At 53.3% G+C, this 57,671-nt stretch carries 47 protein-coding genes and 2 tRNA genes (1 of these 49 running past the window's edge); 28 read left to right on the forward strand and 21 right to left on the reverse strand.

Annotation, left to right across the window (positions count from 1 at the left end):
• Positions 1 to 96: 96 nt before the first annotated feature.
• The 3 genes from HMPREF1141_RS03275 (at position 97) to HMPREF1141_RS03285 (ending at position 4,432) form a co-directional block, all read left to right on the forward strand.
• Positions 97 to 2,790, forward strand: coding sequence for a sensor histidine kinase KdpD (locus HMPREF1141_RS03275; protein WP_009061055.1), 2,694 nt, complete (start codon positions 97 to 99; stop codon positions 2,788 to 2,790).
• Between the two features lies 1 nt (position 2,791).
• The gene (locus HMPREF1141_RS03280) at positions 2,792 to 3,502 is read left to right on the forward strand and encodes a response regulator transcription factor (RefSeq protein WP_009061111.1); all 711 of its coding nucleotides are present in this window, start codon (positions 2,792 to 2,794) and stop codon (positions 3,500 to 3,502) included.
• Between the two features lie 108 nt (positions 3,503 to 3,610).
• The gene (locus tag HMPREF1141_RS03285; RefSeq protein WP_009061009.1) at positions 3,611 to 4,432 is read left to right on the forward strand and encodes an undecaprenyl-diphosphate phosphatase; all 822 of its coding nucleotides are present in this window, start codon (positions 3,611 to 3,613) and stop codon (positions 4,430 to 4,432) included.
• A 78-nt stretch (positions 4,433 to 4,510) separates the two neighbouring features.
• Here HMPREF1141_RS03285 and HMPREF1141_RS03290 read toward each other — a convergent pair whose 3' ends face one another.
• The 8 genes from HMPREF1141_RS03290 to HMPREF1141_RS03325 all read right to left on the reverse strand — a co-directional run bounded on the left by HMPREF1141_RS03290 (position 4,511) and on the right by HMPREF1141_RS03325 (position 13,392).
• Positions 4,511 to 6,538, reverse strand: coding sequence for an ABC transporter permease (locus HMPREF1141_RS03290; protein WP_009061071.1), 2,028 nt, complete (start codon positions 6,536 to 6,538; stop codon positions 4,511 to 4,513).
• Positions 6,535 to 7,299 carry an ABC transporter ATP-binding protein gene (locus tag HMPREF1141_RS03295; RefSeq protein ID WP_009061102.1) on the reverse strand — a complete coding sequence of 255 codons (765 nt, stop codon included), beginning with the start codon at positions 7,297 to 7,299 and terminating at the stop codon, positions 6,535 to 6,537. The genes HMPREF1141_RS03290 and HMPREF1141_RS03295 overlap by 4 nt, the downstream gene beginning before the upstream one ends.
• Before the next feature lie 117 nt (positions 7,300 to 7,416).
• A complete protein-coding gene (locus tag HMPREF1141_RS03300) occupies positions 7,417 to 8,409 on the reverse strand; it encodes a sensor histidine kinase (RefSeq protein ID WP_009061021.1) in 993 nt (330 codons plus the stop codon).
• Positions 8,410 to 8,430: 21 nt separating this feature from the next.
• Complete coding sequence (locus HMPREF1141_RS03305; RefSeq protein WP_009061042.1) at positions 8,431 to 9,102, reverse strand: response regulator transcription factor; 672 nt, start codon at positions 9,100 to 9,102, stop codon at positions 8,431 to 8,433.
• Between the two features lie 193 nt (positions 9,103 to 9,295).
• Positions 9,296 to 10,420, reverse strand: a complete 1,125-nt coding sequence (locus tag HMPREF1141_RS03310) for an endospore germination permease (RefSeq protein WP_009061073.1) — start codon at positions 10,418 to 10,420, stop codon at positions 9,296 to 9,298.
• 8 nt (positions 10,421 to 10,428) lie between these two features.
• Positions 10,429 to 10,668 (reverse strand): hypothetical protein, encoded by a 240-nt coding sequence (locus HMPREF1141_RS03315; RefSeq protein WP_009061099.1) that lies wholly within the window; start codon positions 10,666 to 10,668, stop codon positions 10,429 to 10,431.
• 3 nt (positions 10,669 to 10,671) lie between these two features.
• The gene (locus tag HMPREF1141_RS03320) at positions 10,672 to 11,856 is read right to left on the reverse strand and encodes a Ger(x)C family spore germination protein (protein WP_009061062.1); all 1,185 of its coding nucleotides are present in this window, start codon (positions 11,854 to 11,856) and stop codon (positions 10,672 to 10,674) included.
• Between the two features lie 6 nt (positions 11,857 to 11,862).
• Entirely contained in the window at positions 11,863 to 13,392 is a 1,530-nt protein-coding gene (locus HMPREF1141_RS03325) for a spore germination protein (protein ID WP_009061104.1), read from the reverse strand.
• A gap of 246 nt (positions 13,393 to 13,638) precedes the next feature.
• Here HMPREF1141_RS03325 and HMPREF1141_RS03330 point away from each other — a divergent pair, with 246 nt between their 5' ends.
• Positions 13,639 to 15,516, forward strand: a complete 1,878-nt coding sequence (locus HMPREF1141_RS03330) for a sigma 54-interacting transcriptional regulator (protein ID WP_009061032.1) — start codon at positions 13,639 to 13,641, stop codon at positions 15,514 to 15,516.
• 36 nt (positions 15,517 to 15,552) lie between these two features.
• On the opposite strand, the gene HMPREF1141_RS03335 is transcribed toward HMPREF1141_RS03330, so the two are convergent.
• Complete coding sequence (locus HMPREF1141_RS03335; RefSeq protein WP_009061090.1) at positions 15,553 to 16,386, reverse strand: MBL fold metallo-hydrolase; 834 nt, start codon at positions 16,384 to 16,386, stop codon at positions 15,553 to 15,555.
• 309 nt (positions 16,387 to 16,695) lie between these two features.
• On the opposite strand from HMPREF1141_RS03335, the gene HMPREF1141_RS03340 reads away from it, so the two are divergent.
• Positions 16,696 to 18,030: a TRAP transporter large permease subunit gene (locus HMPREF1141_RS03340; RefSeq protein ID WP_009061057.1), complete on the forward strand. Its 1,335-nt coding sequence runs from the start codon at positions 16,696 to 16,698 to the stop codon at positions 18,028 to 18,030.
• Positions 18,031 to 18,201: 171 nt separating this feature from the next.
• Here HMPREF1141_RS03340 and sdaAA read toward each other — a convergent pair whose 3' ends face one another.
• Together sdaAA and sdaAB are read right to left on the reverse strand one after the other, a co-directional pair.
• The gene (gene sdaAA, locus HMPREF1141_RS03345) at positions 18,202 to 19,095 is read right to left on the reverse strand and encodes an L-serine ammonia-lyase, iron-sulfur-dependent, subunit alpha (protein ID WP_009061017.1); all 894 of its coding nucleotides are present in this window, start codon (positions 19,093 to 19,095) and stop codon (positions 18,202 to 18,204) included.
• Positions 19,068 to 19,775, reverse strand: a complete 708-nt coding sequence (gene sdaAB, locus HMPREF1141_RS03350) for an L-serine ammonia-lyase, iron-sulfur-dependent subunit beta (RefSeq protein WP_009061064.1) — start codon at positions 19,773 to 19,775, stop codon at positions 19,068 to 19,070. The genes sdaAA and sdaAB overlap by 28 nt, the downstream gene beginning before the upstream one ends.
• A gap of 416 nt (positions 19,776 to 20,191) precedes the next feature.
• Here sdaAB and HMPREF1141_RS03355 point away from each other — a divergent pair, with 416 nt between their 5' ends.
• On the forward strand, positions 20,192 to 21,997 hold the full coding sequence (locus tag HMPREF1141_RS03355; protein ID WP_009061119.1) for a methyl-accepting chemotaxis protein: 1,806 nt from the start codon (positions 20,192 to 20,194) through the stop codon (positions 21,995 to 21,997).
• A 51-nt stretch (positions 21,998 to 22,048) separates the two neighbouring features.
• Here HMPREF1141_RS03355 and HMPREF1141_RS17465 read toward each other — a convergent pair whose 3' ends face one another.
• The 6 genes from HMPREF1141_RS17465 to HMPREF1141_RS03380 form a co-directional block, all read right to left on the reverse strand.
• Entirely contained in the window at positions 22,049 to 22,219 is a 171-nt protein-coding gene (locus tag HMPREF1141_RS17465; RefSeq protein ID WP_009061005.1) for a hypothetical protein, read from the reverse strand.
• 176 nt (positions 22,220 to 22,395) lie between these two features.
• Positions 22,396 to 22,740, reverse strand: a complete 345-nt coding sequence (locus HMPREF1141_RS03360) for a P-II family nitrogen regulator (RefSeq protein ID WP_009061013.1) — start codon at positions 22,738 to 22,740, stop codon at positions 22,396 to 22,398.
• A gap of 17 nt (positions 22,741 to 22,757) precedes the next feature.
• Entirely contained in the window at positions 22,758 to 24,440 is a 1,683-nt protein-coding gene (locus HMPREF1141_RS03365; RefSeq protein WP_035316497.1) for a DUF1538 domain-containing protein, read from the reverse strand.
• 281 nt (positions 24,441 to 24,721) lie between these two features.
• Positions 24,722 to 25,774, reverse strand: a complete 1,053-nt coding sequence (locus HMPREF1141_RS03370) for a lysylphosphatidylglycerol synthase transmembrane domain-containing protein (protein WP_009061105.1) — start codon at positions 25,772 to 25,774, stop codon at positions 24,722 to 24,724.
• A gap of 545 nt (positions 25,775 to 26,319) precedes the next feature.
• Entirely contained in the window at positions 26,320 to 28,653 is a 2,334-nt protein-coding gene (locus HMPREF1141_RS03375) for a heavy metal translocating P-type ATPase (RefSeq protein WP_009061023.1), read from the reverse strand.
• A 30-nt stretch (positions 28,654 to 28,683) separates the two neighbouring features.
• A complete protein-coding gene (locus HMPREF1141_RS03380) occupies positions 28,684 to 29,052 on the reverse strand; it encodes a metalloregulator ArsR/SmtB family transcription factor (RefSeq protein ID WP_035316499.1) in 369 nt (122 codons plus the stop codon).
• Positions 29,053 to 29,772: 720 nt separating this feature from the next.
• Here HMPREF1141_RS03380 and HMPREF1141_RS03385 point away from each other — a divergent pair.
• The 22 genes from HMPREF1141_RS03385 to HMPREF1141_RS03500 all read left to right on the forward strand — a co-directional run bounded on the left by HMPREF1141_RS03385 (position 29,773) and on the right by HMPREF1141_RS03500 (position 53,556).
• On the forward strand, positions 29,773 to 31,146 hold the full coding sequence (locus HMPREF1141_RS03385) for a VCBS repeat-containing protein (RefSeq protein WP_035316501.1): 1,374 nt from the start codon (positions 29,773 to 29,775) through the stop codon (positions 31,144 to 31,146).
• A gap of 25 nt (positions 31,147 to 31,171) precedes the next feature.
• Positions 31,172 to 31,876 carry a response regulator transcription factor gene (locus HMPREF1141_RS03390; RefSeq protein WP_009061035.1) on the forward strand — a complete coding sequence of 235 codons (705 nt, stop codon included), beginning with the start codon at positions 31,172 to 31,174 and terminating at the stop codon, positions 31,874 to 31,876.
• A gap of 182 nt (positions 31,877 to 32,058) precedes the next feature.
• Positions 32,059 to 33,528 carry a HAMP domain-containing sensor histidine kinase gene (locus HMPREF1141_RS03395; protein WP_009061060.1) on the forward strand — a complete coding sequence of 490 codons (1,470 nt, stop codon included), beginning with the start codon at positions 32,059 to 32,061 and terminating at the stop codon, positions 33,526 to 33,528.
• A complete protein-coding gene (locus tag HMPREF1141_RS03400; protein ID WP_009061044.1) occupies positions 33,521 to 34,474 on the forward strand; it encodes a DUF1385 domain-containing protein in 954 nt (317 codons plus the stop codon). Before HMPREF1141_RS03395 ends, HMPREF1141_RS03400 begins: the two co-directional genes overlap by 8 nt.
• Positions 34,471 to 35,325, forward strand: coding sequence for a peptide chain release factor N(5)-glutamine methyltransferase (gene prmC / locus HMPREF1141_RS03405; RefSeq protein ID WP_009061078.1), 855 nt, complete (start codon positions 34,471 to 34,473; stop codon positions 35,323 to 35,325). The genes HMPREF1141_RS03400 and prmC overlap by 4 nt, the downstream gene beginning before the upstream one ends.
• Before the next feature lie 281 nt (positions 35,326 to 35,606).
• Positions 35,607 to 36,755 carry a recombinase RecA gene (gene recA, locus HMPREF1141_RS03415; protein WP_074432640.1) on the forward strand — a complete coding sequence of 383 codons (1,149 nt, stop codon included), beginning with the start codon at positions 35,607 to 35,609 and terminating at the stop codon, positions 36,753 to 36,755.
• Positions 36,755 to 37,390 (forward strand): regulatory protein RecX, encoded by a 636-nt coding sequence (locus HMPREF1141_RS03420; RefSeq protein WP_009061038.1) that lies wholly within the window; start codon positions 36,755 to 36,757, stop codon positions 37,388 to 37,390. Before recA ends, HMPREF1141_RS03420 begins: the two co-directional genes overlap by 1 nt.
• The gene (gene rimO, locus HMPREF1141_RS03425; protein ID WP_009061049.1) at positions 37,381 to 38,718 is read left to right on the forward strand and encodes a 30S ribosomal protein S12 methylthiotransferase RimO; all 1,338 of its coding nucleotides are present in this window, start codon (positions 37,381 to 37,383) and stop codon (positions 38,716 to 38,718) included. Before HMPREF1141_RS03420 ends, rimO begins: the two co-directional genes overlap by 10 nt.
• Positions 38,715 to 39,302 carry a CDP-diacylglycerol--glycerol-3-phosphate 3-phosphatidyltransferase gene (pgsA, locus tag HMPREF1141_RS03430; RefSeq protein WP_009061088.1) on the forward strand — a complete coding sequence of 196 codons (588 nt, stop codon included), beginning with the start codon at positions 38,715 to 38,717 and terminating at the stop codon, positions 39,300 to 39,302. The genes rimO and pgsA overlap by 4 nt, the downstream gene beginning before the upstream one ends.
• 2,288 nt (positions 39,303 to 41,590) lie before the next feature.
• Positions 41,591 to 42,283: a serine O-acetyltransferase gene (gene cysE, locus HMPREF1141_RS03440; RefSeq protein WP_147584694.1), complete on the forward strand. Its 693-nt coding sequence runs from the start codon at positions 41,591 to 41,593 to the stop codon at positions 42,281 to 42,283.
• A gap of 66 nt (positions 42,284 to 42,349) precedes the next feature.
• Positions 42,350 to 43,753 carry a cysteine--tRNA ligase gene (gene cysS, locus HMPREF1141_RS03445; RefSeq protein ID WP_009061036.1) on the forward strand — a complete coding sequence of 468 codons (1,404 nt, stop codon included), beginning with the start codon at positions 42,350 to 42,352 and terminating at the stop codon, positions 43,751 to 43,753.
• Positions 43,754 to 43,909: 156 nt separating this feature from the next.
• A complete protein-coding gene (gene ybaK, locus HMPREF1141_RS03450; RefSeq protein ID WP_009061077.1) occupies positions 43,910 to 44,389 on the forward strand; it encodes a Cys-tRNA(Pro) deacylase in 480 nt (159 codons plus the stop codon).
• Between the two features lie 92 nt (positions 44,390 to 44,481).
• Positions 44,482 to 44,664 carry a hypothetical protein gene (locus HMPREF1141_RS03455; protein WP_009061050.1) on the forward strand — a complete coding sequence of 61 codons (183 nt, stop codon included), beginning with the start codon at positions 44,482 to 44,484 and terminating at the stop codon, positions 44,662 to 44,664.
• 143 nt (positions 44,665 to 44,807) lie between these two features.
• Positions 44,808 to 44,883 (forward strand) — tRNA-Thr (locus HMPREF1141_RS03460).
• 61 nt (positions 44,884 to 44,944) lie between these two features.
• Positions 44,945 to 45,029, forward strand: a tRNA-Tyr gene (locus HMPREF1141_RS03465).
• A 306-nt stretch (positions 45,030 to 45,335) separates the two neighbouring features.
• Entirely contained in the window at positions 45,336 to 46,223 is an 888-nt protein-coding gene (locus tag HMPREF1141_RS03470; protein WP_035316504.1) for a MerR family transcriptional regulator, read from the forward strand.
• Between the two features lie 461 nt (positions 46,224 to 46,684).
• On the forward strand, positions 46,685 to 47,947 hold the full coding sequence (hisD, locus tag HMPREF1141_RS03475) for a histidinol dehydrogenase (RefSeq protein WP_009061074.1): 1,263 nt from the start codon (positions 46,685 to 46,687) through the stop codon (positions 47,945 to 47,947).
• Positions 47,948 to 47,986: 39 nt separating this feature from the next.
• Positions 47,987 to 49,519 carry a sugar ABC transporter ATP-binding protein gene (locus HMPREF1141_RS03480; RefSeq protein WP_009061040.1) on the forward strand — a complete coding sequence of 511 codons (1,533 nt, stop codon included), beginning with the start codon at positions 47,987 to 47,989 and terminating at the stop codon, positions 49,517 to 49,519.
• Positions 49,516 to 50,511: an ABC transporter permease gene (locus HMPREF1141_RS03485; RefSeq protein WP_009061097.1), complete on the forward strand. Its 996-nt coding sequence runs from the start codon at positions 49,516 to 49,518 to the stop codon at positions 50,509 to 50,511. Before HMPREF1141_RS03480 ends, HMPREF1141_RS03485 begins: the two co-directional genes overlap by 4 nt.
• A 73-nt stretch (positions 50,512 to 50,584) precedes the next feature.
• Positions 50,585 to 51,697 (forward strand): sugar ABC transporter substrate-binding protein, encoded by a 1,113-nt coding sequence (locus HMPREF1141_RS03490; RefSeq protein ID WP_009061076.1) that lies wholly within the window; start codon positions 50,585 to 50,587, stop codon positions 51,695 to 51,697.
• A gap of 69 nt (positions 51,698 to 51,766) precedes the next feature.
• Positions 51,767 to 52,546, forward strand: coding sequence for a glucose 1-dehydrogenase (locus HMPREF1141_RS03495; RefSeq protein ID WP_009061029.1), 780 nt, complete (start codon positions 51,767 to 51,769; stop codon positions 52,544 to 52,546).
• 14 nt (positions 52,547 to 52,560) lie between these two features.
• The gene (locus HMPREF1141_RS03500) at positions 52,561 to 53,556 is read left to right on the forward strand and encodes an alcohol dehydrogenase catalytic domain-containing protein (protein ID WP_009061003.1); all 996 of its coding nucleotides are present in this window, start codon (positions 52,561 to 52,563) and stop codon (positions 53,554 to 53,556) included.
• Between the two features lie 852 nt (positions 53,557 to 54,408).
• Here HMPREF1141_RS03500 and HMPREF1141_RS03505 read toward each other — a convergent pair.
• From HMPREF1141_RS03505 to HMPREF1141_RS03520, 4 genes are all read right to left on the reverse strand, one after another.
• Positions 54,409 to 55,386, reverse strand: a complete 978-nt coding sequence (locus HMPREF1141_RS03505; RefSeq protein ID WP_009061113.1) for an electron transfer flavoprotein subunit alpha/FixB family protein — start codon at positions 55,384 to 55,386, stop codon at positions 54,409 to 54,411.
• An 11-nt stretch (positions 55,387 to 55,397) separates the two neighbouring features.
• Entirely contained in the window at positions 55,398 to 56,189 is a 792-nt protein-coding gene (locus tag HMPREF1141_RS03510; protein WP_155863463.1) for an electron transfer flavoprotein subunit beta, read from the reverse strand.
• Positions 56,190 to 56,615 carry a MarR family transcriptional regulator gene (locus HMPREF1141_RS03515; protein ID WP_009061001.1) on the reverse strand — a complete coding sequence of 142 codons (426 nt, stop codon included), beginning with the start codon at positions 56,613 to 56,615 and terminating at the stop codon, positions 56,190 to 56,192.
• Between the two features lie 326 nt (positions 56,616 to 56,941).
• Positions 56,942 to 57,671 carry the 3' portion of an acyl-CoA dehydrogenase family protein gene (locus tag HMPREF1141_RS03520; protein WP_009061019.1) on the reverse strand. 413 nt of this gene lie beyond the right edge of the window, so 730 of the gene's 1,143 nt are visible here — the last part of the coding sequence; its start codon lies beyond the right edge, outside the window — the gene reads right to left on this strand; its stop codon occupies positions 56,942 to 56,944.

Consider the following 57,671-nt stretch of genomic DNA (forward strand, 5'->3'; position numbering starts at 1 on the left):
GCCACAGGCGGGGGGAGAAATCCTCCATTTTATTAAAATGGCATGACTGTAATTGCCAAAAGTGGTATGATATTTTGAAAAGGCGGTGAGTTTTAAGTGGAAGCCTTTGACCTGAGGCCGGACCCCGACGCCATTTTAGAAGAGCTGGAAACGGACCAGGAGCAGCGGCAGGGCAGGCTGAAAATCTTTTTCGGCTATGCCGCGGGCGTAGGCAAAACCTATGCCATGCTGGAGAATGCGCAGGAGCGCTATAAAAGCGGAATGGACGTTCTGGTCGGCTACATTGAGCCGCATACCCGCCCCGAGACCATGCAGAAGCTGCATGGTCTTCCGGTGCTTGCGCCGAAAACAATATCCTACCGCGGGATCGAGCTGAAGGAGTTTGATCTGGACGAAGCTTTGAGGCGCAGGCCCGAGCTGATCCTTGTGGATGAACTCGCCCACACCAACGCGCCGGGCGCCCGCAACAAAAAGCGGTATCAGGATATTGAAGAGCTGCTCGGGGCCGGAATCGACGTGTATACGACCGTAAACGTTCAGCATATGGAAAGCCTGAACGATATCATTGAGAACATCACCAAAATTCAGGTGCAGGAAACGGTGCCCGATTCTGTTTTCGATCGCGCCGAAACAATCGAGCTGGTCGATATTGAGCCGGATGAACTCCTGCGGCGCTTTGAAAGCGGAAAAATCTATCGTCCGGAGCGCGCGGAGACGGCGATGCGGAATTTTTTCACGCGGAAAAACCTGCGGCTTCTGCGCGAAATCGCGCTGCGCTGCACAACGGATAAAATCAGCTTCGAGAATCAGAACGAACGGAGCCTGTCCGACAAAATGGCGAACACCAAGCTGCTTGTCTGCATCGGAGCGTCGCCCTCGTCCGCAAAATGTATCCGGTGGACGGCGCGGGCGGCGGAGGCTTTCCACGCAAGCTGGGTCGCGCTGTATGTAGAGGACATTGAAAGCGAGCAGATGACCGCAGAGCAGCAGAAAACGATCCGGGGAAATATGGATTTGGCCGAAAAGCTCGGCGCGGAGGTTGTCAACCTGACGGGGCACGATATTGCGGTTACCGTTGCGGAATATGCAAAGCTTTCCGGCATTACCAATATCGTTGTCGGCAAAAGCAGAAACAAAAAAACGCTGAAAAATCTGTTCGACATAGATTTTGAAGATCATCTGATTGCGCTTCTGCCCAGCATCGAGGTGCACATCATTCCCGGGGGTGCGGTCAAACGAGCCTATAAGAGGCCGCGCCAGAAGGTGAAAACGGAGAATTTCCGCTTATCGTGGGCGGACGCGATCAAATCGGTTTTGATTTTGGCGGCCGCTACTCTGCTTTGCTTTGGCATCCACCGGCTGGACGTGATGAACCAGAACATTATTATGGTGTACATTTTTTCTGTCCTGCTGATTTCACGGGTGACGGAAGGGTATGTCTATGGAATTGCCGCCTCCGTCATCAGCGTGCTGACCTTCAATTTCTTTTTTACGGAACCGTATTTTACATTCAATGCCATTCAAACCGCCTACCCGCTTACCTTCATCATCATGCTGCTGGTCGCTTTGATTACCAGTACCCTAACCGTGCGCATCAAAGCAGAGGCGCGGCTCGCCGTAAAGCGCGAGCACCGTACAGAGGTTTTGTACGAGATCAACAAGAAGCTTCTCGCAACCAGAGGGCTTGACCGCATCGTGGCGCTGACAAACGATTCTCTGGTCAAGCTGTTCGGGCGCTCCGTCGTGTTTTTCACGGTTGACCCCGAGCACGGGGAGGACGGTACCGTGCTGCAGGCGGCCGATGATATCGACGCGACCGTCCTGAATACCTCGGATGAAAAGGCGGTAGCGCACTGGGTGTTTCTCAATCAAAAGCGCGCCGGCGCCGGAACGGATACCCTCATGGGTGCGGCGGCGTTTTATATGCCGGTGATCTCTCAGGGGAAGGTTCTGGCGGTGTGGGGAATCTCCTGCTCCAAGGGGACGCTGGATCATAGCACGCGCCTGTTCCTGCGCATGATCGCCTCACAGGTCGCCATGGCGCTGGAGCGCCAGCATCTTTCCGACGAGCAGAGGAACGTGATGGTGGCGTCAGAAAAGGAAAAAATGCGCAGTACCCTTCTGCGCGCCATTTCTCATGATCTGCGCACGCCCCTCGCCGGGATTCTGGGCGCCAGCTCCGCCATCCGCGAAAATGGGAGCATGCTGGACGAAAGCACGCGGGACAGTCTGGTAGCCAATATTCAGGAGGAATCCCAATGGCTGATCCGCATGGTGGAAAACCTGCTTTCCGTTACGCGGATCAGTGAAAACGCCTCGAATCTGGTGAAAAGTCCGGAGGCCGCGGAAGAGGTTGTGGGGGAGGCCGTCAGCCGCATCAAGCAGAGGTTTCCAAAGCGTGAAATTCTGGTTCGTGTTCCGGAAGAATTTCTGGAGGTCCCCATGGATGGAACCCTGATCGTACAGGTGCTGATCAATCTTCTGGAAAACGCCATTAAATTTTCTCCCAACGATTCTGCGGTTGAAATCCATTTGGAAAAGGAAGAAAAGTCGGCAAAATTCGCGGTGCTCGATCGCGGCAGGGGGATTTCCGGCGAGGATTTTCCCTATCTGTTCACAAGCGATACGCCCGGCAAAAGCAGAAGCGCCGATTCCTCCAGAGGGATGGGGATCGGGCTGTCAATCTGCAAAACGATTATTCAGGCGCATCAGGGCACTTTGGAGGCCGAAAACAGAGAAGGCGGCGGAGCGGTGTTCCGCTTTACCCTGCCGCTGAAAGGGAGTGAATGACTTGGACATCAAGCCGACGGTTTTGATCATTGAGGATGAGGACGCCATCTGCAATTTTATATCGGCCATTTTAACCTCCAATCAGTATCAGGTGGTAAAGGCCAAAACGGGGAAGGAAGGTCTTTCACTGTTCACCTCTCATGTTCCGGACATCGTCCTGCTTGATTTGGGACTGCCGGATATCGACGGCACCGAAATCCTTCGGCAAATACGCGAATGGTCTAAAACGCCCGTCATTGTGGTTTCGGCCCGCGGGCACGAGCGCGAAAAGGTGTCCGCCCTCGATTTGGGCGCCGATGATTATATCGTAAAGCCGTTTGGAACCTCTGAGCTGCTGGCCCGGATCCGCACGGCCATGCGGCATAGCCTGCAGTCAGCCGGCACGAACGCGGCGGGGGAAGAAAAGGTGACCATCGGGGAGCTGGAAATCGATTATAATAAACGAACGGTATCCAGAGTCGGGGAGCGGATTCACCTGACCCCCATAGAATATAAAATTTTAGTTTTGCTGTCTCAAAACGCGGGCAAGGTGCTCACTCACGATTTTATCATACGGGAGGTATGGGGCGTTTACACTGATGAAAGCCATACCCTGCGCGTCAACATGGCCAATATCCGCAGAAAAATAGAGGCGAACCCCGGGGCACCCAAATACATTCTCACAGAAATGGGCGTCGGATACCGAATGGTAGAAGAACCAGTTGAAAAATAAACGATTCTATTCTATGATAGAGCGAAGGCAAAATTGGATTTCGGCGATCGGCGGCAGGAACCGGCAACCTTTTGCTTATCCTAACAGAATTGGAGCCATAACAGAGGTATGAATGTAGTAGAAATTTTAAAAGCAGTTTTTTTAGGCATTGTAGAAGGAATCACCGAGTGGCTGCCGATCAGCAGTACGGGCCATTTGATTCTGGTGGATCAGTTTTTAAAGCTGAACGCATCGGCAGAATTCAAGGAGCTCTTTTTTGTGGTCATTCAGCTGGGGGCGATTCTGGCCGTCATCGTGTTTTACTGGAAAAAGCTGTGGCCGTTTTCGAACGAAGGAAGATTGCATATTGAGAGCGATACGATTTCCTTATGGATGAAAATAATTGCTGCGTGTATCCCGGCCGCAGTCATCGGGCTGTTGTTCGACGACCCGATCAACGCTTTGTTTTATAACTACCAGACCGTATCCTTCACGCTGGTGCTGTACGGTATTCTGTTTATTGTCATTGAGAACCGCCACAGGGATTCCTCTGCCAAAATACGCGACGTCAGCCAGATGAACTACAAAACAGCATTTTTGATCGGGCTGTTTCAGGTTCTTGCGCTGATCCCCGGCACCTCCCGTTCAGGAGCAACGATCATCGGCGCGATGCTGCTTGGCACGTCCAGAGTCGCGGCCACAGAGTTCACGTTTTATCTGGCGATCCCGGTGATGTTCGGTGCGAGCCTGCTGAAAATGGTAAAGTACGGCCTGCCCGCCACCAGCCTGGAAATGGCGGTTTTGCTGGTGGGTACGCTGGTGGCTTTTCTCGTATCGCTGCTTGCGATCCGGTTTTTAACGGTCTATATCAAGCGGCACGACTTTAAGGTGTTCGGCTGGTACAGAATCGTTCTCGGCATCCTTGTAATTCTGACCTTTGTGTTTCGCTGATCATGAAATCAGGCCGCCTCTTACAGAGGCGGCCTGATTTTTTTAAAGGAAAAGAATAAAGGCGGGGGACAGAGGTTCTCATTTTGCGCCGCTGACAATGTCGTAATACGCGCGGGACGTAATGAGATAGACCAGTACATAAAACAGGGCAAATATCAGGTAGCACGCAATGGAAACCACGATGAGAAGCGTCGTGTTGAAAAGGCCGAACAGCAGCAGAAGCTTTGAGATGATCGGGAAAGCAAAGGCTACGTGTATGCCTGCCGCAATCAGAGGGAGGAAGAACACGGTGAGCACCTGCGAATTGATGCTCTTCTTGATTTCCCGTTTTGTCATGCCGACCTTTTGCATGATTTCAAAGCGGTTCTGATCCTCATAGCCCTCTGAAATCTGCTTGTAGTACATAATCAACACGGCGGCAAACACAAATACGATCCCCAGCAGAATGCCCAGGAAGAGCAGCCCGCCGTTCATACCATAGAATTCCGAGCGGTTGATTGCGAGGCTTTCGACATGTACAGAAGCAAAATCCGGGTCCTCCTGCTGAAGCTTCTGAATCTTCTGCGAAATTTCTTCCCGAATGGCGATTTCCTCAGAATCGTCGCAGGAAAGATCAAACCCGTAAAAATCAGACTCGGCAGAAATCTCATATTCCGAGTAGGTTTTGGCCCATTCACGAAATACCCGACGCTCCTGTTCAAAATCCGGAACGATCAAAAACAGGGACGGGTAAATTTGCGCGGCGTCAGCCCCGCTTTGTAAAAACTTCGGGACGATTTTCTTGATTTTTTTGGTGCTTTCCTTCTGCAATGCAATGGTATCGCTGGTATAGTCGGTCTTTGTGCTGCACAGAAGCACCTCATCCGCGGCCAGAGCCTCGTTTGAGCCGGTCAGGCGGTTGTATTCGTCCAGGGAAAGGACGAATACCTGGCGAATCAGGCCGGTGTTTTTCAGCGAAGAGGAATCCAGCATGCCGCGGTTGAAATTGAGCCTGTTATCCTCAAGAATAGCTGCCAGGCTGAGGTAACGGTACTGCAGGAAATTTTCCTGCTGCAGCTGGTGCTTTTTCAGCACATCTTCCGCAGCCTGATGCACCTGATTGGTCTGAGCTTCTTCAAGGGTGCTGGTTTGGATCGTAATATCTCTGGGGTAGCGCCCATGCAGGGAATCCTCTGTGCCGACGAACAGGCAGACGGTAGAGGACAGCATGACAAGCACCATCGTAGACAGGATGCAGATCGAGGCCAGGCCAGCGCCGTTGCGCTTCATGCGGTACATCATGGAAGAGACCGAAACAAAATGGCGGGTCTTATAATAATAGCCTTTGTTTTTCTGCAGAATCTTGCAGAGCACGACCGAGCCCGCTATAAACAGAAGGTAGCTGGCAACGACCACCATGGCGGCCGCCCCAAAGAACCATACCAGAGCGGCAAGGGGGTTCTCGATGGTAACCGACACATAGTACGCGAATGCCAGAATGACCACACCCAAAACCGCCACAATCCAGTTCGCTTTCGGCGGGCGTTCGCCCACCGTTTCGCTGTGCAGCAGCTCAATGGGCTTTGAAACGTGAATCTGGCGGAAGGTATTGAGAAAAATAAGAACGAAAATGCCGAGGAACAGCAGCACTGCGGATAAGATGGCGCCCGGCTCTACGGTAAAGGTAAAGTTGGCTTTGCCGCCCAACAGGTTTACCAGCAGCAGCTCCGCCAGCTTGGAAAACAGAATGCCGAAAAACAGCCCGCCAAGAAGAGAAATGGCGCAGATCGCGGCGCTTTCCCAAAGCAGGATGCGGGTCAGATTCCATTTTCCCATCCCCAGAATGTTATAAAGGCCAAATTCCGTTTTCCTTCGGCGGATCAGGAACGAGTTGGTGTAAAACAGAAAAATGACGGCGAAAATAGCGATGACCCCGCTTCCCAGTCCCAGAATTGCCTGCAGGGTATCACCGCCCCGGATGAGAGCGACATTCGCGTTTTTGGAAAGGAAGCTGACAAGGTAATACATCATCACCATTCCCACACAGGTGAGAAGGTACGGCAGATACGTTTTGCGGTTCTTCTGGATTCCCGTCCAGGCCAGGCGGGCGTAAAAGCCGTGTTTCATTTCCGGTCACCGCCTGTCGCAAGAACGGTAAGCGTATCAGAAATTTTCTGGTACATGGCTTCTTTGGTGCTGCCGCCGCGGTAAATCTGGTGAAAGACTTCCCCGTCTTTGATGAACAGAACGCGGCCCGCGTGGCAGGCGGCTTTTACCGAATGGGTCACCATCAAAATGGTCTGCCCGCTGAGGTTGATCTGCGCGAACAGCTGCAGCAGCTCGTCTGTGGATTTGGAATCCAGCGCGCCGGTCGGTTCATCGGCCAGAATCAGCCTGGGGTTCGTAATCAGCGCCCTGGCCACGGCGGCGCGCTGCTTTTGTCCGCCCGATACCTCATAGGGGTATTTGGAAAGTAACTCCGAAATCCCGAGCTGCTCTGCGATCGGCTTTAGGCGCCGCTCCATTTCCTGGTGCGGTACGCCGGCCAGCACCAGTGGAAGATAAATGTTGTCCATCAGAGAGAACGTGTCGAGCAGGTTGAAATCCTGAAATACAAAGCCCAGATTATCCCTGCGGAAAGAGGCGATTTCCGATTCCCTGATCTTGGAAAAATCGCGCGCGTCTAGCAGCACAGAGCCGCCTGTGGGCTTATCGAGAGCGGCCAGAATATTTAAAAGCGTCGTTTTACCGGAGCCGGATTCTCCCATGATCGCTACATATTCGCCCTTTTCCACGCTGAACGAAACATTTTTCAGCGCTTCCACCTGATTCCCGCCAAAGCGGGTGGTATATACCTTTTTCAGGTTGTTGACTTCGAGAATAGACATTTGGCATTCCTCCTTGTTATGGGCTTATTGTAGCAAAAAGGAGAAATGAGCCGCCATCGAATCGGCTTACATTTCCCCTCGATTTTCTTACAGTTTTGAAAGGCGCTGCCAAAAGCGCTATTCCCGTTCCAGCTCTGTGCGGTTCAAATCCAGGCAGATCACGGTTCCGTTCCCCAGCGCGGAGCGGGCCGTAATGCGGTGCCGCAGGTTGCCGCAGATCCGGCGGCAAAGGTACAGGCCGATCCCGCTCGCCTTTTTGTCGCCGCGCCCGTTGTAGCCGGTATAGCCTTTTTCAAAAATACGCGGCAGGTCCTCCGGTGCGATGCCAATACCGGTATCGCTGATGCAGAGAATGCCCGGCTCGTTCATGGTGATGGAAACAGTGCCCCCGCCTTTGGTGTATTTGATCGCGTTGGAAAGCAGCTGCTCCAGAACGAACAGCAGCCATTTTTCATCCGTTAAAACGGAAAAACCGGTCGGCTCGTAAACCAGTTTGATCTTGCGGCGGATGAACTGCGAAGCAAACTTGCGCACGGCCTGCCGGAGGATGGCGTCCAGATCGCAGCTTCGGATCAAATAATCCGTCGAAGAGGAATCCAGCCGCAGGTAGCAAAGCACCATATCCACATACTGCTCGATGCTCTGCAGCTCCTCCGTCAGCTCGCGGCTGAAGGGGGAATCATCCTCCTGCAGACTCAGGTGCATCGAGGCGATCGGGGTTTTGATCTGGTGCGCCCAAACGGTATAGTATTCAATCAAATCCGTATAGCGGCTCTCCATCCGGTTTTCCAAATCCACCTTTTCCTGAAACAGAGAAAGAATGATCTGCTGATAATCCTCTTCCAGCAGGCTTTTTGCATGCGGAAGGCGCTTTACGGTAACAGTGACCTCCGAATATAAGGCCAGCAGCTCCTTATGCCGCGCGGCAAAGGAAATGAAATCCAGAATCAGGATCGCCAGTCCCAAAACGGTACAGATGGCCGCGGGGTACAGCACCGCCGCCAACGGAAGATCGTATAAAGCAAAGGTGAGCAGAAAAATGGCGCAGAACAGAAAATAGACGACGATCTGCTTTGTGTACGCCCTGAAATAGCGGCTCCATACTCTCATAGTCTGCCCCTTTCCGGTGGTCTATTCCACCAGATAACCCATCCCGACCTTGGTGGTGATAAAATGCGTCAGACCCGCGGCGTCGAGCTTTTTGCGCAGACGCGTCATGTTTACGGTCAGTGTGTTTTCATCCACAAAGCTGTCGGTTTCCCACAGCCGTTCCATCAGCTTTTCGCGGCTGACCACCTGGCCTTTGCGCTCCATCAGCGCCTGTAAGATGCGGTAATCGTTCTTTGTCAGGTCGATGCGCTCTCCCTGGTAGGTCAGCGTGGCGTCCGCGGTGTTCAGCAGGGCGCCCCTGTGCTCCAGCACGGAAACCTGTCCCGAAAAGTCGTAGGTTCTGCGCAGGATCGCCTGTATTTTTGCCATGAAAACAGTTAGGTCGAAGGGCTTTGCGATAAAATCATCACCGCCCATATTCATTGCCATGACGATGTTCATGTTTTCAGAGGCCGAGGAGATAAAAACAATGGGGACCTTCGATACCTTGCGGATTTCACTGCACCAGTGGTACCCGTTGAAAAAGGGCAGCGAAATGTCCAGCAGAATCAGGTGCGGGTTGTATTCGGAAAACGTCGTGAGCACATTCTGAAAATCCTCGGCGCACATCGCTTCCAGTCCCCATGCTTCAATATGCTTTTTCATCGCTGCCGCAATTCCTGAATTGTCTTCCACGATCAGAATCCGGTACATGGTATCACCTTGCTTTCTCTGTCCCTTATTGTAACCTGCCTGTTCCGGATTGACAAGCCCGGGCCCATTTCTTTACAAAAGCAGCGCACAAACCGGTGCCCGGCTGTACGCTGCTTTTTGTTCCATTTTTCAGAGTGAATAGAAAATTTGAATGGCCGGCCTGTTGTTTAAACAAATTTTTTAAATGGGAGAGTCAGGCTGAATCCTGCGCAAGCTCCGGCCGGCTCGTTTTCTGAAGTGCTTTTTGGATGAAATAGACGATTACAATGAAGGCGGGCAAAAGAAACCCTGCGGTAAAGGAATACGAAATCCAGACATATTTGTCCCAAAAGGCCAGATAAGCGCTGCTCGGGTATACAATGTTGGAATAGATCAGAACCACAAACAGGATAGGGCACACGATTTTCCGGCAATCTTTCAAACGCATGAAGGTAGAGATGCTTTGAATTCCCGCGTAAAAATAACAAAATCCTTTAAAAAATAAGGTAATGAGCCATGCGCCGACGATCAGCCCCTCTACGCGGGACAAAAAGCCAAAGCTGATCTGCTTTGCGAGGAAGTAAGTGGGATATACGAAAACGGAGGTTACGTGTGTGCCCAATACCAGAATGGACATCAGCATCACCAGAAACATAATCAGTGACCCCAGAAAATATCCTTTGAGCATTGCCTTTAGGGCAGAAGAAGAATTGTCCGTATGAATCGGGTAGATCATGTTTAAAAAGATCAGCGGCCAGATGCGGTAGCTGGTGATATAGAGGCTGCCTTTGAAAATGGGATAAAAGCCGTTTTCAAGCACCGGCTGAATATAATGGACTTTAATATTTGAGATGTTCGCCAGAAACAGGAAAGCCATGATGAAAATAACGACCTTCAATAATATCTCGGAAGAACGCACGGTGGTTTCAAGGCCATAGAGCAGAGCGCCTGCCATAATGATAAGAATTAGCAGATTGATGGAGTAAACGGGCGAAGTAATGAGGTATTCCGTCGTGATGAACTGGCCGATATAGGCGGTGATCTGTATCCCGCTGTGAATGCAGAAAATAATAAAATAAATAGAGATGATTGCGCCCAGCCATTTGCCGAAAACCGTGCGAATGATCTGAATCAAATTCTTATTTGGGAACAGCTGGCCCAAAGCATAGTAGAGCAGAATAAAGACGACCCCGAACAGGCTTGACACAATAGAGGCGATCCATCCGTCACGCCCACATAATTCTGTGACAGGCGAAGCGACAACGAGGAGCGAAGAGCCGCAGGTGGCACAGGCTGTCAGGGAATATAATTGATGATTGCTGATCTTTTCTTTATTCATGTGTCCTCTCAACCTAAAATGAATTTTACCACCGTCACAAGGGGGCTTAGAAGAAGCGCAAGGGAATCGGAGGGATTGGGTATCTTAACATCAAGGGTTACCAGAATTCCTGTGACGGCGCCGATCAGTAAAAATACCGAGTACAGAACCAGCTCTTTGTACAAACACCGCCTCAGCATCTTAGGGACCTCGATGATGGATAATATCACGACGAAAGCCACAATTAAGGCGATGGCGATGGTGCTCATAGGCTACTCCTTTTTTGCATTGATGATCTGGCTGATAGAATCTGTTCCGATGATTGTTACGTCCGCTTCGATTTCGACGGGCAGATTGACAAAGCCGGTATCGTTCCAGTCCTTTTTCACGGTGTTCCACTGCTGCGGATCTGTTCGGTGAATGGCAGCGCCGAATCCAAAAATGTCGCTTTTCACCGCCTTTGCTTTTGTCACAGCAGTCATGCAGATTCCTTTCAGCTTTTTTTCCGCCAGCACCTGCAGCTGATTCAGCGTTTCCTGTTTTGAGATGTCCAGGCTGCGGTCCATGTTTTGGATGGTGGCCTGCATCTCAAGCAGCACTGTTACTTTGGGGGTACCCCCCTCACAGGAGATTTCCTGCTTAGAGGTAATATGCTTCATATTCAGAGAAACTTTACCGACCCCATCCTCCAGATCAAAAGCCGAGGTACTTGCATTCCCGAAAATATAATTATATCCCTGGCTCTCTTCTTCATTGAGCCATCCGACCAGCTTATCCTCTTTCAAAATGGCGTTACCGCTTAATTTCAGCGGATCATTCTGCGTCAGTTTTAATTTTTCCAACGAGTCATCGGGCTTTTCAGCCTGCATTTCAATCCCTGTCATGACGGCGCTCAATCCGTCGCTGGCCAGGCAGTTTGCCAGCTCCGTCAATTTGATTTCGTTTGTTTCCGCCCAGATATCCTGAGAGATTACAATAGAGGAATTGATTTTTGCCGAAGGGTCATTTTCCAGCTTGGTCAGATTGTTCAGAATTTCGTTCGCCGTGGTTTCCTTGGCAACGGTAAAATACAGTTCTGAACTGGTCTGGTAGTAGCGCAGCAGGAAGTCGGTCGCTTCTGCGATTCCTTCTTTCGCAAAATTTTCTCCGAATACGATCGTCTGCATATGAGTGCCGACCACCTCTCGGGATAATTCGGTGCTCATGCTGCTGATGGTTTCGAGTATGCTGTGGCCCTGCTTTGCAACCACCACCACTGAGGATTCGTTGGTGTTTTTCTGTGCGGCGATCGCCCGCGGGTTCAAAATCTGCGCGGTGATCACTATATCGCCCTCGCTGTTTCTGTCAAATCCCAGAGCAGTGGAAAAGGCCAGCTGATTCAATTCGTTTCGATCCCAGCAGCCTGTTAAAAACAACAGATTGAGGATGAAAAAACAAGCGAGCAATCTTTTTTTCACAGCATGTTATTTCCTTTCGGGGGTTTGTGTCTGCCTCTTTTGCGTGGGGCCGTCCATATGGTTTCTCAGTTTTTTTGTTTTGCTGAACAAGCTGGGATATTTCTTTCGCGCCCACAGCGGCACGCGGAAAATGTGATCTGTATTTTTCTTGGAGATGACGGGCGCAACGGGAGTCATGTACGGCACCCCGATCGATTTGAGCTTGCAAAGGTGAAGAACCAGGCCGAACATGCAGATAAATATTCCGTACAGCCCCATATAGGCGGCCAGGACCATAACGATAAACCGCGTCATACGCAGTGCGTCCGCCATGGCGGTGTTGGGGATGCAAAAGCTTGCGATTGCGGTGATGGATACCACAATAACCATCGCGGCAGAAACAAATCCGGCCTGAACGGCGGCCTGCCCCAGCACCAGGGCGCCCACAATGGAAATGGCGGGGCCGATTGCCCGCGGCATTCTGGTTCCCGCTTCCCGCAGGATTTCAAAGGTGACTTCCATTAAAATCCCCTCCCAAAAGGTGGGCAGGGGTACCCCTTCGCGCTGGGCCGCAATGTTCAGCAGCAAAGGCGTGGGGATCAGCTCCTGATCAAACGTCGTCAAGGCAATATAAATGCCCGGCACAAAAACCGTTAAAAAAAACGAGAGCAGGCGAACAAGGCGGAACAGTGCGGAATCGTAAATACTGTGGTAATAGTCCTCGCTGGAGATGAAGAACTCGATAAAAGTAGTGGGGACGGTAAGCACATAGGGGGTGCCGTCCACTATGATCGCGATTTTCCCTTCCAGCAGTGCGGCAGACACATTGTCGGGCCGTTCCGTGTTGTAAATGGTTGGGAACAGCGAATACGTATCGTCCCGAATCAGCTCTTCAATGTTTTGGCCTTCCAAAATCCCGTCTATCTGAATTTCCGAAAGTCTCTTTCGAACCTCCTTGATGTTGCTTTCGAGCGCGATTCCCTCCATATAGAGCAGCGCCACATCGGTTTTTGTAATCGTGCCAAGCTTTAAGGGCTCTACCCGCAAAGACTTATCTTTGATTCTTCTTCGGATTTGAGAGATGTTGTTCTCGATTTTTTCTGTAAAGCCTTCTTTGGGGCCTCGGATTACCGTTTGGGAGGTGGGTTCCTGAATGGCTCTCCCTTCCGGTCCGTAGGTGGTGTAGGCAAGAAAGAACTCTATCTCGTCAAACAGGATTACCGTGTTTCCCTCCAGTATTTGCTGGAGCATCTCCTCATTATCTGAGCCGGTTGAGACTTTTGAGCCGCACAACGGGGTGTTTTGCAGTATTTTAAAGTAAATTTCATCTTTGTTTCCGATGCTTTTCACCGAGTTGGAAAGCCGGTTGATTTCAAGGCTCATTTCCCTGACTTTGGCTTTGTCCACAAGGCTGCTTAAAAATACAATGCCGATCAGAACGCCGCTCAGGCCCTCGTGCAGCCGCATCCTTTGAATCGAAAGATCCTTCCCATGGCCTAATTGCTCCTGAATCAGGTTGATTTTGAAATCAACGGACTGAGGGTAATTATTTTTCATATGCTACCTGCTGCCAATTTTTCTGTATTTTTTATCCAGAATATTTGCATTATTATGCCTGACCAGTCCGGGTTTTATGTAAAAGACAAAAATGCCGGAAAAACAGCCCGGGTGATGCAGTCAAAGAACCGGCAGGGAATGCTTTCCATATTTGCGTTGGCATGGTTTGTGCTATAATTATTTTACAGTATCAGTGAAAACAAAGCGTTCAGGTTTTACGCGGCAACTGCAAAAGGGGGAGCGGCAATGATTTCGGAAATCTGTTACATCACCATGTATGAGGAGCATATAGAGCACGCAAAGCGGATTTTTGCACAGTGCGGGTATCCGGTAAAGGTAATTTACACCAAAATTGATCAGATCCATGAAAATGTGCGCAAGCAGATGCAGGAAGGCGTGCGGGTCATGATCGCCCGCGGCGGCGTGCCGGATTTGATCAAGCAGGTTCACACGCTCCCGATCGTCGATTTGCAGTACGATTTTCTGGATTTTCTCGAGCCCATTGAAAAGGCGTATGAAATGTCGGACAAGGTGGCGCTTTTGGGGTGGTATAAAAACCGCAAGAATTTCGATAAGTACCGCTCAAAGCTGCGGGAAAACCTGACGATCGTGGAGTTTGGAAAGACCACAGCCAGCGACTGCGAGGAATATATTGAGAGCGAAGTGAAAAAGGTGCTTCGCCAGGGGATTCAGGTTGTTGTGGGCGGCGGCGGTGTGGCCCGTGCCGCCAAGCGCCTGGGGGTTCCGTTCGTGCATGTGGATATCGACCGGGAGGCGTATATCGATGCGGTGGAAAAGGCCCAGTATCATCTGCGGATTTACCAGGAGCAGGAGCATCGGTATAAAATGGTGCAGGCGGTCCTGAACGGCGTTTCGGAGGGAGTGCTGGCCGTTGGGCAGGATCAGCAGATCATTCAGTGCAACCCGGTGGCAAGACAGCTGTTAAAGCTGCAGAATATCGGGGAGAAATACCCGCCGCTGGAGAAGGTGCTGCCGGATGAAAAGACGCTGCAGCTGCTGCGCGAGGGCAGGAAGATTACAAACCATGTCGTCTCCTGTCCCGGCGGGAACCTGATGCTGAATTCCGAATTCATTCAGGTAGACGAAGTACCCGTGGGCGCGGTTCTGATCCTGCATGAAACAGATCACATCCGCGACATGGAGAAACGAATCCAGAAAAACCTGATTCAAAGCGGGTATTACGCCAAGCACAGCTTCGACGATATTGGCGGCGACAGCGCCGTCATGGCGCAGACCAAAAAGAAAGCGGAGCTGTACGCGAAAACAAACAGTACGGTGCTGATCTTTGGGGAAACGGGCACCGGTAAGGAACTGTTTGCCCAGAGCATCCATAACAGCAGCGCGCGCAGAAACGATCCCTTTGTGGCGATCAACTGCGCGGCGATCCCCGAAAGTCTGCTGGAAAGCGAGCTGTTCGGCTATGTCAAGGGTGCTTTTACCGGTGCGCGGGCCGATGGCCGCGCGGGTTATTTTGAACTGGCCCACAAGGGCACCCTCTTTATGGACGAGATCGGTGAAATTTCGCTGAAGGTACAGTCCCGTCTGCTGCGCGTCCTTCAGGAAAAGGAGGTGACCCGCGTGGGCGACGACCGGGTCATTTCGGTGGATGTGCGCATCATCGCCGCGACCAATCGGGATTTAAAGCAGGAGGTGGAGAAAGGACGCTTCCGTAAGGATTTGTACTACCGCCTGTGTGTGCTGACGCTCTCTCTGCCGCCCCTGCGTAACCGCCGGGCGGATATCCTGCCAATTCTGCGAATTCTGCTGCGGCAGAACGGGCTTAATTCGGCGGAATTTACGCCGGAGGCACGCCGCCTGCTCGAAACGCAGGAGTGGCCGGGCAACGTGCGCGAGCTCGACAACTTTGCGGAGCGGATCTGCGCGATCTCGAACGAGACGGTAATTGATGAAGTGCTGGTGAGCAACGCGCTGGATTTACAAGATGACATTCTTGCGCCGCAGACTCAGGAAACAGAGCGGGAGCATCTGCTGGCGGTGCTGAGAAGGAACTTTGGAAATAAGCGAAAAACAGCGGCGGAGCTGGGCATCAGCACCACCACACTGTGGCGCAGGCTTAAGGATATCGAGCCGGAACAGGAATAAAAAAAAGCCGGGCTGCGGTGAGCAGCCCGGTTTCTTTTATTCCTCCATCAGCTCTTTGACAAGCGCTATATGTTTTTCCATCATGCAGCTCCAGCCGGTTCCGTCGTCCAGGAAAGCCGCGCCGGTTCCGTCGTCCCTGGCGGCGCGCTCCAGCATGTTGTACTGATGTGCGTGTGAGGCCAGAATAACCTCTACCTTCTCTTTCTTCATGCGCTCCAGCGAATTCAGGAATTCCTGCTGCAGAGTAAGGGGCAGGCGGTTTTCCGTCAGTTCTTCCCGTGAAAGGCCGTTGATTCCGATCCCGCCGTGCATGGCGCAGGTAACGGAGTCGCCGCGGTAAGGGGTGTGGATCAGAAAAGAGGTGGTGCCGGGCGTATGGCCGGGCGTCAGGACGGGAGTGATCGATGTGTTGCCCCAGACGATCGGCTTGTCGTATTCATAAAAATGATGAATGGGAAAGCGCGGAACATGCTTTTCAAATAAAATCAGGTCGGGGCGTTCGGTGAAAAAGAAGTGGTCGCGCTCACCGAGAAACACCTCACAGCCGCTGTATTCCTGCACCAGCCGGGCGGCCCCGCAGTGATCTACATGCCCGTGCGATAAAAACAGCCTGCGGATATTGGCTGGATCAAAGCCAAGCGCGCGGATGCTGTCAAATAACAAATAGGCGGTTTCCTGAAACGCGCAGTCGATCAGCAGCAGGCCATCCTTTCCGCCGTCGATCAAAAAGCTTGATACATAATTGTTCCCCACAAAATAGACATTGCCGACAACATGAAATGGCCGGTGCCTCAAAATCCAGGGGTGGTCTATGTAGTTCTGCAGCTTTTCGTATAACGCCTTCAGGCGCAGTATGTCTTTTTCTTTCATTCCATTTCCTCCTGTGTCTCTATGATCAAGAACCGTTTCAAAAGCTCTGTCTAGAATACTAGCAAATCCGATGCCAACGCCAATTCAGCATTTTTTCTGTCGAATCCGATCGAAGTAGAGAGGAAAAGTCTTTCAATGAAATGAAACATTTCAAACAAAGTATTTCATTTGAAATATTTTTATAAGCGGATCGCAATGCGATTCGCTTTTTTTCCGATTCTTCTGCGGTTTTTGACGTTGGCACGCAAATTGCTTTAGTGTTTGACTGCGAAGAATCGCTAAATATTTATTCTGTAAGGAGGAGTTTTTATGGAACTTGGAAGCTGGGCAATCGTGAATTCCTTTCCACTTCTTGCCCTGATTCCGCTGCTGATCTACATCGTGCTGTCTTTGCGGGGGAAAAATAATACCTGGGCCATTATTCTCGGCATTACCGCGGGTATTTTTCTCAACGGGCTGGATCTGAAGGCGGTATCAAAGTCCTTTGAGACCGCTATGTCCAGCAGCACGGCGCTGATCGGTATCATCATTATGGCGGGCGCCGGCCTTGGTCAGGTGATGACAGAGGCGCACGTAACGCATACGCTGGTTTACTGGATCGTCAAGCGGGTCGGCGTGAATACGCAGACAAAGGCGAAGCTGGTGCTCGTCATCTGTTCGATTGTGATCTGCGGCCTGCTCGGCACGCTCGGCGGCGGCAACGCGGTGATTGCGCCGATCATGATCCCGGTCATGGCTTCGTTGGGGATTACCCCGACGGTGGTTGCGATTCTCTTTAAAATTTCCGGAGAGATGGGCCTGATTTTAGGGCCGCTGACAGGCGTTACGCTGATTACCATGGAAGTGACCGGTCTTACATACGGCCAGCTGATGCTGGGAGCCGCGCTTCCCTTTGCCATTATCTTCATTGGCGGAGCGTGGGTCGGCGCCCTGCGCGCGCAGAAGCGCACCGAGGGGAAGGAGAGCTACACCCTTTCCGACGACATGAAGAATCTGGATGAAATCGTGATTACCCGGCAGGAAACCATCAGCACCATCGTGTTCCTGGTGAGCTTCATTGTGCTGGTCGTGTACGGTATCCTCACTCAGCAGGGAACCTCCTATGCGCTGATCGTGATGATGATCCTGATCGCAGTGGTATCCCTGTGCGCCAGGATGCATGCGGAGCATATCATTAGCGCAACGGTGAAGGGCGTTCAGTCCCAGGCTGGCATGTTCATCATCTTTATCACCATTGACGTGCTGCTGCAGATGGTCACAGCGGGCGGCGGATTTACAGCGCTGGGCAATCTGCTCGGCAGCTTCTCTCAGAACAGCCCGACGGCGGTTATGCTGATTTCCTCTGTGGTGGGCGGATTTGGAATTGAAGCGGCCGCGGTCGCGGAAATCAAGATTATTGCCGGCATGTTCCTCGGTGCGGCGCAGGCGACCGGATTGCCGATGAGCATGTTCGCGATTTCCATTCTGTGCGCGACCCGGCTGACCGGCTCCACTTATCCCTGCAGCAACATGAACGGCCAGATGGGCATCGCAGGCTGCAACAACCTGAAGGAGATGCTTCAGGGCTGCTGGATCGCGGTCGGAACCGTCGTTGTTTTCACAGTGATCTGGGCGTTCGTTGGGCCGCATATTATGCCGTGGTGAGCGGGGGAAGGCCGATCGAGGATCACCCTTTGCAATAAAGCCACAGAAAAACTCCGGCTCTTTTGAGCCGTGACAGACAATTTGATTTTATCAGGACCATTTGATCTACCGATTTCTCTCTCTTACAAAAGCAGTCTGCCGCCTGTTTTGATACAGGCGGCAGACTGCTTTTTAGAAAGCTTTCGTTTCCTCATGCTTGATGAAGATATTTTCAAAGATGCTCTTCGCAGCCGGGGTAGCGGCCAGCCCGCCCTGTGCGGTTTCGCGCAGCTGGGTGGGGAGCATTTTGCCGGTGTGGTACATGGCGGCGATCACCTGATCCGGCGGGATGACGCTGCGCTGGCCCGCGAGTGCCCAGTCCGCGCTGAGCAGAGCGTTCACGGTTTGGGAGGCGTTGCGCTGCGCGCAGGGCACCTGTACCAGCCCGGCCACCGGGTCGCAGACCAGCCCCATGGCGTTCATCAGGCAGAAGCTTCCGGCGTGCAGGGCGGCTTCCGGCGAGCCGTGGCAAAGCTCCACGGCGGCGGCCGAAGCCATTGCGGCGGCCACGCCGCACTCCGCCTGGCACCCGCCCTCCGCTCCGGCCACCGTCGCGTTGCGCGTGATGATCGCGCCGAGCCCCGCGGCAGTCAGCAGGCCGCACAAAACCTCCCGCAGCGTCAGGCCGCGTTTGCCCTGCACAGAGAGGAGCACCGCCGGCAGAATCCCGCAGGCGCCCGCGGTGGGCGCCGCGCAGATTTTTCCCATGGCCGCGTTGACCTCGCTGCACGAAAAAGCCAGCGCCATGGAATGGTTCATCCAGGAGCCGCACAGAGAAGAATCCAGATTGGAATATTCGTTCTGGATCTGGCTGACACCGGTAATCAGGCCGCCGATAGCGTGCTGGGGGCTAGAAAGCGCTTTTGTCGCAGAGCGCTTCATGACCCCATAGGTTTTCTCCAGCCGATCAAAAACCTGCTGTTCTGTTTTTTCGGTCAGTTCCATTTCGTTTTCCAGAACGATCTGCCAGAGGGGAACAGACCGTTCCTGCGCCTGACTCAGCAGCTCTTCTGCGGTTCGGTACACGGCGACTCCTCCTCTCTGAAAAGATTGATGGCGCGCACCTGAAACACCTTGGGGATAGTCCTGAGCTGTTCAGCGGCTTGCTCTGGAATGGCCTCGTCGGTTTCGATCGTGCAGAGTGCGGTACCGCCCTTTTTCAGGCGGCTGACCTTCATCACCGCGATGTTGATCCCGTATTCCGCCAGAACGCCTGTCAGCTTGCTGATGGCCCCGGGGCGATCCTGATAGCTCAAAATCAGTGCCGGGGACTGTGCGGTGAAGTATGTGGGGAAGTCGTCGATCTGCGTAATGATGATCTGCGCGCCGCCGATGGAGGAGCCGATCACCCGGCAGATTAGGCGGTCCTGCTGAAAAAAGCTGAGGACGGCTGTGTTTTCATGCGCTCCCTCCAGCTCCGTTTCGTAAAAATTGTACGAGAGGCCGGCCTGCTTTGCCATTTCGAATGCGTTCGGCAGACGCTCGTCGTCTTCGTAATATCCCAGCGCGCCGAATACCAGCGCCCGGTCGGTGCCGTGGCCGCGGTATGTTTTCGCAAAGGAGCCGTGCAGCCCGAACGATACGCGGTCATACGGTTCCCCCGCGATAATTCCCGCAATTCGGGCCAATTTGGCTGCACCCGCAGTATGCGAGCTGGAGGAGCCGATCATGATCGGGCCAACGACCTCAAAAACACTGAGTTCCATAGTTGCCGCCTCTTTCCGCAAGTTTTATCCTGCCCCGCATGCTGCAAAGGCAGGTGGTTTTCTCAGGGATTATGGTTCCCCAAAACAGTTAAAAACAATTTTTAATAAATTTTATCATTTTTTTATCTGATGAATCTAAAATATCAAAGTGAAGCAACGATAATAGATAAGGAGAGTAATATTTAATTGCATAAAATAAATGAGGTCTTGCGTTTTCCAGACTTCGAAGCAACTCTTTTTCTCGCAGTCACCTGCTTTTCATGAAGATAGGGGAAAGAGAGTGCTTTTGACTAAAATAAAGCGGGGACGCTGCGGAATAATAGCGATAACGTCTATTGTTATTACTATTATTTTGCGGCGCTTCCTGCTTCTTGGCTTGGAAAAACAGGGATAACAGAAAGGCGAGGCGAATCAATTTGAAAAAACAATTTTTCGGGCAAAAAAGGACGATGCAGCTCAAGCACAGGATTGTGCGTTTTGTCGGTGTTCTGCTGCTTGAAATTGTCGTAGTACTGTCGGGGCTTTCCTTCTTCTTTTTAGACGGCGCGTTTGGCGCAGTAAACGATCAGCAGAAATCCGCATTTGACAATCAGGCCAAAAATGCGGTGGAAACCGTCATCAGTGCTTTGCAGGCAAATGAAGAGCGGCAGAAGTCCGGGGAGATCACCGAACAGCAGGCACGCCAGATTGCGGAAACGATCGTGCGCGACACCCGCTACAATAACGGGGACGGTTATTTGTGGGCGGACGAAAAGAACGGCCTGTGCGCGGTACATATGAATAAGGAATATGAAGGCCAGATGCGCTACGACGTGCAGGATAAGCAGGGCAATTATTATATTCGCAACCTGATTTCCGCCGGTGACAAAGGCGGCGATTTTACGGAATTCTATTTTACAAAACCCGGTCAGGACGGCGTATTTAAAAAGAGGGCCTATACAGAGCTGTTTGAACCCTATGGGTGGTACATCAGCACGGGAAACTATTTTGACGATATTGAGACAAGCATGGCTCATAATCAGCAGGAGCAGCGCAGAGACGGAATCATTCTGGTTGTTGTCAGCGTGATTGTCGGGGCGCTGAACCTGGTCTTTATGCTGCGCTGGTCCGCAAGGCTGACAAAGCCGATCGAATCGGTCACCGAGCGCCTGGTGCTGCTTTCGGAGGGCGATGTGCATACGCCGCCCGCAGAGCTTGTGGAGCTTCAGGATGAGACCGGGCGTCTGACACACGCCTGCAAAACGCTCATTGAAAACATGGCCGGCATGATCAGCGACGTGACACAGCATTTGGATCATATCTCCAAAGGGGATATGCGAGCGACGGTCAGCTACGAATATTCGGGGGACTTTCAGCCGATTGGGGAGTCTGTGGCACTGATTTACAGCTCGCTGAATGAGACGCTGCGGACCATCAGCCTTTCGGCGGAGCAGGTCAATGCCGGTGCAGATCAGGTTTCTTCCAGCGCCCAGTCGCTGGCGTCGGGTGCTTCCGAGCAGTCCAGCTCGGTGGAGCAGCTGGCGGATTCCGTTGAAAAGGTGGAAGCGGCCGCCAACCAGAACGCTGCCGGCGCTCAGGAAGTATCGGGCCAGGTGGATCTTGTTGCCGAAGACATGAACCGTACGAAAGAACAGATGGAGATGCTGAATACGGCGATGGATCAGGTGAAGGAGACCTCCTCCAAAATCGGGGAAATCACGAGCCTGATCGAATCGATCGCCCAGCAGACGAATATTCTGGCCCTGAACGCTTCCATTGAAGCGGCAAGAGCAGGTGCGGCCGGCAAGGGTTTTGCGGTTGTTGCGGCAGAGGTCGGCTCGCTTGCCTCCAAAACGGCGCAGGCGGTAAAAGAAACCGGCGGCCTGATCACAAGTGCGATTTCGGCCATTTCGGAAGGCGCCAGACTGACACAGACAGTTTCTGAAATGGTGGATGACAGTGTAGAGAAAACGAACGCCATCTCTGCGGCAGTCGGTGAAATTGAAAAAGCCTGCCTGGAGCAGGCCCAGGAGCTTTCCCGCATTACACAGGGGCTGGAGCAGATTTCGAGCGTGGTACAGTCCAACGCGGCGGCGGCGGAAGAAAGCTCCGCATCGAGTGAAGAACTTTCTTCGCAGGCCCAGCTGCTGTACCGCGAGCTGGATAAATTCCGTTTGGCTTCGGGCACAGGTCCGTCCGGTGCGGAGAGAACGGATTTTGGGTACGGCTTTGAGAATGAGTGAATGATAAAATAGCGTTTCCCCGGCAGGCATCAACTGCCGGGGAATTTGCTCTTACTTCGGCTCTCCCAAGTGTTTTCTTTCGGCTTGACGCACCAGGACGGAGAGCTGTTTCAGCTGTTTGTCCTGCTCCTCCATTTTGAGATACAGCAAAATTTGATTTTTTACAATGGTGTTTAGTGTGTGGTTGATGAGTCTTAGTTGCAAATTCACTTTCTGTTTCATGCGTAATCCCTTTCTCGCCGAATTTTACCCGGTTTTTCCAAGATGCTCTATTATTGTATCATGAAAAAAAGGGATGGAAAATCCATAAACAGACCCTTTCCCGGTAAAATTTTTGGGATGAAAGAAAAAAGATGCTGCTGTCCTCTTATTGAGGACAACAGCATCTTTTAGGATTCTTATACGTTACGATCTTTATGATTTTTTTGAGAAGTAAGCCCTACGACCTGATCCACCGGTAAGGAAAACACGAACGCATCCGCGTCTGTTCCGGAACCGTGCGTTTTCATCACGGCCTGCATGATCCCTTTCCGCAGGGATTGCTGCGTCAGGATCAGGATCAGTTCTTTCTCAGGCTTTAGGGTCATTCCGAAAAAGGTTTCCAGATTTTCCAGTCCCGAACCGGTGGCATGCACCACCGTTCCGCCGGTTGCCCCAGCCTCTTTGGCGGCTTCCATGATTTCGGCGGAAAATCCCTGGTTTGCGATCACCAGTATCATACTATGCTCAAATGCTTGCTCCATGAGAACCTCCTAAACAGTCAAACGGTATCTTCTTCCGGCAGGGGGTCATGCTCTTTTACGGCCTCTGGTTCCGGCTGCTCAACGGCAGTCTCGTTCTGTTCGGGGAGGGCGCTTTCCTGTGTATCGGGAATCGTTTCCTCACTCAAATCAGCAGCCGCTTCGTCCGGCTGAGGCTCCGTTTCCCCGCCGTCGAGGTCGATGTCGATGATCAGGGCGTCCGAAGCATCATCGGTAACCTGCGGCTCCAGAGCGGCGGCCTGGCGGCTCTTGTACTGGAACAGAATACCGATTCCCTGAATCGTGATCAGGGGCAGCGTGGCGATCATCGCGATCATGCCGAACGCGTCGGTCATAATATTGCCGCCCAGCGCCTCGCATACTCCTACGCCAAACGGGAGCAGAAACGCCGCGGCCATTGTGCCGGCGGCCACTCCGCCGGAATCGAACGCGATCGCGGTAAATACCTTGGGGGTAAAACGCGTCTGCAGCAGTGCGATGGCGTAGCCTGGCAGCAGAAAATACCAGATGTCGATCTGATACATAATCCGGATCATCGAAAGGCATACCGCAAGGCTGACGCCGACGGAAAGCCCAATCTGCATGACACGCTGCGAAATCGCGCCGCTGGTGATATCTTCCACCTGTTTGTTCAGAACGTGTACTGCGGGCTCCGCCGCAACAATGAAAAATCCCAGCACGGCGGAAAGAGGAATCAAAACCCAGTTATGCGAAAACTTGGCGATGTGCCCGCCCAGAAAGCGGCCTACGGGCATAAAGCCGACGTTGACGCCGGTGAGAAAGATCGACAGGCCCAGTATGGTGTAGATAATACCCACGAATATTTTGATCAGTCTGGTGCGCGAGAGGCGCAGCCGAAGAATCTGCAGCAGAATAAAAATAGTCATGATCGGCAGCAGCACTTCAACGACCTCTGTGAGCGAAGCGACGAATTGTACAGCGTACAGCAGCGGAATCTGAGAAAGACTGTCCAGCTCTGCCGGCGATTCAAACGCAAAGCCGGAAGAGGAGGAGTCGTAAAAAATACCCATGATGAGCACGGCCAGTATCGGGCCAATAGAACAGAGCGCGCACAGGCCAAAGCTGTCTTCTTCGCTGTTTTTTCCGGAAAGAACGGTGGAAACACCCATGCCGAGCGCCAGTATGAACGGTACGGTGATGGGGCCGGTGGTCACACCGCCGGAATCAAAGGCCACCGCCAGAAAATCGGGAGAGAAAATTCCCGCCACCAGAAAAACCAGCGCGTACGAGATGATAAACATGTGCGCCAGGTTGATCTGGAACACGATGCGCAGCAGCGCCAGTACCAGAAAGAACCCTGCGCCGAGCGCGACGGCTCCCACCAAAACATCATCGGGCACGGCAGGCACCTGCTTTGTCAGTACCTGCAAATCCGGCTCTGCGATCGTGACGACTACGCCGATCAAAAGTCCGCCTCCCGCGATCCAGCCAATCTTTTTGGAGCGCGTCAGCTCTGAACCGATCGCCTCGCCCATAGGGATCATCGCCATGTCGGAGCCGAGGGTAAAGATACTCAGGCCGATGACCAGAAGCACCGCACCGGTCAGAAACAGAGCCACGGTGGTTAAGGGCAGTACAAATGAGAAGGCAAGAACAATGGCGCAGATGGGCAAAACGGACTGTGTAGATTCCTTCAATGAGTCAATTAAAGTGTCTCTCATTCCTTACTTCCTTTCGCATCTATATTAGACCGGGTCTTAACGGCCGCCGGCGAAAGAAAAGGGGTCGGCAGACCTGTGGTGAAAAAAGACCGATCCGGAATCTCTGAAAAATGGTTAGGTTACTTAACTAGTATAACATAGATTCCACAGTGAGAAAAGCCTTTCTTTCCCAGACTCCCTCAAAAAGGGCGGCGGGCCGGGGCGTGTGGGGGTAAAAAAATCCCCTGCCTGCCCGCAAAACGGAGAGAAACAGGGGATACGGCTTCGTTTTTTTCAGGCCGTTACATCCAGTTTTTTTTCGCAGCCACCCAGGTGGTCAGGTAGCCGAACACGATGCTGCTGTAATATGCGAGAATACGCCACAGAAGAATCGCTGGCCAGATTGCAGAGCCGAACATATCGTGGAAGAACAGGTAAAAACCGCCCTCCGCGCCGCCGGAGGAGCCCGGCAGAGGAACGAACGCCGCGGCCATGGTAACGAAGGTATCCGCCGCCATCATGGTGTAAAAGGGTGCGCCGTGCAGGTTGAAGCTGCGGTGGATCAGGTAGGGGATAATGCTCGCACAGGTGATCTGCACCAGCGTCAGCAGGCCGGATTTTACATACAGCGCAGTGGAACGGCCCATCAGAGCGGCGCCGTCGTGGAACGCATACAGCTGATTGCGGATTTTGCGATACAGGCGTTTCGGGTGACGGCACCACTTCATGCGAAGCAGAACCATCATGAGAAAACGCAGCAGCTTCTGCGTCAGGCGGGTGTTGAACATCACGATCAGTATCACGCTGATAATCGTCATGTTGATGACCAGCGTCAGGATAATGACAAGGGCAATATTGTCCAGTACAGCCCGAAAATACGAAAATTCCGTCGCGATAAAAAACAGGCTGTAAACCATCATAACGATCTGGTAGATGAGAGATTTCAGGGCGATGACTGCGCTGGAGGCTCCGGCGCTCATGCCCATCCGGTCCATTGTGTAAATCTCCATCGGTTCGCCGGCAGAAAAAGGTGTCAGCGCGCTGTACAAAAAGCCGACCATTCCGACGGTGAAGGACTTGCGAAAGGTCCAGGAGGGGTCCAGATGACGAGACAGCAGATACAGAACGTAGCCCTCAATCGCATAGCGGGCCAATATCGCGAGAAGAGCGATCTCCAGCCATCGCAGGCGGATGTTCTTCGAAATTTGCATCAATGTATCCAGACCATCGGTCGTAAACAGAAAATAGAGAATGACGCCAATGGAAAGAATCAGCGTGATGGTGGTAAACCACTTTTTTTGCTTTTCTTTTTTGGGGTCATCGGTTTTGTTAAAATTGGAAGACGAGCTTTGCATCCTTCCATCCCCCTTTCCCGCTTGGTTTGGCCCTGGCGAACAGACGCCTCGGCGGCCTGGCAGGCGTTCAGTGGCAGTTTGCTTTTGCGGTCTTTCAGTCCAAAACATTCCTATTATATCATTAATTTCGACATAAGCCAATCAAAACCTGCCTGATTGGCAGAGGACCTTATGCCGTGGAGTTATTATATCACCCGTTTCAATGAGAATTTCCAAGGCGCTGTCGGGGATCGAACCTCATCGAGCCGATGATTCAATGTTCCCTCAGGCGTCGAAAGCTTTGCTTTCGTCTACGCCGTGGGGTTATTATATCCTAATTATTACAGGAAATAAAGATTTTTTTCCTTTCGTCCCATTCGGGCAAAAATTCCGCTCGAAAAAAGGAAGCCAAAGACACCGGCTTCCTGTAGATCGACAATCGCTTTTATAATGAAAGATTCCTTTCCCCGCGAAAGATGGGGAAAGGAATCAAAATCAATTTTAAGCTTTTATAAAGTAGGATTGCTATTTGATTGAAACCGAAATCCGCGGCAAACGGCGCGGGGTTATTTTGTTTTCAGGGCACGCATGGCGTTCAGAACAGCGATCAGCGCAACGCCGACGTCGCCGAATACGGCGGCCCACATGGTGGCGATTCCGGCAGCGGCCAGAATCAGGATAACGGCCTTGATGCCCAGGGCGAACCAGATATTCTGCCAGACGATGCGGCGCGTCTTTTTCGCGATCCTCACTGCGGCGGGCAGCTTCGACAGCTCGTCGGTCATCAGGACGATGTCCGCGGCTTCGATTGCGGCGTCGGAGCCGATGCCGCCCATGGCGATGCCGATATCGGCGCGGGCCAGTACGGGAGCATCGTTAATGCCGTCGCCGACGAAGGCCAGCTTCCCACCGGGGGATTTCTGATTGTCTAAAAGCTCCACGCGTTCCACTTTCTGGTCGGGCAGAAGCTCGGAGTAGACGGTGTCGATACCGATGGTTTTGGCGACACTTTCGGCCACGGCCCGGCTGTCGCCGGTCAGCATGGCGACGGTGTGTACTCCTGCCTGCCGGAGCGCTTCCACAGCCTTTCGGCTGTCGGGCTTGATTTCGTCAGAGATCACCAGGCAGCCGGCGTATTCGCCATCCACCGCCAGGTAGACCAGGGAGCCTGGGGCGGAAACGGGCTCAAACCGAATGTTTTCTGATTCCATCAGGCGGCTGTTTCCCGCCAGGACGGTTTTTCCGTCGATGACGGCGCGGATGCCGTGCCCGGCAATTTCGGTGTGCTCCATTGCCTGACCTTCGTCAACGGGCTGGCCGTACGCCCTTACGATCGATTGGGCGATCGGGTGAGTGGAAACGCTTTCTGCCAGCGCGGCATAGCGCAGCAGCTCGGCTTTTTCCATTTTCTCAGGCAGGATTTCCGTTACGGTAAAGCTGCCCTTGGTCAGGGTGCCGGTTTTATCAAATACGACCGTGTCAAGACCGTTCAGTGCTTCCAGATAGTTGCTGCCCTTAATCAGGATTCCCTGACGCGATGCGGCGCCGATTCCGCCGAAGAAGCTCAGGGGGATCGAAATCACGAGAGCGCAGGGGCAGGATACTACCAGAAACGCCAGCGCGCGGTAAATCCAGGAGTGGAACTCCGCGCCGGGGATCACCAGCGGGGGAATCACCGCCAAAGCCAAAGCGGCAAACACAACGGCCGGGGTGTAATAACGGGCAAACTTGGTAATGAAGTTTTCGGTGGGGGCTTTTTTGCCGCTGGCATTCTGCACCAGCTCCAGAATCCGGGAAGCCGTGGAATCCCCGAATTCCTTCTGCACCTGAATGGTCAGAAGACCGCTCTGGTTGATGGAGCCGGAGAGAACCTCGCTGCCGGGCTGCACATCCCTCGGAAGGGATTCTCCCGTTAGAGCGGAGGTATCGAGGGATGAGATGCCCTGCACCACAACGCCGTCCAGCGGAATTTTTTCGCCGGTCTTGACCAGAATCAGATCGCCGATGCCTACCTCTTCGGGCGAAACACGGCGTACCTCGTCGCCCAGCTTCAGATTGGCAAAATCGGGGCGAATGTCCATCAGTGCCTTGATCGAGCTGCGCGAGCGGTTGACCGCCATATCCTGAAACAGCTCCCCGACACGGTAAAACAGCATGACGGCCACGCCCTCCGGGAATTCCCCAATGGCGAACGCGCCGATGGTCGCAATTGACATTAAGAAGTTTTCATCAAAAATCTGACCGCGCCGAATGTTGCGCAGGGCAATGAGAAGAATCTCGCCGCCGATCAAAAGGTAAGCGGCCAGAAAGAGAAGAAACGACGGGAGCTCCGCCATTGGGATCGCCATCGCCGCCGCAAACAGCACTACGCCGACCGCAAGCAGAATACGGGAAATACGTTTCCTGCTCTCGCCCTCATCCTCGCCGGTTTCCTCCTCACGGAAAGAGACCGTAACGTCCGGTTCTATCTCGCCGATGATGCGCACTGCCTCGCGGGTCAGTACCGGCAGCTTCTCCCGGTCACTGGCTTTCAGCATCACGCGCTGTGCGGCGAAGCTCACCTGCGCTTCCCGGATTCCGTCCAGCTTTTGAATTTCGCGTTCGATTTTTGCCGCGCAGTCTGCGCAGTCCAACCCTTTCAGGTATAAAATCCGTTCGCCTGCCTGTGCGGCCCGGCGTTCGGTCAATCGGATATCCGGCTCATGGCTCTGTGCAATTTCCTGCATCCTGCCGGTAAGCTCGGGAAAACGGTTTTCATCTAAAAGTTCTACCCGCAGCGTTTTTGAAACAAAATCGAACGAAGCTTTCGAAATACCGTCCAGCTTGCCGACCTCGTGTTCAATTTCCGCCGCGCAGTGGGCGCATCCCAGGTTCTCCACGACAAATTCCTTGGCGGCCATCGATTCATTCCCACCCTTCTATTTATGTGATTATTTCTCTTTGATGTGGCTCAGGCCCAGACTCAAAATGCCCTCTATGTGCTCGTCATCCAGCGAATAGTAGATCACCTTGCCCGCTCGGCGGGATTTTACCAACCGGGCCTGCTTGAGCACGCGTAGCTGATGCGAAATTGCCGACTGCGAAATTTCCAGCAGCTCCGCAATGTCGCAGACGCAAAGCTCGGTCGAAAGCAGGGCGCATACGATTTTTACCCTTGTGGAATCCGCAAAAATGCGGAAGAAATCCGCCAGATCAAACAGATGATCCTCGCAGGGCATCTGTTCCTTTGCCTTTTGAATCGATTCGGGGTGAATCCCCGCGATTTCGCACTGTTCGAGTTCTTCTATTTTGTCAGCCATCATCAATTTCTCCTTTGATCATATGAACATATGAATAACTGTTCATATGTATTATATGCAGAACCCGCAAAAAAGTCAATCATGAATTGTATTCAATTGAAAACTTTTTTCCATAGTTGGTTTGCGCTGCCAATATGAGAAAGGGGACTGTTTTTTTCATTGGGGTCATGATATAATATTTATAATTTTGCAAGTTCGGGTATTGTCTTTTAAGCCGCAGCCAACTCTGGGTTTAGATACTGCCGTTTTCTGTGCATCATATTTAAGAAGGATTTTTTCTTTGCGCTGTACGGTAAGGCTTTTGCTGGTGCAGGGCTTGCCCCTCATATCGGGGCGGGCACTTACTTTCTTTGTGAAAAGAAAGTAAGCAAAGATTCGCCAAAGGACACCTTTGGAATCCGTTTGGGGAACAAGCTCTGACTGCGCCGATAAAGGCTACTGGAAAGGCGCTCCAAAGAAATGCCTACTCTCCGGGTTTTGCCGGTAAATTAAGTTTTGTTGTCCCGTCTGTCGGCGGGCATTTTCAGAGCGCTCTCGCGGGTTCGCGGTTTTTGGGTGCGGCTTCGCCGCAGGTTTCTGTTGACACGAGAGGTAAACTGACAAAAAGAATTCTCTCTGCGCTGGAGCCGCGCAGAAAAAACGATTCGAAAAAACGGATTTCTATCCATATAATAAAAATACAGGCTCAGCCTGTGCAAGGGGAAAGGACGTGAAAAGGACATGAGGAAACAGATGATCGCCGCAGTGCTGGCCTTGGCCGTGCTGTGCTCCGGCTGCTCTTCGGTCAGCCTGGACCCTCAGACTCTGATGCGTCCGCCGCGTGCTACCGGCAACAAAGAACAGATTCACAAGGTGCTGGAGAAAAAAACGAACAATCAGCTAAAGCTGAGCTACCCGAGCCGCGGGGATTACCGCTCGGCTATTTTAATGTGGGATTTAACCGGCGATGGATCGGAGGATGCCATAGCGCTGTATCAGAACCCCGACCAGAAGGGCGGCCTGACCATTTCCTTTATCCGCGGCGGGTCCGAAACCTGGGCGGAGGTCGGCTCTTTCAATAATCCTGCCACCCAGGTGGATAAGGTGTGCTTTGGCGATGTGAACCGCGACGGTGTTGATGATGTGATCGTTGGCTGGGGCAATGTTTTAAATCAGACTTCGTCAGTGAGCATTTACTCTTACCATGACGGAAAGATGACGGAGCTTTCTTATAATCAGCCTTATAATGAAATGGAAGTGCGCGATTTTGACGGAGATACCTACGACGAAATCTTTACGGCCTCCGTTTCCACGGCGGAGCAGCCGGCCATTGCGCGCCTGCTGCGTGTGACGGATAATATGGTGGAAACCATCGGTTCGGCACATTTGGATATCGGCGTGACAAAATACGCGGCGGTCACGGCGGGAATGATCAATTCCTCGCAGTACGGCATTGTGCTCGACGGGGTAAAGGCCGGCGGCAATTATGTGACAGAGGTGCTGTTCTGGGATTCCAAGAAAAAGCTGCTGCAATCTCCCTTCCTGGATTCGGGGACGCAAACGGCCAACTACACGCAGCGCAGTACGAGCGTGACCTCGCGCGACATCAACGGCGACACGCTGATCGAAATCCCGATCGTCAACCCGCTGCCGGGGTATTCATCGCCCCTGCCGGATGAAGCGTGCGCCGTGACGAACTGGTACCGGTACGACAGCGTAAACAATATATTGCAGCCGGTGATGAGTATGGTCATCAACCAGAAGAGCGGCTATTGGTTTTTGATTCCGGAGATGTGGCGCGGCAAAGTCAAGGTTACCGTCAAGGTAGACCGGGAGGCGCGCTCCCTGACCTTTTACAAATGGCTCCCGGCGACCGGGGCCGCCGCCAATACAGCAAACAATGCCGCCGCGGGCGCGGTGAGTACGGGTCTGCTCAAGCTGCAGGAATTCACCGAGCAGGAATGGAACGCCGGGGTGGTCACGAAGGGCTTTTATAAGCTGAAGGAGAAAAATGGGATTGTTTATGCGGCTTCCATCCTTCAGCCGGATGACCCGATGGCCCTGAACATCAACGATATTACGAACAGCTTCCGGCTGATCGCATCGCAGGAATAAAACAGGCAGAGGAGGAACCTGACGAATGAAGAGGATATTGGTTGCGGAGGATGAACAGACCATTCGCGAGTTTGTAGTGATCAATCTCAAGCGCGCGGGCTACGAGGTGACCGAGGCGGAAAACGGGGATCAGGCTCTTGAGCTGTACGAGCGGGAAAACGGCATGTTTGACGTTGCCATTCTCGATATTATGATGCCCGGGCAGCACGACGGCCTCGCGGTCTGCCGCGAGCTGCGCCAGAAAAGCGGTTCGATCGGCATTATCCTGCTCACTGCCAAAACGCAGGAGATGGATAAGGTGAGCGGCCTGATGATGGGTGCGGACGACTACGTGACAAAGCCGTTTTCCCCCAGCGAGCTGGTGGCCCGCGTGGATGCGGTGTACCGGCGGGTGGCGCTGGCGGAAATGCGCACCGGCAACAACTTCCGCGAAGAAATCCGTTCCGGCATTTTCTCGCTGAACCTGCGTAACCGCGCACTGATGAAGGAGAATGTTCCCATCGAGCTGACGCAGGTGGAATTCCAGATCATGGAGTATTTCTTTTCGAATCCGGGCAAGGCGCTCGACCGATCCGACATCCTCAAGCACGTATGGGGGGATGCCTATTACGGGGAAGAAAAGATCGTGGACGTGAACATTCGTCGTCTGCGGATGAAAATAGAGGATGAACCGTCCAACCCCAAGCACATCGTGACCGTTTGGGGACTGGGCTATAAATGGGAAGCTTAAAAATCTGTTTTACAGCTTGAAAGGTACAAAACAGATTCTGAGCTGCCTGTAACAGTAAATTCATTCTAAAACAGGATTCATCAGCACAGCGGTATCTTCCCCTGCCATAGGCGGGGGAAGATACTCACCACTATTTTAAATTGTATGGTTATAAAATGACAGCGCGAAAGGAGGGCGGAGAAATGAAGATATGGGGCATTACCCGGCGCTGGATTCTGAACAGCCTGGGCATTATCCTGCTTGTCCTTGCCGCACTGATTCTCTGCCTTTCGCTGGTCGTGCAGGGCTATGTGTACAACGGCATTCAACAGACCATCAACGGGCGCTCGAGCGAGCTGACCAACGTGTTTGCCGGTTATGACAATAAGACGGCGTCGGAGTTTTCCAGCGCGGCGCGCGCTTATGTGGAAAGCTCGCCCAGCAAGCAGATGATGGAGATGATGGTGCTGAGCACTTCGGGCCGAATCCTCGTCACTTCCACGGGCTTCCCGCCCGACCAGGACCAGACGATGCCGGACGTTCAGATGGCGCAGGCAAGCAAGGATGGCTACGGAACCTGGCAGGGCCGCCTTTCCTCTGGTGAAAAGGTGATGGCCGTTACACGCGAGATCCGCAGCCAGGCTGGTTCGCCCCTTGGCAGCATCCGCTATATCGTCTCTCTGGAAGAAGCCGACCGGCAGATTCTCACCATCGTAGGCGGGCTTTTGATCATGGGCTTTCTCGTCATCCTGTTTGTGGTGTTTTCCAGCTCTTACTTTATCAAGTCGATCGTCGACCCGATCAAGCTGATCAGTGCGACGGCCAAGCGGATCGCCCAGGGCGACTTTGACGCCCGCATTCAGAACCGCCAGAAAGACGAGATCGGCGAGCTGTGCGAGACCATCAACAAAATGGCCGTAGAGCTTGGCACGGCGGAAAAAATGAAGAACGACTTTATCTCTTCGGTGTCGCACGAGCTGCGCACGCCGCTCACGGCCATCAAGGGCTGGGCGGAAACGCTGCAGGGCATGGACGAGACCGAGCGCGAAACGTATGAAAAGGGCATGGGCGTCATTATCCGTGAATCGGAGCGGCTTTCGGGAATTGTGGAGGAGCTTCTGGATTTCTCCCGCATGCAGAATGGCCGCATGACGCTGATGATGGACAAAATCGATATTCTGGCGGAGCTTGGCGAGGCGGTGTATCTATTTACCGACCGTGCGCAGGCGGAGGGTAAGTTCCTGGTATATGAGGAACCGCCTCTTCTGCCCCCGGTTCTGGGCGACATCAACCGCCTGCGGCAGGTATTTGTCAATATCATTGACAACGCCTTGAAATATACCAAAGAAGGGGATACCGTCACCGTTACCGCGGAAGAAGCAAACGGAAAAATCCGGGTGGTGATCAGCGATACGGGCTGCGGCATCTCTGCAAAAGACCTACCCAACGTGAAAAAGAAGTTTTATAAAGCAAACCAGACGGTGCGGGGCTCCGGAATCGGACTGGCCCTGGCGGACGAGATCATGCGCCTGCATGACGGCCGCCTGGAGCTGGAAAGCCAGGAGGGAGTCGGAACCGTCGTGACCATCACGATACCAACACTCAGGCAGTCCGCGCCGGAGGCAAAGCCGGCGCCTGCGACGGAAGAAAGGAATTCCGAACAAAATGGCTAGAGAAAAAACAAAAATGATCACGAGCATCGGCGGGCAGGCCGTGATGGAGGGCGTAATGATGCAGGGCCCGCACAAGACCGCGTTGGCTGTGCGCATGCCCGACAACACCGTTTCCACCGAAGAGATTGCAGTCAGTCGCCTGCGGAACCGTTACAGCCTGCTGCGCCTGCCGATTCTGCGCGGTGTGGCCGGATTTATCGACGCGCTTTCCGTCGGGTACAAGGCGCTGAGTATTTCGGCGGAAAAATCAGGGCTGGAGGATGACGAGCAGCCCTCTAAATTCGACCAGTGGATGCAGCGCGTTTTTGGCGACAAGCTGATGAACGCGATCATGACGGTCAGCGCCATTCTCGGTGTGCTGATCGCCGTGGGGCTGTTCTTCTGGCTGCCCACCTGGCTGTTCAACATGGGCCAGACCTACCTGTGGGGCCCCGGCTTTGCCGAGTGGCGCACCGTGTTCGAGGGCTTTTTGAAAATCGCGATCTTTATTGCCTACATTGCGTTCTGCGCCAGCCTGCCGGATATTAAACGCGTGTTTCAATACCACGGGGCCGAACATAAAACGATTTTCTGCTACGAGAACGAAGAAGAGCTGACGGTGGAGAATGTCCGCAAGCATCAGCGCTTTCATCCGCGCTGCGGCACCAGCTTTATGGTGATTATGCTGCTGCTCGGCATCGTTGCCGGGTACTTTATCCCATTTACCAATCCCTTTGTCCGTACTGTGGCAAAGCTTTTGTGCGTGCCGCTTCTCATGGGGATCGGTTACGAGCTGATCCGCATCTGCGGCAAATATGACAATCTGTTTACCCGTATTATTTCCGCGCCGGGCATGTGGATGCAGCGCCTGACGACCAAAGAACCGGATGATTCGATGATCGAAGTGGCGATCAGCGCCATGAAAGAAGTCATTCCGGAAAACGGAGAGGACCGAGTTGTAAGATGACCTTTCAGCAGGCCTATCAGCAGGGAAGAAACCTGCTGCAGCGCGCGGGGGTAGAAAGCCCCGCATACGACACGATCTGCCTGTTCCGGCGGGCCTTCGGCATGGATCGCCAAGGCCTTTTGCTGCGGGGGGAGGAAGAGGCTCCGCCCATGCAGGCCAAGGAATTTTTTCGTACCATTGAAGAACGGCGTTCCCGTCGCCCCTTGCAGTATATTCTGGGGGAATGGGAGTTTTTTGGGATGCGTCTTATCGTGGGGGAGGGAGTGCTGATTCCGCGCGAGGAAACGGAGCTGCTGGTCTACATGGCCGCGGAGCTGCTCGGCGGGCACCCCGCGCCGCTGGTGGCGGATTTGTGTGCCGGTACGGGCGCCGTGGGGCTGGGGCTTTCCCGCCTGCGCGGCGACGCCCGGGTGGCCTGTTTGGAATGGTATGAGCAGGCGTTCTCTTATTTGCAGAAGAATCTGGGTCGCTACGGTGACGGTCGGGTTTCTGCGGTACAGGCCGATATCACACAGGCGGATGCCGCACCGGAGCTCCGGAACCTCAATGCCGTGATCTCGAACCCGCCCTATATTGAAGCCTCAGAGCTTCCGCTGCTGCAGAAAGAGGTGCAGGCCGAGCCGGCCACCGCGCTCGACGGCGGCAGCGACGGTCTCGACTTTTACCGGGCGATCGCACAGGTGTGGCTGCCGCGTTTAAAACCCGGCGGAATTGCCGCTGTTGAGATTGGGGAAACGCAGGCGGAGCAGGTCTCTGCGCTGTTTCGCGGCGTGGGCCTTGCACGGATTCAGGTTCATCAGGATTTTAACGGGTTCGACCGCGTGGTTTCCGGTGTGTACCGCGGCGAGTAAGCCTTTGCAGGGCTTATTTGGCGGCAGAGGCACAAAACATTCGTTCGATTTTTTCGCCGAATCCATTGATTTTGCGTTTGGAATACAGTATAATGAAACCAGGTTTTCCCCGGCGGCAGACGGCGTGTGCCGTTCGCGCAGAGCATGGTGCTCAAAGCCGGGGAGTGAGTTGCTGCGGGTTCGCGCCTGTTCGGTGGCCCCGTCTGATGGATGGGCCGCAGGGCAGCGGCGCATTTTTTAGCGGATCGGTGATTACAATTTTGGAGCGGAGGAGTTTTTCCATGGCAGTGGATAAAAGCAAGGCGCTGGATACGGCGCTGGCGCAAATTGAAAAGCAGTTTGGCAAGGGCGCCGTTATGCGCCTGGGACAAAATCAGGCAATGCAGGTGGAAGCGATCTCCACCGGTTCTTTTTCTCTGGATATGGCGCTGGGAATCGGCGGCCTGCCCAGAGGGCGTATTGTAGAGGTGTACGGGCCGGAATCCTCCGGTAAAACGACGCTCGCGCTGCACTGCATCGCGCAGGGGCAGAAAAACGGCGGCTATGCCGCGTTTATCGACGTAGAGCATGCGCTCGACCCGGTGTATGCCCGCGCGCTCGGCGTGGATGTGGACGCGCTCCTCGTTTCTCAGCCCGATACCGGCGAGCAGGCGCTCGAAATTACCGAGGCGCTCGTGCGCTCCGGCGCGATCGATGTGATCGTTGTGGACTCGGTCGCGGCGCTCGTTCCGCGTGCGGAAATCGAGGGCGATATGGGCGATTCCCACGTCGGGCTGCAGGCCCGGCTGATGTCGCAGGCGCTGCGCAAGCTGGCGGGCGCGATTTCCAAATCGAACTGCGTCGCCATTTTTATCAACCAGCTGCGTGAAAAGGTAGGCGTCATCTATGGCAGCCCGGAAGTAACGCCCGGCGGCCGCGCCCTGAAGTTTTACGCTTCCGTGCGAATCGACATCCGCAAGACCGAAACGCTGAAAAACGGCACCGAGCAGATCGGCTCGCGCACGCGCGCCAAGGTGGTCAAAAATAAAATCGCGCCTCCGTTCCGTGAGGCGGAGTTCGACGTGATGTACGGTCAGGGCATTTCCCGCGAGGGCGAAATTCTCGATCTTGCGGCCAAGCTCGACATTGTGCAGAAGAGCGGCGCATGGTTCTCTTACGGTGAAACCCGCTTGGGCCAGGGCCGCGATAACTCCAAGGAGTTTTTGAAGGGCAATCCTGAACTCATGGCAGAAATCGAGCAGAAGCTGCGCGAAAATGCCGACCGTCTGCCCTCGAAGGCTTCCGGTTCGCCCAAAAAGCCTGCGGCTCCTTCCGCACCGTCTGAAGCGGCCAAGCCGGTCGAAATCGAGCAGGCAGCCCCGCCGGCAAAGCCCGCGGCATCCGGCAGAGCGTCCTCCAAAGCGAACATCGATATTCTGGTGGATGACTGATGCTGATCACAGCGATCCGGCCCCATCGAAAGGGTCTTTCCCTGCTGGTGCTGGACGGCGAACCGGCCATGGAGCTGGATTCCGGCGTTCTTTACCGGGAGGGGATTCGCGTGGGGGCGGAGCTTTCCGACGAGGAGCTGTACCGTCTTTGTCAGCAGTCTGATGAGGTGCGGGCCAGGGAAAAAGCGCTGTACCTGTTGGAGCACAGGGCCCATTTCAAAAGAGAACTGGAAGAGAAGCTGCGCCGTGATTTTCCGGCTGAAGCGGCCAAATTGGCCGCGGACCGCATGGAAGAGCTGGGACTTCTCGATGACGCCGCCTGCGGGCGGCAGCTGGCCGGGGAGCTGCTGGGGCGAAAGGGCTTTTCGTCGTCGCGCGCGCGGCTGGAGCTGTGCCGTAAAGGGGTAGACCCTGCCTTGGCAGAGGAGATCGTCGAGGAGCTGGCCCCGCCGCCGGAGGAAAAAATCCGGCAGCTACTAGAAAAGAAATACCCCCTTGCCGCAAGGGATGAAAAACAGCGGCGCAGAGCGGTGAACGCTCTGCAAAGGATGGGGTACCGCCTGCCGGAGATTCGGCAGGCGCTACGCTGTCTGGATGAAACCATAGAATTGGATGAGGAGCAAATATGGCAATAACAGTGGGAATGGTCAGCCTGGGCTGCGCAAAAAACCGGGTAGACGGAGAAATGATGATGGCGACCCTGAAAAACGAGGGCTTCTGTCTGGTGAACGACGCGGCGCTGGCTGATGTTGCGATCGTAAATACCTGCGGATTTATCGACGACGCAAAACAGGAATCGATCGATGAGATCCTCGAGCTGGCTAAGCTCAAGCAGGAGGGACAGATTCGTGCCATTGTCGTCACGGGCTGTATGGCGGAGCGCTACCGTGAAGAAATCCGCAAGGAACTGCCCGAAGCGGACGCGGTGGTCGGTATCGGCGCCAACACCGAGATTGCCGATATCATCCGCCAAACGCTCGAGGGGCAGAACCCCGAATCCTTTCCGCCGAAGAACCGCCTGCCTCTGTATGGCGAGCGCGTTCACTCCACACCCAGCTATTTTTCCTACATCAAGGTGGCGGAGGGCTGCGACAGCCGCTGCGCCTACTGTGCCATTCCCATGATCCGCGGACGCTATCGCAGCCGCCCGATGGAAAGCATTGTGGAGGAGGCGAAAGGCCTTGCGGCGGACGGCACGAAAGAACTAATCCTGATCGCGCAGGATACCAGCCGTTATGGCGAAGACCTTTACGGCCGCCTGATGCTGCCGGCGCTGCTCGACCAACTCTGTGAAATCGACGGTTTGCGCTGGATTCGTCTGTTATACTGTTATCCGGATTACATTACCGATGAACTGCTGGACACGATGGCCCGGCAGGAAAAGGTCGTCAAGTATATCGATCTGCCGCTTCAGCACGTGTCGGGCCGGATGCTCAAATCCATGTACCGCGGCGGCGACCGGCAGTCCATTACGGCGCTGCTGCATAAAATCCGCGAAAAAGTGCCGGGCATTACGCTGCGCACTACGCTGATCACCGGCTTCCCCGGTGAAACGGAAGAGGATTTCACGGAGCTTTCCGAGTTTGTCAAAGAAATCCGGTTCCACCGCATGGGCTGTTTTGCCTATTCGCGCGAGGAAGGCACCGCGGCGGCGAAAATGCCGAACCAGATCGAAGAAGAAGTCAAGCTGCACCGCCGCGATCTTCTGATGGAGCAGCAGATGCGCATCATGGAGGAGCAGTGTCAGAAGGAAATCGGGGAAACCATCACGGTTTTGACCGAGGGCTTTGACCGCTATGCGGAGTGTTGGTTCGGGCGTAGCGAGCAGGACGCGCCCGAGATTGACGGCAAGGTGTTTTTCTTCGCAAAGGATCAGAAGCCATACCCCGGGCAGTTCGCCCGCGTGAAAATCACGAATTTCATTGAATGCGATTTGATTGGGGAAGTGGAGGAGCTGTTATGAATCTGCCCAACAAGCTGACCATGTTCCGCCTCATACTGGTCCCGTTCTTTGTGGCGGTATTGCTGGCCCCGGCGCTGCCGCACCATTACCTGATTGCGGCGATCCTGTTTGCCGTGGCATCGTATACCGATCACCTTGACGGGATGCTGGCGCGAAAGAATAACCAGATCACGGATTTTGGAAAATTCATGGACCCGCTTGCGGATAAGGTGCTGGTCATCTCCGCGCTGGTCTGCTTTGTGGAACTGCACCTGGCCAACGTCTGGTTGGTGCTGCTGATCATCGCGCGCGAATTCATGGTTACGTCCATCCGCCTTGTGGCGGCGGACAAAGGGCAGGTGATTGCCGCGAATAACTGGGGCAAGGCCAAAACCGTCAGTCAGATCATCGCGATTCTGGTCGTTCTGTTTCTGCAGTATTGGCTGGAGCTGGCTGTGGCGGGGGTGGCGCTGCCCGTCACGGTGAATGAACCGCTCGCCTCGTTGTTTGGGCAGCTGCTGATTCTGATTGCCACGGCTCTTGCCGTGATATCCGGATTGATTTATTTAAAACAGAACTGGCAGATTGTGAAAACGGCAGGATAAATGAATTTTAAAAAGCTTTCTTCTTTTAATGAAGAAAGCTTTTTTTGATCCAGATGGAAAGTGTGTTCAGGCACCGCTTTCATTTTCCAGATGGAACCCGCAAAAAAGCGCCGGATTTCTGAAAATCCGGCGCATCCTGTTCCAATGTGACAATTTTTCTCATATCTGTATTTTATCTTGCAAAAAATCCCAAATAATGGTAGGATAATCTCGTAGGGCGCGATAAAGTGCAAAGCAGGAGCGGGGTGCTGGAACACCCCGCCCCCTGCCTACGGAGACCTAACCTCCATAAGCAACGGCAAAGCCGCACTTGCAGTCACAGTATAACTCATTTTTCCCCTTTTGTATAGGGGATTGTGGCAAAAATGGGAATCCCACCAAAGCGGGAGTTGTGTATTGCACTTGTGATATAGGCGCTGTGTTTATGGAAGCATCCCATTTTGGGGATTCCGTAACACGCGCTTTTTTGTTGCCTTACAGGCAAGCCCCCGGTACGGGCCGAAGGATAATTCATGAACATTCCCCCGAATTTCATGCGAAAGCGATGTTGGCAGTTCATCGCAGCTCCGGCCCTGCCGCCCTTGTCTGTAAGAGAGGCATTTCTGCGCGCACCGTTTGCGTGCAGATACCGGCCACCCGGCCGAAAGGGCTGTTCCTCAAGAGGAACAGCCCTTATTTTTGGACAGATTAAACCTGCATATACCTCGCGGGGCAGCTCGAGGAAAGGCTTTCGCTCCGCCCATGTGTCGCGCGTGCGCTGACTGTTCTCACGCGGAAGTAGCTTTATATACGCGATCATCACAATCATGATTTTTGTCTTTCCGGGCTTCCCGTATAAATTCTGCTGGCGCAGAGCTTGGCCCCTCAGGGCGACCAAAGGCTCTGCCTTTGGAAACCGGGAGCTTTCACGTCTGCAAATGGTACGGAAAGCACTCTGCAAGCCAACACAAGAATGCGGCGAAGCCGCCCTAAAAGACTGCGGGCCGACGAGAGCGCTCTGAAAATGCCCGCCGACAGACGAGACTGCTAAGCTTATTTCCCGATGAAACCCGGAGAGTGGGCATTTTCATTGGAGCGCCTTACAGATGGCTTTTGTTTACACAATCAGGGGCCGTTCCCCCAAACGGATTCCAAAGGTGTCCTTTGGAAGGCCTTTGCTTACTTTCGTCCTTCCACGAAAGTAAGTGCTCGCCCCGGCACGAGGGGCAAGCCTGCGCCAGCAGAAACCTACGCGGGAGAATCCGCAGATAATCTGTGTCAGCAAAAAATGCGGCGAAGCCGCACCTAAAAACTGCGAGCCAACGAGAGCGCTCTGAAAATGCCCGCCGACAGATGGGATTATCAGGCTTGTTTCCAAATGAGACTCGGAGAGTGGGCATTTTCAATGGAGCGCCTTACAGATGGCTTTCGTTTACATAATTAGGAGCCGTTCCCCAAAACGGATTCCAAAGGTGTCCTTTGGAAGGCCTTTGCTTACTTTCGTCCTTCCACGAAAGTAAGTGCCCGCCCCGGCACGAGGGGCAAGCCTGCGCCAGCAGGTATATCGCGGAGAACAATGCAGAAAAAACTTTTGTCCTTTTGTGGACAAAAGACGGATGGTGATAAAAAAGAACCGCCCCGGTCTGAGCGCGAACTTTGTGCCAGCAAAAAGGCGGCCCCTGTATGTACATCAAAAAAACTTCTATTCTGTCGCGAATGAAAGGCTACTGCAGAGAAGAAAAAAGGGTCAGCCCAGCAAGTTTTTCAGAATTTTTGCATTAAAACATACTAACCATATATGTTAAAACAAGAAATGAAGATTGTTTTCTTTCCAAAATAGAATGAAGAGATTGAAAATAAGAGGAAATTCCCAATTTAATACAGCTTTATTTCTTTTAAGATAAAAATATACTGCTAAAATGGCAAAAGCCCGGCCCTTTACAAGCCGAAGGGTTTGTTGTATACTGAATCTTGGCAACAATTTGACACAGCTGCATACAATAGTATTCAAATGCTGCAAGCGGGAGAAGTACCCGAAACAAACGCAACAGAGAGAAAGCGCCACCGGCTGCAAGCGCTTTTTGCGGGGAGTTCGGCGAAAATGCGCCCGTGTTCCGTAAAACGGAAAGCAGGCAGGGGGAACAAACGCCTTGGCGCGTTCTCAGTATCTCTGCACGGTCAGGCACCGTTACTGCCTCTGAGTGATAAAACGGAGTGGAACCGCGGAATCTGCCGCCTCCGTCCCCTGTGGGGGACGAGAGGTGTTTTTTATTGCCGTTTTGTCAATGATTACAAATTGTATCGCCATAATGGAGGAATCGGGTATGTTCAAAAATTTAAAAGCAGAGCTGGATTCTATTATGGATCGGGATCCTGCAGCCAGAACCCGGTTAGAGGTTTTTCTGCTGTATTCGGGATTTCGAGCTGTGCGTTCCTATCGTTGGGCCAACTGGTTTTATCGCCACGACATGAAGCTGATTGCCAGATATATTTCTCAGCGGGCCCGCCATAAAACCGGGGTAGAGATTCACCCCGCGGCCAAAATCGGAAAAGGATTGTTTATCGACCACGGTATGGGCGTGGTGATCGGCGAAACGGCTGAGATCGGTGATTACTGCACGCTGTACCAGGGGGTGACTCTGGGCGGAACCGGTAAGGATCAGGGCAAGCGCCACCCAACCCTCGGCAACAATGTGATGGTGGGCTCCGGCGCAAAGATTCTGGGCCCGTTTAAGGTGGGGGACAATGCCCGTGTGGCGGCCGGTGCCGTCGTGCTCAGCGAGGTGCCCCCGGGAGCAACCGCCGTAGGTGTTCCGGCAAGGATCGTGCGCATCAATGGCGAGAAGTCCTACGAGCTGGATCAGATCAACGTGTCCGACCCCGTCGAGCAGGAGATGGCCGATCTGCAGAATGTCTGCACGGCACTCGGTATGCAGGTTGAAATGCTGATGGATCGTTTGGAGTCCTACCAGAAAGATCGGGCAAATAAAAAGGAACCGTGAATGAAAGGACTGCCCAAGGACTAAGATAAAAATAGAATGACGGCGCAACTGCGCGGGAGGTTTTCTATGAAAATTTATAATACGCTGACAAGACAAAAGGAAGAGTTCATCCCGATCAAAGAGGGAGAAGCAAAAATTTATGCCTGCGGCCCCACCGTGTATAATTTTATTCATATCGGCAACGCCAGACCGATCTGTGTGTTTGATGTTCTGCGCCGTTATATGGAGTACCGCGGTCTGAAGGTGACATACGTTCAGAATTTTACGGATATTGATGACAAGATCATCCGCAAGGCGAATGAAGAGGAAACAGATTACCTGACCGTTTCCCGCAAATATATCGAGGAGTACAAAACCGATGCCAAGGGCCTGAATGTGCGCCCCGCAACGGTTCATCCGCTGGCGACCGAAAGCATGGAGGATATCCTGCAGATCATCCAGACTTTGGTGGAAAAGGGCTACGCCTATGCCGCCCCCAACGGCGACGTGTATTTCCGCACCAAGAAGTTCGATGAGTACGGGAAGCTGTCGCACCAGCCGCTGGACGATCTGCAGGCCGGCGCGCGCATTAGTGTGGATGAAGTGAAAGAGGATGCGATGGACTTTGCTGTGTGGAAGTCCGCCAAGCCCGGCGAGCCAAGCTGGGATTCCCCGTGGGGCAAGGGCCGCCCTGGCTGGCACATTGAGTGCTCCGCGATGGCACGCCACTTTTTGGGCAACACGATCGATATTCACTGCGGCGGTCAGGATTTGATCTTCCCCCACCACGAAAACGAGATCGCGCAGAGCGAGTGCTGTAACGGCGTTCCCTTTGCCCATTACTGGATGCATAACGGTTATATCAATGTCGACAACCATAAGATGAGCAAATCGCTGAACAACTTCTTCACCGTGCGGGAGGTTGCAAACGTATACGGCTATGAGCCGATCCGCTTTTTGATGGTTTCGTCGCAGTACCGCAGCCCCATCAATTACAGCATTGAGATCATCGAGCAGTGCAAATCCGCTCTGGATCGTCTCTATAACTGCCGCGACAATCTGACGTTTGCCCGGGACAATGCGCCTGAGGGCCTGAAGGATGGCGAGCAGGAGCAGATCGATGCGCTCGATTCGTTCCGCCAGCGTTTTATCACCGCGATGGACGACGACCTGAACACGGCCGACGCGATTTCGGTGCTGTTTGATCTGGCCCGCGAGATCAATACCAATCTGATCCCCGGCGAAAAGAGCAAGGAACTGTACAATGCGGCTCTCAAGCTGTACGGGGAGCTGGCAGACGTGCTGGGCCTGCTGTACCAGAGAAAGGATCAGTCGCTGGATGAAGAAATCGAGGCGCTGATTCAGCAGCGCACCGATGCGCGCAAAAACAAGGATTGGGCTACCGCCGACCGGATTCGCGATGAGCTGAAAGCCCGCCATGTAGTTCTGGAGGATACCCCCCAGGGCATTAAGTGGAAAATCGTAGAGTAATCCTGCCTTTCGCAGTGCGGGCAGCCGTTCCAACGCGGCTGTCCGCTTTCGCGCGTAGATGCTCGAGTGTATCTGGTTCGGCAGTCAAATCACAGGTTTGTATTTCAGCGGTTCATTTATGGTGTGGTACCTTGTTTTGGAAAGGAAGGAATTTAGGTGGCAAAGGAACATAAAACGAATGTGATGCGAATTCTGGATAAGGAAAAGATTTCGTATCAGTTTTATTTTTATTCTCACGAGGATGGCCTGATCGACGGCGCTTCTGTGGCGCATAAGCTGAATCAGCCGGTGGAGCAGGTGTTTAAAACGCTTGTGACGCGCGGCGCCAGCAAGAGCTTTTATGTGTTTGTCATTCCGGTGGAACAGGAGCTGGATTTGAAAGCGGCGGCACAGTCGGTCTCTGAGAAATCGGTAGAGATGATCCATGTCAGCGAGATCAATCAGATCACGGGTTATATCCGCGGCGGATGCTCACCGATCGGTATGAAGAAGCAGTTTCGGACAGTGATCGATGAATCTTGCCTGCAGCTGCCTACTATCATCGTCAGCGGAGGTAAAATTGGCACACAGGTAGAACTGTCCTCCTCCGACCTGATCTCGTTGATTGGGGCCTCCACTGCGCAACTGTGTAAATAATGAATATTATTTGACAAAATGAGTGCAATTTTATATGATTGCAGTAGTAAAGGCTCCGGGAAAATTGGGAGTGCAAATGGGAGAGAGTCAAGATGAAAGAGGAAAAGGCAACATTTGTTATAAATGTGCTGTACCGCAATGCTTCCACCTGGCAGGGAAACCTGCACTGGCTGGAGGGCGATAAGGAAAGTGCCTTTCGCAGTGAAATTGAGCTGTTAAGCTTAATGGACAGTGTGCTGGATGTAAAAAAAGAAAAAGAAGAAGAGCCGGATTAATGTCATAGGATTGCTTTTGCAGGGTGTGCGCCGATTCGGCGAAAAAGAACGGCTCTCTTTGTTCCCCAGCATTTTTTGCGAAAATTGTATTGACAAAACCAGATAAAAATGATATATTAGTCAAGCGCTCAATTTTGAGTCATGCTGGTGTAGCTCAGTTGGTAGAGCAGCTGATTTGTAATCAGCAGGTCGGGGGTTCGAATCCGTCCACCAGCTCCACGCTTCGGTGTTCAGCTGAACCGGACAAGTACCGCGAACTGTTTGAGATAAAAGTAAATATGGAGGAGTTCCCGAGTGGCCAAAGGGGGCAGACTGTAAATCTGTTACGTTACGTTTCGGTGGTTCGAATCCACCCTCCTCCACCAAAAGAAAACCCGCATAGTTTTTAGAACTATGCGGGTTTTGCTATATGCCGAAATACTTTAAAATGGGATCAATACACGGGAAAGTATGAAAGATCACGCTAAGCAATAAGAACCCAGTAAGTGAAGAGCGGTGTCACATCGTATGAAATAGTAAGGTTATTGCGGGTGAGAGTACGGCAAAGATCAGAGTCCGAATTTTTCAAAGTCAAGATTTGGTCAACAGAAAAACCAAAAAATATCTTTGACATAGCGCATAAAATTCGATATAGTTACGGAAAAGACTTGTTTGCGTGGGGAGGCGGTCGTATGAAAAGCTACAGTACCAATGAAGTCTGTCAGATGTGCAACGTGAGCAGAAAGCAACTGCGTTATTATGAGGAGCATGGACTGCTCAGCCCCGTTCCCAGAAACGACGCGAACAATTACCGCTACTATACCCAGCAGCACCTGTGCGCGATTGTAGCGGCCAAAGCACTGCGAAATATAGATATGTCGCTGGCTGAAATGAAGGACATCATCTATGGCCGAAATGTTGAGGCAATCCAGAGGTCGATTCGAAAGCAAATGACTGCTTCCCGCGAGGCCCTGGAGGAAAGCATGATCCGTTACGAACAGAGCACGCTGGAATATACCAAGCTGATGGAAGCTATTTCCGTTTTGAAAATTCACGACCTGAAGGCGGAAACGGATCATCATTATGAAGTGGTGGACCGCCCGGCACAAAGCGTGATTTCGCTGCGGTATCGCACCGATTTTGAAGATGCAGATGGCTTGGACATGGATTACCTCCCTCTGATCCAGACCAAAGCGCAATCCGTCAATGCCGCGTCTCTCAGCATCAGCGCGCTGATGTATATTACCTACGATCATTTTGACAGTGATTCCTGTTCGTTTAACAACCAGGTTCATGACTTTAAAATTGCCGTTCCGGTTGCCGATGCCGGCCCCCACATCCAGCATTGCGATCATATCCCGGCGTTTCAGGGGGTATCGGCCATCCACATCGGTTCTCCCAAAAATGAACGGCTCTACCAGACCTACATGGATTTGCTAAAATGGGCGAAAACGCAGGGATACCGTCTGGAGAACTGGTCGGTGGAAGAGTGGCTGATCAGCCCGATGATTACCAACAACTCCGACCTCTGGATGATTCGGGTAATGATCCCATTCCGGGGCACTCGGATCCAGGCTTGACTTGCAGGTCGGTCTTTCTCTCTGAATTTTCTTTTTATCCGGCGGTTTCTCAAAGGGAAACATGCCCCGTGGGGGCATGTTTTGAATTGTATCCCTGCATAATTTGGCATTTCCGCGGTTAAATTTAAGGCTTTTCTGTAAAATATGAAATAATTTTAATTTTAAAATTCAAATTATTTTGATACTTGACTTATCCCCGAGGGATACCTGTAAGATAAATCTCAAGGTCGCAGACCAGAAATAACAGCGTATGGCGGAACAGTTTTAAAACGAATCACAATAATGAAACTCCGTTCCGCCAAGAGCTGCCGCCGACGAAGCCGGCGGGAATACACGTAAGACAAAGGAGTCGCTTTTCTGTACAGTTGTTGTGCAGAAAAAGTGACTCCTTTGTTTTATCCGAAAGAGCACAGAAAAGTCGGACCGAATTAAATTGAAGAGAAGACAGGAGTGGACTTGACATGCAAGCAATCAAACAAGCGGAGAAGAAAACTTACCAGCGTGATCACCAACTGACAGAGACGGTGCTGGAGATCATCGATTCCGTGCGGAGCCGCGGTGACGCCGCTCTTCTGGAACTGGCCCAAAAGTTCGATCACACGGATTTGAAATGTGTGAAGGTGGACCGCCCGACGATTGAAAAGGCCTACACGCTGGTGGATCAGGAAACCGTGAAGCACATTACCTTTGCGGCCGACCAGATCCGCTGGTTTGCCCAGCAGCAGCTGCAGTGCATGCAGCCGCTGAACGTTCCAAGTCTCATAGCGGGTGTGGAGCTGGGGCATCGTCTGGTGCCGATAGAAAACTGCGGCTGCTATATTCCCAGCGGACGCTACCCTCTGCCATCCTCCGCGCTGATGAGCGTCGTTGTCGCGAAGGTAGCCGGGGTAAAGAATGTGGCGGCCTGTTCCCCCGCCTTTCATGGCTGCGGAACGATTCACCCCGCCGTGCTGGTGGCGATGGACATTGCCGGCGCCGATGACATTTACTGCATGGGCGGCGCGCAGGCCATTGCGGCTTACGCCTATGGCACGGAGACAGTCCGGAAGGTCGATTTGATCGTCGGGCCGGGAAACAAGTTTGTCACCGAGGCCAAGCGCCAGGTGCTTGGCGATGTGGGAATCGACAGTCTGGCCGGCCCCAGCGAGGTGCTGATTCTTGCGGATGAGACCGCCAACCCCACTTTTGTGGCCATTGATCTACTGGGTCAGGCGGAACATGACCCCAATGCCAAGCCTATTCTGGTCTGCACCGATGTGGGTGTCATTGAACGGTCCATGGCGGAACTGAACCGCCTGCTGGCGGCCCTGCCGACCCGGGACGTGGCCACCATATCCTGGGAGGACAACGGGGAGGTTTACCTGGCCGACAGCATGGAGGAAGCCATCGCGCTGGCCAACCAGGTGGCGCCGGAGCACCTGGAGGTACAGACAAAGGAAGAACGGCAGGTAGCCGCCCAGCTGTACAATTACGGTTCGTTGTTTGTAGGTCATTATGCGCCGGTGGCCTTCGGGGATTTTGTCTCCGGAACCAATCACATTTTGCCTACCATGTCGACTGCCCGCTATTCTAATGGACTGTGTGTTAAAACCTTTATTAAGACGCCCTTCCATCAGTATGTCAGTCAAGAGGGCTGCAGGAACCTCTCCGAGTCCTGCATGCATTTCGCACAGGTGGAGGGACTTTACGCTCATCGAGATTCCGTGCGTCTGCGTGTGGAGTAAATCGTACAGGCGGATCGGAAACAGAAGGGAGGAATGATTGTGGCAGAGGAGCAGACGGCTTTGGAATTGCGGCACGTTACAAAGCTGTACGCCGGAACTGTGGCGCTGGAGGACGTGAGTCTTACCATCCGGCGTGGAGAGGTTCACGGGCTTATCGGCAAGAACGGAGCCGGAAAATCTACACTGGTCGGTATCATCTCCGGGCTGGTTGCCCCCAGCAGCGGGGAAATTTGGATCAACGGGCAGAAATATACTTCCTTGTCTCCTATCACGGCCAAGCATCAGCGCATCTCGATCATTACGCAGGAGCCGCAGGTAATAGAAGAAAGCACCGTAATGGAAAACTTTTTTATGCCCGGTTATCTGGATAACAAAAAGGTCATCGACTGGAGCGAGATGCGGCGCAGGGCGGCCGAGATTTTGGATCAGGCGGGCTTTCCCATAGACGTATCCGTAAAGATGCGAAATTTGTCCATCAGTGAGCGCCAGCTGCTGCTGGTCATCAAGGCGTGCTTTGTGGAAGACGCGGAAATCGTTATTATGGATGAGGTGTCCGCCTCTCTCAGCCAAAAGGATCAGGCGATTCTTTACCGCATTATCGACGACCTGATTTCGGCCGGGAAAACGGTTGTTTTTATCTCCCACCATACGGAAGAGCTCCTGCGTGTCTGCGACTGGGTAACGGTGATCCGGGACGGACACAATGTGGGCAGCGTCATGCGGGGGGATCTGGACAAAAAGAAGCTGGCCTCGCTGATTGTTGGCAGCACCAATTATGATGAACAGATCATGGAAGACATGTCCGCCATGATTCAGGAGGAAGAGGCGTTTGTACTGAAGAATTTTACCAGCTACGGAAAATTCCGGAATATCAGTATGTCCGTCCGAAAGGGCGAGATCGTGGGCCTTGCGGGCTTACGGGGCAGCGGGCGGACAGAACTGATGAAAAGCGTGGTCGGGATCGACACGTATGACGGGGGAACGGTCTGGGTCGCGGGAAGTCAAAAACATTACCGCTCTCCGGCGGCAGCCCGTGACGACGGTGTGCTTTACCTGACGGAGGAACGGGAGGCGGAGGGACTGATCCCCATCGCCTCCATTCAAAAAAACCTGACCATCAGCATATTGCCTAGGATAAGCCGATGGGGCGTGCTCCAGACCAAAAAGGAAGAACAGCTGGCAGACGATTTGATCCGCACACTGGATGTCAAGGCTTTTTCCAGAAAGCAGAATATCGGTCAGCTCAGCGGTGGAAATAAACAAAAGGTGCTGGTGGGTAAGATTATGGCTTATACTCCTCAGGTCTGCCTGCTGGATGAACCTACCCGCGGCGTAGACATCGAGGCCAAGGAATCGATCTTGAACACCATTCACCGTGAGCTTCGCAAGCAATCCTGTGTCATCATTACGTCCCCCGGAGTGGAGGATCTGATCAAAATTTGTGACCGCATTCTGGTTCTGTATGAGGGCGAGATCATCGATCGGTTCTCTCGGGAAGAGTTTTCCGAGAAACAGATTTACCGGGCAATGCAGGGCGAGGTTATTCATATTGACGAGGTGAAAAAATCATGAGACTCAGAACAAAAATACAGCTGGCCCTGCTGGATAATCTGGTTTGGGTTCTGCTTGCGGTGTTTTTTATTGCCAACGCCCTCTTTACCCCCGCGTTTCTCGGTATGAAGAACCAGTTGAATATTCTTTATCAGTCCGCGACGCTCGGCCTGCTGGTGCTGGGTATGGGCATTGTGATGATGGTGGGAGAGCTGGATCTGTCAATGGAGGCCACACTGGCCTTTGCGCCCGGTGTCACGATATTGGTGGCTCAGCAGCTGAGCCTGGGTCCCGTGGTGTGTATTTTTATGACGCTGGCGCTGGGCGTGGCGGTTGGTTTCTTCAACGGCTTTTTCGTAGCCAAGATGAAAACCAATTCTTTCCTGCTGACCATGTCCAGCCAGATTGTCATGCGGGGGCTGGTGCTTTTCCTGGTGCCCTTTTCCCTGGCCGGGCTTGACAAGGGCTATACCTTCCTGGGGCGTGGGCGTATCGGGTCGCTCCAAATCGCCATTCTGGCGCTAATCGTAATCTACATTATTTTCGAGTTTATTTTTCATAAAACCGTCTTCGGGCGCAAATTCGCGCTGACCGGCGGCAGCCGCCGCGCCGCTTACATTTCCGGCATCAATACCGACCGGGTTATCATCTGTGCTTTCGTGCTGGCGGGTCTGCTTTCTGCCGTGGCCGGGCTGGTCACCGCCGGACGGCAGAACGCCGTTTCCAACAGTATGGGTGAGGGTATGGTCATGATGGCCTTTGCCGGCGCCATTCTGGGCGGCTGCAGCTTCAACGGCGGCATGGGGAAGCCTGTGGGAATGCTGGGCGGCACACTGCTTTTGGGTATGATCGACAACGCGCTGAATCTCAACGGGGTAGATGTCAATCTGGTCAGCGCAACAAAAGGAGGACTGATCTTTCTGGCAATTATTCTGGATCGGTTGCGCTTTAAAATGAGCGCCGATATCATGCACAAAGAGAATATGCGAAAGTTGGTGCAAAGCAATTCCTGACCCGGTCATTCGGGCGATCTTACCGCCTTGATTTTGTAATACGAACGATATCTGTGAATGGAGGAAGAACAACATGACAAAAAAGATGCTCACGATTTTGCTCGCCTTATCCATGCTGCTTTCTGTACTGACCGGCTGCGGCTCCGGGGGAACTGGTTCCGGGAGCACTGCGTCCGGCCAGAGTCCTGCCGGTTCCGGCGGTTCGACAGACAAAAAAACCATCGGCATGGTGGTGAAAAACACCTCTACTGAATATATTCAGGCATTTATGATCGGCGCACAGGAGGCCTGCGATAAGTATGGCATCGAGCTGAAAATCGTGGACGGCAAGGCCGACAGCCTGAAGATCATGGACGCCATCGACACTTTCATCGTGCAGGGCATCGACGGCTTCATTCTGGCCGGGGCGGAAGACCTGGTCACGCTGGTTCCCGGGATTAAAAAGCTGAACGAGGAAGGAATCCCGGTCTTTGCTGTCGACACCTGCCCTGAGGGCGGCCACGTGGACATGTTCATTACCAACGATATCGTGGATTCCTCCCGCAAGGCTGCGGCACAGATGGTGCAGGGCATCAAGGACGCCAACGGCGGTGAGGTCCCCAAGGGTGTCATCATCGAAATCACGGGTTCCCTGGTGGATATGTACACCACTGAATGTCACGAAGGCTTCTCCTCTGTGATGGAGCAGTATCCCCAGCTGACGGTGGTGCAGGGCGAGGGCCATTGGAACAATGACGATTCTCACAGTCGCACCAGTGATCTTCTGACCCGTTATGGCGACGATGTGCTGGGTATTTACGTCCATACTCCCGATATTATGGGATCCGGTGTTGTGGCTGCCGTGGAGGCCGCCGGCCTTGACCCCGCTGATTATTTCATCTCCGGCATCTGTATTGGGGTGGAAGGGATGCATCTGCTCAACGAGGGCAAACTGTATGCCGTTGTGGAACAGCCTGCCCTGGATATGACCACTATGGCTGTGGAATATATGAACAAAATGTTTAACGGCGAGGAGATTCCAAAGGTGGGCGATACAATCACGAAAGAGGGCGCACTGTGGTCCCCCGCGAAGGTGATTAATAACGAGTTCGCGGACAGCGGCGCCACTATGATCCTTCAGTCGCCTCTGGTTCCTCAGGAATGCCAGCCCTCCGACGAGCGGCTTTATGAAAACCGCATCGGCTAAACAGTCGGCAGGCAGGGCGGGCGGAAATTCCTGCCCGCCCTGCCCAACGATTCAGAAAGGAGATTCCCTATGCAGAAATTCGGCATTGCGGAAAAAAACATCTTTGACGTCAGCGGAAAGGTAGTCATTGTCACCGGCGCGGGAACCGGACTCGGCGAAAGCTATGCGCAGGCGTTTGGGAAAATGGGAGCAATCGTTATCTGTGCCGGCCGAACCCAGAGCACTCTGGAACGGGTAGCCGCAGCCATCCGAAAAAACGGGGGCGAGGCTATTGGACTGAGTGTGGATGTCACCGACCCTGATGCCATCCGACATTTTATGAAACAAGTTCAAGCCCAGGCCGGCGGCGTGGATGTGCTGGTGAACAACGCCGGCGCGGAAATCGTGGAGGATTTTCTCTCCGTCACCCCCGAACATTTTGACGCCATTATCGGCGTTAATTTGAAGGGCGCTTATTTCATGGCCCAGGCAGCGGCCGAAGCCATGAAGGAAAAGGGAGGGAAAATTATCAATATCGGCTCTCTGGGAAGCTACATCGGCCTGACGGAATCGAGCGTCTACTGTTCCAGTAAGGGGGCCATTGTTCAGCTGACCAAGACCATGGCCATTGAGCTGGCAAAATACAACATTCAGGTCAACGCTATCGCGCCCGGCTATTTCGTCACACCCATGACCCAGCAGTTCTACGACGATCCGGATCACCGCGCCTGGATCGAAAGCCGCATTCCCGCCGGCCGCTGGGGAACGGGGAAGGACCTGGCCGGACCCGCACTGTTTTTAGCCTCCTCCGCCAGCGATTATGTCACCGGACAGGTTGTCATCGTAGACGGCGGCTGGCTGGCCGGTTAGGAGGGAGGCAGGAGATGAAAGCGGTAAAATTTTATGGCGTCGGGGACGTGCGCACCGTTGATACCGAGGCGGTCACTCCCCGGAACAACCAAGCGCTAATCCGGGTCTTGTACGGCGGTATCTGCGGCTCTGATCTGCACATCTACCGGAAAGGGATGTTTGTGGAGCGGCTGGAGGAAACCATGGGCCATGAGTTCGTGGGCCGGGTCTGCTCCGCGCCGGCGGAAAGCGGGCTGAACGAGGGAGATCTGGTGGTCGGCGATCCCCGGGTGCCCTGCGGTCACTGCCCGGCGTGTTTGGAGGGCGACAGCCACCGCTGTGCTTCTCTGGGCTTTATTGGAGAGGTGAGGCCTGGGTGCTTTGCCGAGTATTTGGCTTTGGAGCCGGAAAAGCTAATCGTGCTTCCCAAGGATACCGACTTGAAACAGGCGGCGCTGTGTGAACCGCTGGCCGTGGCGGTTCACGCCTGCAAGGAAATTATGAGGGCCGATCCTAAGCGTGTGCTGGTGGTAGGGGCAGGGCCTATCGGCCTGTTGATCGCCTGCCTGCTGAAAACGCAGTATCAGGTGGCGCAAGTGACTGTGGCTGATTTGGATGAGTTCCGCCGAAGTAAGGCAGAGCAAGCCGGCGCGGACCGGACGGTATCCGATGGATTCAAAGCCGGAGGAACGTTTGACTGCGCAGTGGATGCGGTCGGCGTTCAAGGAGCGCTGGAAGGCGCCGTTCAGGTTACTCGTCCGGGTGGCTCCATCTTTATCTCCGCAATTTACGAAACATTACCTGTAGTAGACGTCAATTATCTGGTATCCAACGAGCAGAAGCTCTGCGGAAACAACGCCTATTCCTTTTCCGATCTGCAGGAGGCCGCCCGGCTGATTGGCGGGAAAACGCTGACTTTGAATTGGCTGGTGACTCGTGTGCTGCCTGCAGATCAGGCGGATCAGGCATTCCGTCTGTTGACGGCTGCGGCAAAGACGGATTTAAAAATCTTACTGGATTTTCAAATTTAATTTGCACATCTGCTCCATCGATTTATTATATTTAAAATTTGCCGTGCTGCCCTGAGCATACCCGAACAGAAGGGGTCAAGTTGGATGCGGCTGCTGGAAAAGCTGATTTCCCAGCAACGGTGCCGCTTTCAGAGAATGCGCTGCCCCGATAGCATAATCGATTGCAATAACAGGATGTAAAGCGTTTTCGAATATTATGATAAAGGAGCAGCACGGTATCGACCCTCTGTGCTGCTCCTCTTGCGTTATGACCAAAATCGAAAGTGCTTCCGCTTTCGAAAATCAACCTACATTCGGTTTTATGAAGCAGGTTGATCTGTTGACGAAGAAAATCGTATTCTGTTGTGGCATATCGTCGCAGGGGAAAGCTGACATCTGTGTGCCCCATCAAAGAAGATATGCTCTGTAATCTACACCATTTTCGACTGGCCTCGTGGCGAAACTGTGCCGGTATACATGGTTGGTAGCAAAATCAATATCGGTTTTGGTACGGAGTCGAAGATACACTTTTTAAGCACCGTTTTAGAAACAGGTTGTTTTCCAGTGCTTATTGAAAATGTAATCATTGTAGTGTGGAAGAAAATCTAAAATACTTGCTGCTTTTTCGATCAGGGGGACTATACGCATACCTGCTTTTGTCTTGCTTTTTTATTATAATATAGTTGGATTTTTTATTATAATTAACCGACTGTGCCCTTCTGTGAAATGGTATAAAGACAGGAGACACGATTTTTCGTGGCTCCTGTCTTTATACCATTTCACTTTAAGACGCTGGCTTTCATTTCGTAATGAAAAAGAATCTGAATTTTGTCTGCATCGATATTCCGCCGCCGTTTCAATTCCTGCTGCAAATCAGCCGCGATGGAACAGAATCTCACGTGTGAGAGCAGGAACGACCTCAAAAAGATCCTCAACGACACAATAATCAGCATACCGAAAAATCCGGGCATCCGGATCGGTATTGATCGCCACGATGGTACCGGAACCCAGCATGCCGGTCAGGTGCTGGATCGCACCGGAAATACCGCAGGCTATATACAGCCTTGGGGCAACTGTGTGACCTGTCTGTCCCACCTGATGTGCCTTGGAAATCCATCCCCGGTCAACTGTGGTGCGCGACGCGCCAACGGCGCCCCCCAGCGCAGCAGCCAGCTCGTGCAAGGGAGCAAAGCCCTCCGGCCCGCCTACCCCTTTACCGCCGGATACAATCACCTCGGCGCTTTCCAAATCGATGCCGTCGCTCGAAAGCTCCTGCAGCAATTCCAGCACCCGGATGCGGGCGGAACCACCGGCGGGGGGTGTAAAACGGATCACCTGTACTGGCGCTGTATCATTCCTCTGGCGCTTTTGTCCGCCTCCGGGGCGGACAGTTCCGATCTGCGGACGGCGATCGATGCAGACGACATCACACAGAGCGCTTTCCCCCAGAACAGGACGCGTCCAGACCAGGCAATCCTTCTGCGCATCCAGCGCAAAACCGGTGCAGTCGGAGGCAAAACCGGTATTCAGCCGGGCAGCTGCCTGTGGCAGCCATTCCTTCGCAAAAACCGTAGATGCAGCCAGAATGGCCCAAGGCTTTTCCTTTTCCGCCAGCTCGGCAAGCGCCGCGGCAGGGTCAGCGGGAACGGCATCCGCCAGCAGCAGGCGGTCGGCTCCACAGATGCCAGCCGCTACGGCTTCGTTTTCTGCATCACCAGAAAACGCCACGGCAGTGAGAGCTCCGCCCAGGGAATTCACCAAAGCGCGGCAATCATTCAGTAACGAAAGAGACAGCTCGCGAAAGCGTCCGGATTTTCCTGTCTCCATGAAAACCCAAATGTCTTTTTTCATGCTTCATTTCCTCACAGCACACCGGCAGCGTTCAAAAGCTGGAACAGCTGCTTGGCGGAATCCTCGCCGGTCTGCTTACAAATTCTCACGCCCTGCATCCCACGGGAGGCAGGGCGTGTTTCGCGTACCGTTAACAGCGGGGCGGGAATTTCGGAAAGCTCCAGCATCGGAATCACTGCACGGCTGGCTTCCATGCTGCTTCTCACCGTGGGGAGCCGGGGCTCGCCAGGAATTTTGTCAAACGCCGCAACACAGGGCAGGTCCATCTCTACCAGACCGGTTCCGTCCTCATTTCCCTGCCTGATTCGCATAACGCCGCCACACAATGACGCCTCAAGCCCGCGGCCTGCAAAAGGCAGGTTCAGGCACTGTGCCAGTTGAGGGCCGACCTGCGCAGACTGCCCATCGATAGACTGCTGCCCACAGAAGATCAGCTCTGCCGGGCCTGCTTTCTTCTCTATGAGGCGGATTGCCTGGGCCAGCAGGCGGCTGACCGCCAGAGCATCCAGCACATCAGGGTCGGGAACCACCGCAAGAACAGCGTCATCCGCGGCAATTGCCAATGCCTGCCGCAAGGCCTCGTCCTCACCGGAACGCCCCAGGGAAAGAGCGGTAATATGGATGTTTTTATCCGCGTCGCGCAGGCGCGCGGCAGCCTCCAGCGCATAGGCGTCCAGCAGATTCAGCCGGACGGGAAGCCTCTGCGGCGGCTGTTCTGTCTTTTCTCTTCGCCCGATGCTCAGATCGGGCACCTGCTTCATGCAGACAATAAGATTTCTGTCAGTTCCGGAGGGCTCCATCATTCACTCCTCTTCATCGATCCGGCCAATACGGCGCAGGCTCTCCATCAGAGCATCCTTTTCCTGCGGAGTGAAGTCCTGCAGTATTTCAACATTCAGTTCATCGACCGCCTTCAGGACGTCGTCCTTCATCGCCATGGCCGAAGGAGTGGCGATGACCAGAATACTGCGCCGGTTATTGGGGTCCACAACCCGGTCAATCAGATCCTGCTTCTGCATTCTGTCCAGAATACCGGAAACCGTTGAATTTTCCAAACGAAGCGCTCTGGCGATTTCTTTCGGGGTGGTGGGTCCATTCTTCCAAAGGCAGCTCAGCACGCCGTACTGTCCCGGTGTAATCCCGTAAGGTGACAGCCGCGAAAAAAAGGTTTGGAATACCTCGTGCTGAGATATTGTCAGTAAATAATTGATGCAATATCGCAATTCCATCCTGCTCTTTATCCTCCTGTTTCAAGGCGGTGAATCCGAAAACACGCTGCCGGGGCAGCCCCGGCGATTCCTTCGAAGTCCGCTCAATATGGAAATGTGCCCGTCCGGGCAAAGTTTCATGCATTCAGTATAGCGTTTTACAGGCGCTTTTTCAACTGATTTCGCAATTCATTTCCTATGTCCATTCAGGCAGGAAGCAGAGGCAGGCGAATTTTTGTATTTTCCCCTGAAACCAGCATTTCCGGCATCCGCACGGATGCCGGAAATGCTGTAGCATGGTTAATATTAGGAGAACAGGTATAAACAAAGGAAAAAGTGCTTACGAGTCAGCGGAACAACGTGCCGCTGATCACCAGACGCTGAATTTCGTTGGTGCCTTCGTAAATCTGGGTGATCTTCGCATCACGCATCATGCGCTCGACTTCGTATTCACGCATATAGCCGTTGCCGCCCAGCATCTGAACCGCTTCGGTCGTAACCTCCATCGCAACGTCGGTAGCCGTCATCTTTGCCATCGCGGCATCGACGGTGAAACGTGCGCCCGCATCATGAGCCAGAGCCGCGCCGTAAACCAGCAGCTTTGCTCCCTGAATCTTGGTGTAAAGCTCCGCCATTTTAAACGCGAGATACTGCTGCTTACTGATGGGCTTGCCGAACTGCTCGCGCTCCATCATGTATTTGCGTGCAATCTCAAAGGCGCCTTCCGCAATGCCAAGACCCTGTGCAGCTACGCCGATCCGCCCGCAATCCAAAGTCTTCATAGCAAGCTTAAAGCCTTCGCCGGGCTGCGCCAGCATATTTGCAGCGGGTACGCGAACGTTGTCCAACAGGATTTCGGAAACCTGCGCGGAACGAATGCCCATCTTGTTTTCAATATGTCCGATGGAAACACCGGGTGTGCTGCGCTCCACCGCAAAGCAGGTCATGCTCTTTGTGCCGACAGATGGGTCCGTCAGCGCATAAATAACATAATAGTCAGCCAGAGGGCCGTTGGTGTTAAAGCACTTGGAACCATTGAGAATATAAAAGTCACCGTCCTGTTTTGCAATGGTCTTC

This window comes from Clostridium sp. MSTE9 (assembly GCF_000277625.1).
Taxonomy (GTDB): domain Bacteria; phylum Bacillota; class Clostridia; order Oscillospirales; family Acutalibacteraceae; genus Faecalispora; species Faecalispora jeddahensis.

What these genes read in the sequence shown, in the direction of transcription:
- HMPREF1141_RS03285 (WP_009061009.1), top strand. Translation starts at nt 3,611, where the DNA reads ATGAATGTAGTAGAAATTTTAAAAGCAGTTTTTTTAGGCATTGTAGAA.
- HMPREF1141_RS03290 (WP_009061071.1), bottom strand. Translation starts at nt 6,538, where the DNA reads ATGAAACACGGCTTTTACGCCCGCCTGGCCTGGACGGGAATCCAGAAG.
- HMPREF1141_RS03295 (WP_009061102.1), bottom strand. Translation starts at nt 7,299, where the DNA reads ATGTCTATTCTCGAAGTCAACAACCTGAAAAAGGTATATACCACCCGC.
- HMPREF1141_RS03300 (WP_009061021.1), bottom strand. Translation starts at nt 8,409, where the DNA reads ATGAGAGTATGGAGCCGCTATTTCAGGGCGTACACAAAGCAGATCGTC.
- HMPREF1141_RS03305 (WP_009061042.1), bottom strand. Translation starts at nt 9,102, where the DNA reads ATGTACCGGATTCTGATCGTGGAAGACAATTCAGGAATTGCGGCAGCG.
- HMPREF1141_RS03310 (WP_009061073.1), bottom strand. Translation starts at nt 10,420, where the DNA reads ATGAATAAAGAAAAGATCAGCAATCATCAATTATATTCCCTGACAGCC.
- HMPREF1141_RS03315 (WP_009061099.1), bottom strand. Translation starts at nt 10,668, where the DNA reads ATGAGCACCATCGCCATCGCCTTAATTGTGGCTTTCGTCGTGATATTA.
- HMPREF1141_RS03325 (WP_009061104.1), bottom strand. Translation starts at nt 13,392, where the DNA reads ATGAAAAATAATTACCCTCAGTCCGTTGATTTCAAAATCAACCTGATT.
- HMPREF1141_RS03330 (WP_009061032.1), top strand. Translation starts at nt 13,639, where the DNA reads ATGATTTCGGAAATCTGTTACATCACCATGTATGAGGAGCATATAGAG.
- HMPREF1141_RS03335 (WP_009061090.1), bottom strand. Translation starts at nt 16,386, where the DNA reads ATGAAAGAAAAAGACATACTGCGCCTGAAGGCGTTATACGAAAAGCTG.
- HMPREF1141_RS03340 (WP_009061057.1), top strand. Translation starts at nt 16,696, where the DNA reads ATGGAACTTGGAAGCTGGGCAATCGTGAATTCCTTTCCACTTCTTGCC.
- sdaAB (WP_009061064.1), bottom strand. Translation starts at nt 19,775, where the DNA reads ATGGAACTCAGTGTTTTTGAGGTCGTTGGCCCGATCATGATCGGCTCC.
- HMPREF1141_RS17465 (WP_009061005.1), bottom strand. Translation starts at nt 22,219, where the DNA reads ATGAAACAGAAAGTGAATTTGCAACTAAGACTCATCAACCACACACTA.
- HMPREF1141_RS03360 (WP_009061013.1), bottom strand. Translation starts at nt 22,740, where the DNA reads ATGGAGCAAGCATTTGAGCATAGTATGATACTGGTGATCGCAAACCAG.
- HMPREF1141_RS03365 (WP_035316497.1), bottom strand. Translation starts at nt 24,440, where the DNA reads ATGAGAGACACTTTAATTGACTCATTGAAGGAATCTACACAGTCCGTT.
- HMPREF1141_RS03370 (WP_009061105.1), bottom strand. Translation starts at nt 25,774, where the DNA reads ATGCAAAGCTCGTCTTCCAATTTTAACAAAACCGATGACCCCAAAAAA.
- HMPREF1141_RS03375 (WP_009061023.1), bottom strand. Translation starts at nt 28,653, where the DNA reads ATGGCCGCCAAGGAATTTGTCGTGGAGAACCTGGGATGCGCCCACTGC.
- HMPREF1141_RS03380 (WP_035316499.1), bottom strand. Translation starts at nt 29,052, where the DNA reads ATGGCTGACAAAATAGAAGAACTCGAACAGTGCGAAATCGCGGGGATT.
- HMPREF1141_RS03385 (WP_035316501.1), top strand. Translation starts at nt 29,773, where the DNA reads ATGAGGAAACAGATGATCGCCGCAGTGCTGGCCTTGGCCGTGCTGTGC.
- HMPREF1141_RS03390 (WP_009061035.1), top strand. Translation starts at nt 31,172, where the DNA reads ATGAAGAGGATATTGGTTGCGGAGGATGAACAGACCATTCGCGAGTTT.
- HMPREF1141_RS03395 (WP_009061060.1), top strand. Translation starts at nt 32,059, where the DNA reads ATGAAGATATGGGGCATTACCCGGCGCTGGATTCTGAACAGCCTGGGC.
- HMPREF1141_RS03400 (WP_009061044.1), top strand. Translation starts at nt 33,521, where the DNA reads ATGGCTAGAGAAAAAACAAAAATGATCACGAGCATCGGCGGGCAGGCC.
- prmC (WP_009061078.1), top strand. Translation starts at nt 34,471, where the DNA reads ATGACCTTTCAGCAGGCCTATCAGCAGGGAAGAAACCTGCTGCAGCGC.
- recA (WP_074432640.1), top strand. Translation starts at nt 35,607, where the DNA reads ATGGCAGTGGATAAAAGCAAGGCGCTGGATACGGCGCTGGCGCAAATT.
- HMPREF1141_RS03420 (WP_009061038.1), top strand. Translation starts at nt 36,755, where the DNA reads ATGCTGATCACAGCGATCCGGCCCCATCGAAAGGGTCTTTCCCTGCTG.
- rimO (WP_009061049.1), top strand. Translation starts at nt 37,381, where the DNA reads ATGGCAATAACAGTGGGAATGGTCAGCCTGGGCTGCGCAAAAAACCGG.
- pgsA (WP_009061088.1), top strand. Translation starts at nt 38,715, where the DNA reads ATGAATCTGCCCAACAAGCTGACCATGTTCCGCCTCATACTGGTCCCG.
- cysE (WP_147584694.1), top strand. Translation starts at nt 41,591, where the DNA reads ATGGAGGAATCGGGTATGTTCAAAAATTTAAAAGCAGAGCTGGATTCT.
- cysS (WP_009061036.1), top strand. Translation starts at nt 42,350, where the DNA reads ATGAAAATTTATAATACGCTGACAAGACAAAAGGAAGAGTTCATCCCG.
- HMPREF1141_RS03455 (WP_009061050.1), top strand. Translation starts at nt 44,482, where the DNA reads ATGAAAGAGGAAAAGGCAACATTTGTTATAAATGTGCTGTACCGCAAT.
- HMPREF1141_RS03470 (WP_035316504.1), top strand. Translation starts at nt 45,336, where the DNA reads ATGAAAAGCTACAGTACCAATGAAGTCTGTCAGATGTGCAACGTGAGC.
- hisD (WP_009061074.1), top strand. Translation starts at nt 46,685, where the DNA reads ATGCAAGCAATCAAACAAGCGGAGAAGAAAACTTACCAGCGTGATCAC.
- HMPREF1141_RS03485 (WP_009061097.1), top strand. Translation starts at nt 49,516, where the DNA reads ATGAGACTCAGAACAAAAATACAGCTGGCCCTGCTGGATAATCTGGTT.
- HMPREF1141_RS03490 (WP_009061076.1), top strand. Translation starts at nt 50,585, where the DNA reads ATGACAAAAAAGATGCTCACGATTTTGCTCGCCTTATCCATGCTGCTT.
- HMPREF1141_RS03495 (WP_009061029.1), top strand. Translation starts at nt 51,767, where the DNA reads ATGCAGAAATTCGGCATTGCGGAAAAAAACATCTTTGACGTCAGCGGA.
- HMPREF1141_RS03500 (WP_009061003.1), top strand. Translation starts at nt 52,561, where the DNA reads ATGAAAGCGGTAAAATTTTATGGCGTCGGGGACGTGCGCACCGTTGAT.
- HMPREF1141_RS03505 (WP_009061113.1), bottom strand. Translation starts at nt 55,386, where the DNA reads ATGAAAAAAGACATTTGGGTTTTCATGGAGACAGGAAAATCCGGACGC.
- HMPREF1141_RS03510 (WP_155863463.1), bottom strand. Translation starts at nt 56,189, where the DNA reads ATGATGGAGCCCTCCGGAACTGACAGAAATCTTATTGTCTGCATGAAG.
- HMPREF1141_RS03515 (WP_009061001.1), bottom strand. Translation starts at nt 56,615, where the DNA reads ATGGAATTGCGATATTGCATCAATTATTTACTGACAATATCTCAGCAC.